The organism is Streptomyces sp. NPDC029138 (genome assembly GCF_055564375.1).
On record NZ_JBVHWM010000035.1, the window covers coordinates 1 to 57,171 of the forward strand.

48 protein-coding genes, 5 tRNA genes and 2 pseudogenes (1 of these 55 only partly in view) are annotated in these 57,171 nt (G+C 71.8%); 39 read left to right on the plus strand and 16 right to left on the minus strand.

What is annotated here, in order from left to right; genetic code table 11:
- Positions 1-264 precede the first annotated feature (264 nt).
- From ACZ4WH_RS25000 to ACZ4WH_RS25040, 9 genes are all read left to right on the plus strand, one after another.
- Positions 265-1,050 (plus strand): fumarylacetoacetate hydrolase family protein, encoded by a 786-nt coding sequence (locus ACZ4WH_RS25000; RefSeq protein WP_468184169.1) that lies wholly within the window; start codon positions 265-267, stop codon positions 1,048-1,050.
- Entirely contained in the window at positions 1,043-2,524 is a 1,482-nt protein-coding gene (gltX, locus tag ACZ4WH_RS25005) for a glutamate--tRNA ligase (protein WP_468184172.1), read from the plus strand. Before ACZ4WH_RS25000 ends, gltX begins: the two co-directional genes overlap by 8 nt.
- 115 nt (positions 2,525-2,639) lie before the next feature.
- Positions 2,640-3,323 carry a DUF4241 domain-containing protein gene (locus ACZ4WH_RS25010; protein ID WP_468184174.1) on the plus strand — a complete coding sequence of 228 codons (684 nt, stop codon included), beginning with the start codon at positions 2,640-2,642 and terminating at the stop codon, positions 3,321-3,323.
- Between the two features lie 59 nt (positions 3,324-3,382).
- Entirely contained in the window at positions 3,383-4,114 is a 732-nt protein-coding gene (locus ACZ4WH_RS25015; RefSeq protein ID WP_468184176.1) for an HAD family hydrolase, read from the plus strand.
- A gap of 90 nt (positions 4,115-4,204) precedes the next feature.
- Positions 4,205-4,276 (plus strand) — tRNA-Gln (locus ACZ4WH_RS25020).
- A gap of 21 nt (positions 4,277-4,297) precedes the next feature.
- Positions 4,298-4,370, plus strand: a tRNA-Glu gene (locus ACZ4WH_RS25025).
- A 29-nt stretch (positions 4,371-4,399) separates the two neighbouring features.
- A tRNA-Glu gene (locus ACZ4WH_RS25030) sits at positions 4,400-4,472 on the plus strand.
- Positions 4,473-4,493: 21 nt separating this feature from the next.
- Positions 4,494-4,565: transfer RNA gene (locus ACZ4WH_RS25035), tRNA-Gln, on the plus strand.
- A 28-nt stretch (positions 4,566-4,593) separates the two neighbouring features.
- A tRNA-Glu gene (locus ACZ4WH_RS25040) sits at positions 4,594-4,666 on the plus strand.
- Positions 4,667-4,735: 69 nt separating this feature from the next.
- Here ACZ4WH_RS25040 and ACZ4WH_RS25045 read toward each other — a convergent pair.
- Positions 4,736-5,380: a MerR family transcriptional regulator gene (locus ACZ4WH_RS25045; RefSeq protein ID WP_468184179.1), complete on the minus strand. Its 645-nt coding sequence runs from the start codon at positions 5,378-5,380 to the stop codon at positions 4,736-4,738.
- A gap of 81 nt (positions 5,381-5,461) precedes the next feature.
- On the opposite strand from ACZ4WH_RS25045, the gene ACZ4WH_RS25050 reads away from it, so the two are divergent.
- Positions 5,462-5,959, plus strand: coding sequence for a DUF4188 domain-containing protein (locus ACZ4WH_RS25050; protein WP_468184181.1), 498 nt, complete (start codon positions 5,462-5,464; stop codon positions 5,957-5,959).
- Positions 5,960-6,110: 151 nt separating this feature from the next.
- Here ACZ4WH_RS25050 and ndgR read toward each other — a convergent pair whose 3' ends face one another.
- Positions 6,111-6,827: an IclR family transcriptional regulator NdgR gene (gene ndgR, locus ACZ4WH_RS25055; RefSeq protein ID WP_023546516.1), complete on the minus strand. Its 717-nt coding sequence runs from the start codon at positions 6,825-6,827 to the stop codon at positions 6,111-6,113.
- A 206-nt stretch (positions 6,828-7,033) separates the two neighbouring features.
- On the opposite strand from ndgR, the gene leuC reads away from it, so the two are divergent.
- The 4 genes from leuC (at position 7,034) to ACZ4WH_RS25075 (ending at position 10,360) form a co-directional block, all read left to right on the plus strand.
- Positions 7,034-8,458 carry a 3-isopropylmalate dehydratase large subunit gene (leuC, locus tag ACZ4WH_RS25060; RefSeq protein ID WP_468184183.1) on the plus strand — a complete coding sequence of 475 codons (1,425 nt, stop codon included), beginning with the start codon at positions 7,034-7,036 and terminating at the stop codon, positions 8,456-8,458.
- A gap of 5 nt (positions 8,459-8,463) precedes the next feature.
- Complete coding sequence (gene leuD, locus ACZ4WH_RS25065) at positions 8,464-9,057, plus strand: 3-isopropylmalate dehydratase small subunit (RefSeq protein WP_468184186.1); 594 nt, start codon at positions 8,464-8,466, stop codon at positions 9,055-9,057.
- 273 nt (positions 9,058-9,330) lie between these two features.
- On the plus strand, positions 9,331-9,561 hold the full coding sequence (locus tag ACZ4WH_RS25070; protein WP_468184188.1) for an SCO5555 family protein: 231 nt from the start codon (positions 9,331-9,333) through the stop codon (positions 9,559-9,561).
- A 136-nt stretch (positions 9,562-9,697) separates the two neighbouring features.
- Positions 9,698-10,360 (plus strand): HU family DNA-binding protein, encoded by a 663-nt coding sequence (locus ACZ4WH_RS25075; protein WP_468184191.1) that lies wholly within the window; start codon positions 9,698-9,700, stop codon positions 10,358-10,360.
- Between the two features lie 71 nt (positions 10,361-10,431).
- Here ACZ4WH_RS25075 and ACZ4WH_RS25080 read toward each other — a convergent pair whose 3' ends face one another.
- Positions 10,432-10,635, minus strand: coding sequence for a hypothetical protein (locus ACZ4WH_RS25080; RefSeq protein WP_468184194.1), 204 nt, complete (start codon positions 10,633-10,635; stop codon positions 10,432-10,434).
- A 136-nt stretch (positions 10,636-10,771) separates the two neighbouring features.
- A complete protein-coding gene (cofC, locus tag ACZ4WH_RS25085; RefSeq protein ID WP_468184196.1) occupies positions 10,772-11,410 on the minus strand; it encodes a 2-phospho-L-lactate guanylyltransferase in 639 nt (212 codons plus the stop codon).
- Positions 11,411-11,563: 153 nt separating this feature from the next.
- Between cofC and ACZ4WH_RS25090 the strand changes: the two genes are divergently transcribed.
- The 3 genes from ACZ4WH_RS25090 (at position 11,564) to ACZ4WH_RS25100 (ending at position 14,643) form a co-directional block, all read left to right on the plus strand.
- Complete coding sequence (locus ACZ4WH_RS25090) at positions 11,564-12,334, plus strand: lysophospholipid acyltransferase family protein (RefSeq protein WP_468184199.1); 771 nt, start codon at positions 11,564-11,566, stop codon at positions 12,332-12,334.
- The gene (locus tag ACZ4WH_RS25095; RefSeq protein ID WP_468184202.1) at positions 12,331-13,341 is read left to right on the plus strand and encodes an NAD(P)H-dependent glycerol-3-phosphate dehydrogenase; all 1,011 of its coding nucleotides are present in this window, start codon (positions 12,331-12,333) and stop codon (positions 13,339-13,341) included. Before ACZ4WH_RS25090 ends, ACZ4WH_RS25095 begins: the two co-directional genes overlap by 4 nt.
- Positions 13,342-13,485: 144 nt before the next feature.
- Positions 13,486-14,643 carry a D-alanine--D-alanine ligase family protein gene (locus tag ACZ4WH_RS25100; protein ID WP_468184204.1) on the plus strand — a complete coding sequence of 386 codons (1,158 nt, stop codon included), beginning with the start codon at positions 13,486-13,488 and terminating at the stop codon, positions 14,641-14,643.
- Between the two features lie 12 nt (positions 14,644-14,655).
- Here ACZ4WH_RS25100 and ACZ4WH_RS25105 read toward each other — a convergent pair whose 3' ends face one another.
- Both ACZ4WH_RS25105 and ACZ4WH_RS25110 read right to left on the minus strand, forming a co-directional pair.
- Positions 14,656-15,177 carry a DUF3515 domain-containing protein gene (locus ACZ4WH_RS25105; RefSeq protein ID WP_468184207.1) on the minus strand — a complete coding sequence of 174 codons (522 nt, stop codon included), beginning with the start codon at positions 15,175-15,177 and terminating at the stop codon, positions 14,656-14,658.
- A 20-nt stretch (positions 15,178-15,197) separates the two neighbouring features.
- The gene (locus ACZ4WH_RS25110; RefSeq protein WP_468184210.1) at positions 15,198-15,431 is read right to left on the minus strand and encodes an Lrp/AsnC family transcriptional regulator; all 234 of its coding nucleotides are present in this window, start codon (positions 15,429-15,431) and stop codon (positions 15,198-15,200) included.
- A 204-nt stretch (positions 15,432-15,635) separates the two neighbouring features.
- Here ACZ4WH_RS25110 and ACZ4WH_RS25115 point away from each other — a divergent pair, with 204 nt between their 5' ends.
- Positions 15,636-16,601, plus strand: coding sequence for a thiamine-phosphate kinase (locus ACZ4WH_RS25115; RefSeq protein WP_468184211.1), 966 nt, complete (start codon positions 15,636-15,638; stop codon positions 16,599-16,601).
- On the plus strand, positions 16,598-17,392 hold the full coding sequence (gene thiD, locus ACZ4WH_RS25120; protein ID WP_468184214.1) for a bifunctional hydroxymethylpyrimidine kinase/phosphomethylpyrimidine kinase: 795 nt from the start codon (positions 16,598-16,600) through the stop codon (positions 17,390-17,392). The genes ACZ4WH_RS25115 and thiD overlap by 4 nt, the downstream gene beginning before the upstream one ends.
- Positions 17,393-17,417: 25 nt before the next feature.
- Here thiD and ACZ4WH_RS25125 read toward each other — a convergent pair whose 3' ends face one another.
- From ACZ4WH_RS25125 to rpmB, 3 genes are all read right to left on the minus strand, one after another.
- Complete coding sequence (locus ACZ4WH_RS25125; protein WP_468184216.1) at positions 17,418-18,620, minus strand: FAD-dependent monooxygenase; 1,203 nt, start codon at positions 18,618-18,620, stop codon at positions 17,418-17,420.
- Between the two features lie 35 nt (positions 18,621-18,655).
- Complete coding sequence (locus ACZ4WH_RS25130; protein WP_468184339.1) at positions 18,656-21,871, minus strand: AfsR/SARP family transcriptional regulator; 3,216 nt, start codon at positions 21,869-21,871, stop codon at positions 18,656-18,658.
- Between the two features lie 156 nt (positions 21,872-22,027).
- On the minus strand, positions 22,028-22,213 hold the full coding sequence (gene rpmB, locus ACZ4WH_RS25135) for a 50S ribosomal protein L28 (protein WP_003993230.1): 186 nt from the start codon (positions 22,211-22,213) through the stop codon (positions 22,028-22,030).
- 257 nt (positions 22,214-22,470) lie between these two features.
- Here rpmB and ACZ4WH_RS25140 point away from each other — a divergent pair, with 257 nt between their 5' ends.
- On the plus strand, positions 22,471-24,231 hold the full coding sequence (locus ACZ4WH_RS25140) for a DAK2 domain-containing protein (RefSeq protein ID WP_468184219.1): 1,761 nt from the start codon (positions 22,471-22,473) through the stop codon (positions 24,229-24,231).
- Between the two features lie 261 nt (positions 24,232-24,492).
- Here ACZ4WH_RS25140 and ACZ4WH_RS25145 read toward each other — a convergent pair whose 3' ends face one another.
- Positions 24,493-27,954, minus strand: coding sequence for a tetratricopeptide repeat protein (locus ACZ4WH_RS25145; RefSeq protein WP_468184221.1), 3,462 nt, complete (start codon positions 27,952-27,954; stop codon positions 24,493-24,495).
- Positions 27,951-29,789 (minus strand): HSP90 family protein, encoded by a 1,839-nt coding sequence (locus ACZ4WH_RS25150; RefSeq protein ID WP_468184224.1) that lies wholly within the window; start codon positions 29,787-29,789, stop codon positions 27,951-27,953. Before ACZ4WH_RS25150 ends, ACZ4WH_RS25145 begins: the two co-directional genes overlap by 4 nt.
- Positions 29,790-29,988: 199 nt before the next feature.
- Here ACZ4WH_RS25150 and recG point away from each other — a divergent pair, with 199 nt between their 5' ends.
- From recG to mutM, 8 genes and pseudogenes are all read left to right on the plus strand, one after another.
- A complete protein-coding gene (gene recG, locus ACZ4WH_RS25155; RefSeq protein WP_468184227.1) occupies positions 29,989-32,211 on the plus strand; it encodes an ATP-dependent DNA helicase RecG in 2,223 nt (740 codons plus the stop codon).
- A 78-nt stretch (positions 32,212-32,289) separates the two neighbouring features.
- Positions 32,290-32,883: pseudogene (rsmD, locus tag ACZ4WH_RS25160) on the plus strand (16S rRNA (guanine(966)-N(2))-methyltransferase RsmD); the annotation flags it as partial.
- A 26-nt stretch (positions 32,884-32,909) separates the two neighbouring features.
- Positions 32,910-33,389, plus strand: a complete 480-nt coding sequence (coaD, locus tag ACZ4WH_RS25165; RefSeq protein WP_468184341.1) for a pantetheine-phosphate adenylyltransferase — start codon at positions 32,910-32,912, stop codon at positions 33,387-33,389.
- 57 nt (positions 33,390-33,446) lie between these two features.
- The gene (locus tag ACZ4WH_RS25170) at positions 33,447-34,556 is read left to right on the plus strand and encodes an ATP synthase F0 subunit B (protein WP_468184230.1); all 1,110 of its coding nucleotides are present in this window, start codon (positions 33,447-33,449) and stop codon (positions 34,554-34,556) included.
- Positions 34,557-34,686: 130 nt separating this feature from the next.
- Positions 34,687-35,331, plus strand: coding sequence for a YceD family protein (locus tag ACZ4WH_RS25175; RefSeq protein ID WP_468184233.1), 645 nt, complete (start codon positions 34,687-34,689; stop codon positions 35,329-35,331).
- Positions 35,332-35,333: 2 nt separating this feature from the next.
- Positions 35,334-35,507: a 50S ribosomal protein L32 gene (gene rpmF, locus ACZ4WH_RS25180; RefSeq protein WP_003951102.1), complete on the plus strand. Its 174-nt coding sequence runs from the start codon at positions 35,334-35,336 to the stop codon at positions 35,505-35,507.
- 20 nt (positions 35,508-35,527) lie between these two features.
- Positions 35,528-36,370: a ribonuclease III gene (gene rnc / locus ACZ4WH_RS25185; RefSeq protein ID WP_468184236.1), complete on the plus strand. Its 843-nt coding sequence runs from the start codon at positions 35,528-35,530 to the stop codon at positions 36,368-36,370.
- 173 nt (positions 36,371-36,543) lie between these two features.
- Entirely contained in the window at positions 36,544-37,404 is an 861-nt protein-coding gene (gene mutM / locus ACZ4WH_RS25190) for a bifunctional DNA-formamidopyrimidine glycosylase/DNA-(apurinic or apyrimidinic site) lyase (protein WP_468184238.1), read from the plus strand.
- Here mutM and ACZ4WH_RS25195 read toward each other — a convergent pair.
- Entirely contained in the window at positions 37,377-37,772 is a 396-nt protein-coding gene (locus tag ACZ4WH_RS25195; protein WP_468184240.1) for a winged helix-turn-helix transcriptional regulator, read from the minus strand. The two genes, mutM and ACZ4WH_RS25195, sit on opposite strands and share 28 nt — an antisense overlap.
- 137 nt (positions 37,773-37,909) lie before the next feature.
- On the opposite strand from ACZ4WH_RS25195, the gene ACZ4WH_RS25200 reads away from it, so the two are divergent.
- Complete coding sequence (locus ACZ4WH_RS25200; RefSeq protein WP_468184243.1) at positions 37,910-38,494, plus strand: flavodoxin family protein; 585 nt, start codon at positions 37,910-37,912, stop codon at positions 38,492-38,494.
- Between the two features lie 70 nt (positions 38,495-38,564).
- Here ACZ4WH_RS25200 and ACZ4WH_RS25205 read toward each other — a convergent pair.
- A pseudogene (locus ACZ4WH_RS25205) lies at positions 38,565-38,948 on the minus strand (CAP domain-containing protein); the annotation flags it as partial.
- A gap of 67 nt (positions 38,949-39,015) precedes the next feature.
- Here ACZ4WH_RS25205 and ACZ4WH_RS25210 point away from each other — a divergent pair.
- From ACZ4WH_RS25210 to ACZ4WH_RS25230, 5 genes are all read left to right on the plus strand, one after another.
- On the plus strand, positions 39,016-39,867 hold the full coding sequence (locus tag ACZ4WH_RS25210; protein ID WP_468184245.1) for a hypothetical protein: 852 nt from the start codon (positions 39,016-39,018) through the stop codon (positions 39,865-39,867).
- Between the two features lie 653 nt (positions 39,868-40,520).
- The gene (locus ACZ4WH_RS25215; RefSeq protein WP_171152453.1) at positions 40,521-40,802 is read left to right on the plus strand and encodes an acylphosphatase; all 282 of its coding nucleotides are present in this window, start codon (positions 40,521-40,523) and stop codon (positions 40,800-40,802) included.
- A gap of 381 nt (positions 40,803-41,183) precedes the next feature.
- Positions 41,184-41,387, plus strand: a complete 204-nt coding sequence (locus ACZ4WH_RS25220) for a hypothetical protein (RefSeq protein ID WP_018544743.1) — start codon at positions 41,184-41,186, stop codon at positions 41,385-41,387.
- A gap of 285 nt (positions 41,388-41,672) precedes the next feature.
- The gene (locus ACZ4WH_RS25225) at positions 41,673-45,458 is read left to right on the plus strand and encodes a chromosome segregation SMC family protein (protein WP_468184248.1); all 3,786 of its coding nucleotides are present in this window, start codon (positions 41,673-41,675) and stop codon (positions 45,456-45,458) included.
- 200 nt (positions 45,459-45,658) lie between these two features.
- Positions 45,659-47,077 (plus strand): sugar porter family MFS transporter, encoded by a 1,419-nt coding sequence (locus ACZ4WH_RS25230; RefSeq protein ID WP_468184251.1) that lies wholly within the window; start codon positions 45,659-45,661, stop codon positions 47,075-47,077.
- 137 nt (positions 47,078-47,214) lie between these two features.
- Here ACZ4WH_RS25230 and ACZ4WH_RS25235 read toward each other — a convergent pair whose 3' ends face one another.
- Both ACZ4WH_RS25235 and ACZ4WH_RS25240 read right to left on the minus strand, forming a co-directional pair.
- Entirely contained in the window at positions 47,215-48,183 is a 969-nt protein-coding gene (locus ACZ4WH_RS25235) for an LLM class flavin-dependent oxidoreductase (RefSeq protein WP_468184254.1), read from the minus strand.
- Between the two features lie 54 nt (positions 48,184-48,237).
- On the minus strand, positions 48,238-49,686 hold the full coding sequence (locus ACZ4WH_RS25240; protein WP_468184257.1) for a cytosine permease: 1,449 nt from the start codon (positions 49,684-49,686) through the stop codon (positions 48,238-48,240).
- A 169-nt stretch (positions 49,687-49,855) separates the two neighbouring features.
- On the opposite strand from ACZ4WH_RS25240, the gene ftsY reads away from it, so the two are divergent.
- The gene (gene ftsY, locus ACZ4WH_RS25245; protein ID WP_468184259.1) at positions 49,856-51,058 is read left to right on the plus strand and encodes a signal recognition particle-docking protein FtsY; all 1,203 of its coding nucleotides are present in this window, start codon (positions 49,856-49,858) and stop codon (positions 51,056-51,058) included.
- A gap of 88 nt (positions 51,059-51,146) precedes the next feature.
- Here ftsY and ACZ4WH_RS25250 read toward each other — a convergent pair whose 3' ends face one another.
- Positions 51,147-51,809, minus strand: coding sequence for a bifunctional DNA primase/polymerase (locus ACZ4WH_RS25250; RefSeq protein WP_468184262.1), 663 nt, complete (start codon positions 51,807-51,809; stop codon positions 51,147-51,149).
- A 457-nt stretch (positions 51,810-52,266) separates the two neighbouring features.
- Here ACZ4WH_RS25250 and nsdA point away from each other — a divergent pair, with 457 nt between their 5' ends.
- The 4 genes from nsdA to ACZ4WH_RS25270 all read left to right on the plus strand — a co-directional run.
- Positions 52,267-53,745 (plus strand): transcriptional repressor NsdA, encoded by a 1,479-nt coding sequence (gene nsdA / locus ACZ4WH_RS25255; RefSeq protein WP_468184264.1) that lies wholly within the window; start codon positions 52,267-52,269, stop codon positions 53,743-53,745.
- A gap of 343 nt (positions 53,746-54,088) precedes the next feature.
- Complete coding sequence (locus tag ACZ4WH_RS25260) at positions 54,089-55,429, plus strand: ammonium transporter (protein ID WP_468184266.1); 1,341 nt, start codon at positions 54,089-54,091, stop codon at positions 55,427-55,429.
- Entirely contained in the window at positions 55,426-55,764 is a 339-nt protein-coding gene (locus tag ACZ4WH_RS25265) for a P-II family nitrogen regulator (protein ID WP_030990174.1), read from the plus strand. Before ACZ4WH_RS25260 ends, ACZ4WH_RS25265 begins: the two co-directional genes overlap by 4 nt.
- 55 nt (positions 55,765-55,819) lie before the next feature.
- Positions 55,820-57,171: the 5' portion of a [protein-PII] uridylyltransferase gene (locus ACZ4WH_RS25270; protein WP_468184269.1), read on the plus strand. Its footprint extends 1,102 nt past the window's final position; 1,352 of the gene's 2,454 nt are visible here — the first part of the coding sequence; it begins with the start codon at positions 55,820-55,822; the stop codon falls past the right edge of the window.

Genomic DNA, 57,171 nt, shown 5'->3' on the forward strand with positions numbered 1-57,171 from the left:
CCCCCCCCCCCCCCCCCCCCCCCCCCCCCCCCCCCCCCCCCCCCCCCCCCCCCCCCCCCCCCCCCCCCCCCCCCCCCCCCCCCCCCCCCCCCGCGCCCGCTTTTCCGCGCCCTCCGGCGGACGCGGTACCGGGGCCGTGACGGAGCGCACCCCGGTGACCCGCCTCTGACCTGCGGCGATGCCCCCGGAAGCGAACAACTTCGGCCAGCTCCGATAACCTGAGGCGTCAGTACGCCGGTTCTCAGTGAGGGGCGCAAGGATCCCGTGCGCATCGCCAGGTTCTCCATCGACGGGAACGTAGCCTTCGGCGCGGTCGAGGGCGACAAGCAGGACGAACTCGTCCTCGACATCATCAAGGGCATCCCGTTCGCGGACTACGAGCTGTCCGGGACCAAGGTGCCGGTGAGCAAGGTCAGGCTGCTCCCGCCGGTGCTCCCCAACAAGGTCGTGGCGTTCGGCCGCAACTACGCCAAGCACGCCCGCGAACTGGGCAACGAGGTGCCCGAGGCGCCGTTCGCCTTCTTCAAGCCGTCCACCTCCGTGATCGGCCCCGGCGACGACATCCAGTACCCGTCGTTCTCCCAGGAACTGCACCACGAGGCCGAGCTGGCCGTCGTCATCGGCCGGTTGTGCCGCGAGGTCCCGCGCGACCGCGTCAAGGACGTGATCTTCGGCTACACCTGCGCCAACGACATCACCGCCCGCGACGTGCAGAAGCGCGAGAAGCAGTGGGCCCGGGCCAAGGGCTTCGACACCTCCTGCCCGCTCGGCCCCTGGGTGGAGACGGACCTCTCCGTGGACGCCGCGAACGACCTCACCATCCAGCTCACGGTCAACGGCGAACAACGTCAGCTGGGCCGCACGAGCGAGATGATCCACCCCATCGAGGACCTGATCGTCAACATCTCCGAGGCCATGACGCTGCTCCCCGGCGACGTGATCCTCACCGGCACCCCCGCGGGGGTCGGCCCCCTCAGCGTCGGCGACGAGGTCGCCGTCACCATCGAAGGCATCGGCACTCTCACCAACAAGGTTGTCAAGCGTGGCTAGCGCACCCGGCTCCGTACGCGTCCGTTTCTGCCCCTCACCCACCGGTAACCCCCACGTGGGCCTGGTCCGCACCGCCCTGTTCAACTGGGCGTTCGCCCGGCACCACCAGGGCACCCTGGTCTTCCGCATCGAGGACACCGACGCGGCCCGCGACTCGGAGGAGTCGTACAACCAGCTGCTCGACGCGATGCGCTGGCTCGGCTTCGACTGGGACGAGGGCCCCGAGGTCGGCGGCCCGCACGCGCCGTACCGCCAGTCGCAGCGCATGGACATCTACGCCGACGTCGCCCAGAAGCTCCTCGACGGCGGTCACGCCTACCACTGCTACTGCTCCCAGGAGGAGCTGGACACCCGCCGCGAGGCCGCCCGCGCCGCCGGCAGGCCCTCCGGCTACGACGGCCACTGCCGCGACCTGAGTGCCGAGCAGGTCGAGGAGTACCAGGCGCAGGGTCGCACCCCGATCGTCCGCTTCCGGATGCCCGACGAGACCATCACCTTCACCGACCTGGTCCGCGGCGAGCTGACCTTCACGCCGGAGAACGTGCCCGACTACGGCATCGTCCGCGCGAACGGCGCTCCGCTGTACACGCTGGTGAACCCGGTCGACGACGCCCTGATGGAGATCACCCACGTCCTGCGCGGCGAGGACCTGCTCTCCTCCACCCCGCGCCAGATCGCGCTCTACAAGGCGCTGATCGAGCTGGGCATCGCCCGGCAGATCCCGGCCTTCGGTCACCTGCCGTACGTGATGGGCGAGGGCAACAAGAAGCTCTCCAAGCGCGACCCGCAGTCGTCCCTCAACCTCTACCGCGAGCAGGGCTTCCTGCCCGAGGGCCTGCTCAACTACCTGTCCCTGCTGGGCTGGTCGCTCTCCGCGGACCAGGACATCTTCACGATCGAGGAGATGGTCCAGGCCTTCGACATCGCCGACGTGAACCCCAACCCGGCGCGCTTCGACCTGAAGAAGTGCGAGGCGATCAACGCCGACCACATCCGCATGCTGGATGTGAAGGAGTTCACCGAGCGCTGCCGCCCGTGGCTGAAGGCCCCGTTCGCGCCCTGGGCGCCGGAGGACTTCGACGAGGCCAAGTGGCAGGCGATCGCCCCGCACGCCCAGACCCGTGTGAAGGTCCTGTCCGAGATCACCGACAACGTCGACTTCCTGTTCCTGCCGGAGCCGGTCTTCGACGAGGCCTCGTGGGCCAAGGCGATGAAGGAGGGCTCCGACGCCCTGCTGCGCACCGCCCGCGAGAAGCTGGAGGCGGCGGACTGGACCTCGGCCGAGTCGCTCAAGGAGGCCGTCCTGGCCGCCGGTGAGGCGCACGGCCTCAAGCTCGGCAAGGCCCAGGCCCCGGTCCGCGTGGCCGTCACCGGCCGCACCGTCGGGCTGCCGCTCTTCGAGTCCCTGGAGGTCCTGGGCAAGGAGAAGACGCTGGCCCGTGTCGACGCGGCGCTGGCCAGGCTGACGGCGTAAGCGCGCGTCCCCGAGGGGCGGTGGCCGTTCGGCCGCCGCCCCGCCGGCATACCTGTCAGTGGGTCGCACTAGTGTCTCGCCTCACACAGCGAGCGAGATCGAGAAGGGCGCCGTCATGCCGATGAGTCCGCGGGACTACACCTGGCTGTTCACCCCGGGCAGCACGTTCAGCTACGAGTCCGGGACCACGGGCGTGATCCATGTGGCCGACGGCGGCGAGCTGGACCTCCCCACCGGCCGGGTCGTCGCCAGTGACCCGTTCGTCTACCTCGGCAGCGGCGACATCGAGCCCTTCACGGCCACCGTCGCGCCCGGCCGTTACCGCGTCGAAGCGGCCGTCGCCACCCTCACCCGGCCCGGCGAGCCCCCGTCCGACCGTCCCCACCTGCGGGTGGCCGCCGCCCGCCTCGTCATCCGCGACGAGCCGGCCGTCACCTGGGAACTGGCCCTGCTCCCCGGCCAGGACCTCGCCGAACTCAAGGGCGACGAGTTCTTCGGGTACGGCGTCGACGCCGGCGCGGGCTGCTTCTACGACGCCTCGGCCGAGGAGGCGTTCCCGGAGACCCAGGAGGAGGAGGGGCCGCTGTGGGACGCGTTCGAGAACAGCGACTGGTCGCCGGGGCCGCACCTGGTCACCTCCACCACCGGCGGACACACCCTGGCCGCGTTCACCTCCGGCTGGGGCGACGGCTGCTATCCCACCTGGACGGGCCGCTCGGCGTCGGGCGAGGTCACCTGCTTCCTGACGGACTTCTTCGTGGCCCCTGACCCCTCCGACCCCGCCTCCGACCTGGGCTGACGAGCGTCTGACGACCAACGCTCCCACGCTCCGGCCGGTGGGGCGGTACGGTCGGTTCCATGACGATCAGAGCCGTGGTCTGGGACGTGGACGACACCCTCTTCGACTACACGACCGCCGACCGGGAGGGCATGCGCGCCCATCTCGTGGCGGAGGGGCTGCTCGCCGGCTACGGCAGCGCGGAGGCCGCGCTGGTCCGGTGGCGGGAGATCACCGAACGGCAGTGGGCGCGCTACGCGGCCGGCGAGACCACCTTCCAGGACCAGCGGCGCGACCGGGTCCGGGTCTTCCTGGACAAGGATCTGAGCGACGCGGAGGCCGACGACTGGTTCGGGCGGTACGTCGGGCACTACGAGGCCGCCTGGAGCGTCTTCCCGGACGTCCTGCCCGCCCTGGAGGCCCTCGCGGCCAGCCACCGGCACGCGGTGCTGTCCAACTCCAGCATCACGGTCCAGGAGCACAAGCTGCGCACCCTCGGCCTGCTCCACCGCTTCGAGTCCGTGCTGTGCGCCGCCGAGCTGGGCGTCTCCAAGCCGGAGGCGGGCGCCTTCCTGGCGTCCTGCGAGGCGCTGGGGCTGCCCCCGCACGAGGTGGCGTACGTCGGCGACCACCCCGAGATCGACGGGCGGGGCGCCGCCGAGGCCGGGCTGCTGTCGGTGTGGATCGACCGCGGGGCGGCCTACGCGCGGGCCGCCGGGCAGGTCGTGGCGCACCGGATCTCGACCCTCGCCGAACTCCCGGCGCTCGTCCGCGTGGATACCCGTTTTGGAGCCCCGTCCACCTTCAGGTAATGTTCTTCCTGCGCCGAGGGGAGCGGGCCGGAAGGCCGGAGCCCCGAGGAGCAAGCTAGAACGAGAACCCCGTAGGGGCTTGAGTTCCAGTGGCCTATGGTGTAATTGGCAGCACGACTGATTCTGGTTCAGTTAGTCTTGGTTCGAGTCCAGGTAGGCCAGCTCGCAGAGCTTATCTGCAAAGCCCCCGTTGTGTAGCGGCCTAGCACGCTGCCCTCTCAAGGCAGTAGCGCCGGTTCGAATCCGGTCGGGGGTACTGATCCCGATCTCGTCGGGATCGCTAGGGCCCCCGTTGTGTAGCGGCCTAGCACGCCGCCCTCTCAAGGCGGTAGCGCCGGTTCGAATCCGGTCGGGGGTACTGACTGGTCTAAACCATCATTGGTCTATGGTGTAATTGGCAGCACGACTGATTCTGGTTCAGTTAGTCTTGGTTCGAGTCCAGGTAGACCAGCTCGGACCTGCGGAAACGCAGAGTCCATGCCCCCGTTGTGTAGCGGCCTAGCACGCCGCCCTCTCAAGGCGGTAGCGCCGGTTCGAATCCGGTCGGGGGTACGCACAGGGAAGGCCCTCCACCTCGGTGGAGGGCCTTCGCCGTTCCCGCCCTCGCCCGCCCCCTCGCGCTCACTCGAAGCCGTAGCGCCGCGCCGACTCCTCCTCCTGGGCCAGCCGGTGCAGGGCCTGGAGCATCGGCTCCACCAGGACCGCGCCGAGCACCGCCGTCTCCACCTTCTCCGCCTCCGACGGATGCGTCTCCACGAAGTCCAAGTCGAGCTTGGCGGCCTCATGCATCAACTTCGCGTAGGACACGAGCAGTTCGGCGTCCCAGTCGTAGCCGAGCCGGCGGAACGCGGCCACCGCCACCACCAGCGAGCGGTACGCGGGGGAGATGGTCGTCAGCAGCCGCGCGTTCGACCAGCCGAGCCTGTCCAGCAGCTCGCCCGCCGCCCGGTGCGCGGCCCGCACGAACTCGTCGTCCTCGTCCGGCTCCGGGACCTGGGGCAGCGCCCACAGGGCCGCGCCGAGCCGGATCGTGCGGCCCAGCGAGTCGTCGTCGACGTGCCCGAGCACCTCGCGGACCGTCGCCACCGGGAGCCGGCCCACCTGGATCATCGCGCGGACCAGCCGCAGCCGGCGCAGGTGTGTCTCGTCGTAGTCGGCCGTCGTCGCGTTCACCTGGCGGCCCGGCGGCAACAGCCCTTCGCGCAGGTAGTACTTGATCGTCGCGGTGGCCACACCGCTGCGTCTGCTCAGCTCGGCAAGCCGCATGTCTTGCGCTCCTTCTTGGATAACGGCACTATCCAAACACCGGGCGATTGGATAGTGCCGCTCACCGACGAGGGGGAAGCCATGGTGTCCCGTACGACCGCCGACGCGAAGGGCGAGGTCGTCGTCCTGCTGATCGGCATGCGCATCAACCGCTTCCGGGCGGTGCACCTCTGGCTGCCGGTGATGCTCGCGATGTTCCGCATGCTGCGGGAACTGGAGAAGGACCCCGGACGGGGGCTGCTCGCCAAGGTGCTGCTGACCGCGTCACCGCGTACGTACTACGTCGTGCAGTACTGGGAGTCCAAGGACAAGCTGTACGCCTACGCGACCGCGCCGGACGCCTTCCATCACAAGGCGTGGGCCGCGATCAACCGCAGGGAGCGGGGCGGCAGGCTGCGGGGGCAGGTCGGGATCTGGCACGAGACGTATGTCGTGCCGGAGGGGTCGTACGAGGCGATCTACGGGGACATGCCGGCGTTCGGGCTGGCCGCCGCGCATGGGCAGGTGCCGTTGGAGAAGCGGGGCCGGTATGCGAAGGACCGGTTCGCTCACCGGTCGAGGGAGGGTACGGGCGCCTGACCGCCGTGGGGCGTCCGGCGCCACGCGGGTGCGGGCCCGTGGGCGGTACTCGCGCGGTTCCCCGCGCCCCTTCAGGTTGGCTGCCCCGCCCTTGGGAAGAGCCTGCCGCGGCGTTGAGGCGGCCCTTCCCGGGCGGGGTCTTCCTCTGTTCTCAGCCCGAGCGGCGCAGGGCCTCCGAGAGGCGGGCCGCCGCGTCGATGACCGCCTGGGCATGCATGCGGCCCGGGTGGCGGGTCAGGCGCTCGATGGGGCCCGAGACGGAGACGGCGGCCACCACGCGGTTGGAGGGGCCGCGCACGGGCGCGGAGACCGACGCGACGCCCGGCTCGCGCTCGCCGATGGACTGGGCCCAGCCGCGCCGCCGTACGCCCGACAGGGCCGTCGCCGTGAAGCGGGCGCCCTGCAAGCCCCGGTGCAGGCGCTCGGGCTCCTCCCAGGCGAGCAGGATCTGCGCCGAGGAGCCCGCCTTCATCGTCAGCGTGGAGCCGACCGGGACCGTGTCCCTGAGGCCGGACAGGCGTTCCGCCGCGGCCACACAGATCCGCATGTCACCCTGGCGCCGGTAGAGCTGCGCGCTCTCGCCGGTGACATCACGCAGGTGGGTGAGCACGGGGCCCGCCGTCGCGAGCAGGCGGTCCTCGCCCGCCGCGGCCGCAAGCTCCGCGAGGCGCGGGCCGAGAATGAAACGGCCCTGCATGTCGCGTGCCACCATGCGGTGGTGTTCCAGGGCCACGGCCAGGCGGTGGGCCGTGGGTCGTGCCAGTCCGGTCGCGCCGACCAGTCCCGCGAGGGTGGCCGGACCGGACTCCAGAGCGCTCAGGACGAGGGCCGCCTTGTCCAGAACGCCGACGCCGCTACTGTTGTCCATGCAACGATACTCACGTCTCACTCTGTGAAACGCAAGTTCAATTTTCGGTGGAACGCGCCACCCTGGAATCACACAGCGGCCCGCAGACCAACGGGCCTGGCGGTGGACGCCCGGAATCACGACGTTCAGGGGCCCGAGAAGGGCAGCCACCGCTCCTCAAGATCTCTAGTTGGGTCGGTGGACGCTTGCCGGCCGGAGGGAAAGCGATGGGTAGGACACTCGCGGAGAAGGTCTGGGACGACCACGTCGTCCGGCGCGCCGAGGGCGAGCCCGACCTCCTCTACATCGATCTGCACCTGCTGCACGAGGTGACCAGCCCCCAGGCCTTCGACGGGCTCCGCAAGAACGGCCGTACGGTCCGCCGCCTCGACCTCACCATCGCGACCGAGGACCACAACACCCCGACCCTCGACATCGACAAGCCCATCGCCGACCCCGTCTCCCGCGTCCAGCTGGAGACCCTGCGCAAGAACTGCGCCGAGTTCGGGGTGCGGCTGCACCCGCTGGGCGACGTCGAGCAGGGCGTCGTCCACGTCGTCGGCCCCCAGCTGGGTCTGACCCAGCCGGGCACCACCGTCGTCTGCGGCGACTCGCACACCTCCACGCACGGTGCCTTCGGCGCGCTGGCGTTCGGCATCGGCACCTCGCAGGTCGAGCACGTGCTGGCCACCCAGACGCTGCCGATGGCCCGCCCCAAGACCATGGCGATCACCGTCGAGGGCGAGCTGCCCGACGGCGTCACCGCCAAGGACCTGATCCTGGCGATCATCGCGAAGATCGGTACGGGCGGCGGCCAGGGCTACGTCCTGGAGTACCGCGGCTCCGCCATCGAGAAGCTCTCGATGGAGGCCCGGATGACCATCTGCAACATGTCGATCGAGGCCGGCGCCCGGGCGGGCATGATCGCCCCCGACGAGACCACCTTCGCGTACCTCAAGGGCCGTCCGCACGCCCCCGAGGGCGCCGACTGGGACGCGGCCGTCGCGTACTGGAAGACGCTGAGGACGGACGAGGACGCCGTCTTCGACGCCGAGGTCGTCATCAACGCCGACGAGCTGTCCCCGTTCGTCACCTGGGGCACCAACCCCGGCCAGGGCGCGCCGCTTTCGGCGAACGTCCCCGACCCGGCTTCGTACGAAGACGCTTCGGAGCGCTTCGCCGCCGAAAAGGCCCTGGAGTACATGGGGTTGGCGGCCGGACAGCCGCTGCGCTCCATCAACGTCGACACCGTCTTCGTAGGCTCCTGCACCAACGGCCGCATCGAGGACCTGCGCGCCGCCGCGGACATCCTGCGGGGCCGCAAAGTCGCCGACGGCGTACGGATGCTGGTCGTCCCGGGCTCCGCGCGCGTGGGTCTCCAGGCCGTCTCCGAGGGCCTGGACGTGGTCTTCAAGGAGGCCGGCGCCGAATGGCGGCACGCGGGCTGCTCGATGTGCCTGGGCATGAACCCCGACCAGCTGGCCCCGGGCGAGCGCTCCGCGTCCACCTCCAACCGCAACTTCGAGGGCCGGCAGGGCAAGGGCGGTCGTACCCACCTGGTGTCGCCGCAGGTCGCGGCGGCCACCGCCGTCCTGGGCCACCTGGCCTCCCCGGCCGATCTGACCGACGACCGCACGCCCGCTGGAGTCTGAGAATCATGGAAGCCTTCACCACCCACACCGGCCGGGCCGTCCCGCTGCGCCGCAGCAACGTCGACACCGACCAGATCATCCCTGCTCACTGGCTCAAGAAGGTCACCCGGGACGGCTTCGAGGACGGGCTCTTCGAGGCCTGGCGCAAGGACCCCGAGTTCATCCTCAACCGCCCCGAGCGGCAGGGCGCCACGGTCCTGGTCGCCGGCCCCGACTTCGGCACCGGCTCCTCCCGCGAGCACGCCGTCTGGGCGCTCCAGAACTACGGCTTCAAGGCCGTGATCTCCTCCCGCTTCGCCGACATCTTCCGGGGCAACTCGCTGAAGAACGGCCTGCTCACGGTGGTCCTGGACCAGAAGATCGTGGACGCGCTGTGGGAGCTGACCGAGCAGGACCCCACTACTGAGGTCACTGTGGACCTTGAGGCGCGTGAGGTGCGCGCCGAGGGCATCACCGCCTCCTTCGAGCTGGACGAGAACTCCCGCTGGCGGCTGCTGAACGGCCTGGACGACATCTCCATCACCCTCCGGAACGAGGACGAGATCGCCGCCTACGAGGCCGAGCGCCCCGCCTACAAGCCGCGGACGCTCCCGGTCTGATCCGGCGCCGACCGAGCCCCGGAACGGTCGGGTTTCGGCCACGCCAACACCCCGCCTGTACCCCCGATCGCCACGATTGGGGGTACAGCCATGTCTGCACCCGAACGGCCCTGCGACTCTGCCCTGGTCCGCTCAACTTCCCACGTTACGAAGGACGTTGTCCGGGTAGGTGAGTGCTGTGTTCGCGTCTTCCGCAAGTGCCTGGAAGGCCATTTGAGGCGGTAGTTGCACCCTGCGCAGGCGACAACTCGCCCCAGATGGCACAATCTGTGCATGGAACACGACGGCCAACTCCAGCTCTATACGGCGGTCGCGAACCAGCTCAAGGAAGCGCACGCCAGGGTGCGCGCACTGCAAGTCCCGGAGGGCGTACGGATGGCGCTGGCCCGGAAGCTGCTGGTCATTACGGCCGCGGCCAAGCACGATCTCGCCGACGCGGCAAGGCGGCTCGATCGGTTCACGGCGGATCTCGACGCGGGTCGGGTCCCCGAAGAGGACCGCTGAACCGTCCGAGACAGCCGAGTCCGTTGCGGCACGAGGGTGATAAGCCCGTTTCGTGTTTGATTTGCGGTATATATCTGCCTAACGTGCGAAAAAGCTTGAACACTTTCGTTCTGGCGATGTCTCCGAAGGGGAAGACGTGAACAAGGCGCAGCTCGTAGAAGCGATTGCCGACAAGTTGGGTGGCCGCCAGCAGGCCGCCGACGCTGTCGATCATGTTCTGGACGCCATCGTCCGCGCGGTCGTCGCGGGCGAGCGGGTCTCGGTCACCGGCTTCGGGTCCTTCGAGAAGGTGGACCGCCCCGCCCGCTACGCCCGTAACCCCCAGACGGGCGAGCGGGTTCGGGTCAAGAAGACCTCCGTGCCGCGCTTCCGCGCCGGTCAGGGCTTCAAGGACCTGGTGAGCGGCTCGAAGAAGCTCCCGCGCGGGGGCGAGGTCGCGGTCAAGAAGGCGCCGAAGGGCAGCCTGTCCGGCCCGCCGCCCACCATCGCGAAGGCCGCAGGCAAGAAGGCCGCCGCCAAGAAGACGGCGGGTGCGGCGAAGAAGACCGCGGGTACCGCGGCGAAGAAGGCGGCGGCGAAGAAGACCACGGCCGCCGCGAAGAAGACCACGGCGAAGAAGGCTCCCGCCAAGAAGACCACGGCGACCGCCAAGACCACCACGTCGAAGGCCGCCGCCAAGAAGACGACCGCGAAGAAGGCCCCGGCGAAGAAGGTCACCGCCAAGAAGGCCCCGGCGAAGAAGTCGACGGCCCGCAAGACCACCGCCAAGAAGACCACCGCCCGCAAGGCGACGTCGTAAGGCCGCCAGGGCATTCACGCGCCGGGCCGGACTCCCCTGGGGAGCCCGGCCCGCGGCGTGTGTAAGGGCGGTTAGAGGGTCTGAAGGGTTACGAGGGTGATCCGGAGGGCGCCGCCCTCGGACTCCGTCTCGATCCGCACCCGCTGTCCCGGACGCAGCAGCCGCAGTCCGCCGCGGTCGAACGCCGCCGCGTCGAAGGCGACCGGGGTGCCGTCGTCCAGAAGCACCTGACCGCTGCGGGTTTCGGGGTCGTAGGTGTATGCGGTTGCTTGCATGTCGGCCAGCGTAGTGCGTCCCGTGGTTCGCCGTTGGGGGTGCGGGCTGTACGCCGGCTGCGGGGCCATCGTGGTCGCTCGCGCCCGCGCGGCGGAGCCGCACATCGATACAGCCCCGCGCCCCTCCGGGCGCGCTTCAGGGGCCCGGGATCAGCAAGCCCGCCGAAGCCGCCGCCGTATGCCGGCCCACGCCCAGTGCCAGCGCCGCTCGCAGGTCCGCGGCCGTGTCGACGTCCTGGCGGACCGAATCCACCCCCATCAGCGCGAGTTCCACCGCTCCGGAGGCCCGGTGGCGGGAACGGGAATCGACGCCGAATGCCGGTCGCAATTCACGATCACCGGCCGCCGTCAGCAAAGTCGTGCCCAACGCCGCAGCGTCCGCGAGAAACGCGCGCGGGAATTGCGAGGCCGCCGCCAGTACCCGGGAGAGTTCCGCCGGACGCAGGGCCGGCAGATCGGCGTTCAGGGCCGCCACCGCAGCGCCGGGGCGGACGGCGCGTACGACGGCCGCGCCGTGTGCCAGCGCGGCGTTCAGGCCGCTGCCGGGCGCGTCCGGGACGATCCGCGCCCCCAGCGCGGTCAGCTCCCGGCCGGCCAACTCGTCGTCCGTGACGACCGCCACATCCGACACCGCCGGACACGCCATCGCCGCGGCCACCGTGTCCTGCGCGAACGCCAGCGCCAACCCCGGGCGCACCCCGTCGTCGGCGGTGTCCGCGAGCCTGCTCTTGGCCCGCGTCAGGGGCTTCAGGGGGATGACCAAGGTCCACTGCACCGGCGTACCGTCCCTCTCTTGTCGCGCTCATTGTCCCCCGGGGCATCCGGCGCCGCGGGAGGCGGGGCGTACGGTGTTCTCGACAGACCGGCGGCCCGGGGCCACACTTGTGCGGCCCCCGCCGGGGTGGCAGTCCTAGAGGAAGGTGTCCTTGTGTCCCGCCGCAGAATCGGCTTCTGGTACCGCTTCGCCGCGGTGATCTGCAAACCGCCGCTGGTGGTTCTGATCAAGCGGGACTGGCGTGGAATGGAGCACATTCCGGCCGAGGGCGGATTTATCACCGCGGTGAACCACAATTCCCACCTGGACCCCTTCGCGTACGCGCACTATCAGTACAACACCGGACGGGTCCCGCGATTCCTGGCGAAGAGCGGGCTTTTCAAGAAGGGATTCGTCGCGGCCGCCATGCGCGGCACCGGGCAGATCCCCGTCTACCGCGAGTCCACGGACGCCCTCAGCGCCTTCCGGGCCGCGATCGACGCCGTGGAGCGCGGCGAGTGCGTCGCGTTCTACCCCGAGGGCACCCTCACCCGCGACCCGAACGGCTGGCCCATGACCGGCAAGACCGGTGCCGCCCGGGTCGCCCTCCAGACCAAGTGCCCGGTCATCCCCGTCGCGCAGTGGGGCGCCAACGAACTGCTGCCGCCGTACGCCAAGAAGCCGAACCTCTTCCCGCGCAAGACGCACCACGTGCTCGCGGGACCCCCCGTGGACCTCTCCCGTTTCTACGACCGGGAGATGACCCCGGAGGTGCTGAAGGAGGCCACCGAGGTCATCATGGCGGCCATCACCCGCCAGCTGGAGGAGATCCGCGGCGAGAAGGCGCCCGAGACGCCCTACGACCCGCGCCGTGAGCGGATCGAGCAGCGCCGCCGCACCCGGGCGCAGGCGGAGGGCCGGCAAGTGGAAGGGCAGAGCAAGTGAGCGCACCGGTAAGGGCGGCGGTCTTCAGTGCCGGTTCGTGGGGCACCGCCTTCGGCATGGTGCTCGCCGACGCCGGCTGCGAGGTCACCCTGTGGGCCCGCCGGCCGGAGGTCGCGGAGGCGATCAACACCAGCCGGGTCAACCCCGACTACCTGCCGGGCGTCGAACTCCCCGAGAACGTCCGGGCCACCACCGACCCCGCCGAGGCCGCGGCCGGCGCCGACTTCACGGTCCTGTCCATCCCCTCCCAGACCCTGCGCGCCAACCTCGCCGAGTGGGCCCCGCTGCTCGCCCCGGACACCGTCCTCGTCTCCCTGATGAAGGGCGTCGAACTCGGCTCCACCATGCGGATGAGCGAGGTCGTCGAGGACGTCGCCAAGGTCCGCGCCGACCGGATCGCGGTCGTCACGGGACCCAACCTGGCCCGCGAGATCGCCGCCCGCATGCCCGCCCTGGCCGTCGTGGCCTGCACCGACGAGCGGGTCGCCCAGCGGCTCCAGGCCGCCTGCCACACGCCGTACTTCCGGCCGTACACCAACACCGACGTGGTCGGCTGCGAACTCGCCGGCGCGGTCAAGAACGTCATCGGGCTCGCGGTGGGCATCGCCGACGGCATGGGGCTCGGCGACAACGCCAAGGGCTCGCTCATCACGCGCGGCCTCGCCGAGACCACACGGCTCGGCCTCGCGATGGGCGCCGACCCGCTGACCTTCTCCGGACTCGCGGGCCTGGGCGACCTGGTGGCCACCTGCTCCTCGCCGCTGTCGCGCAACCACACCTTCGGCACCAACCTCGGCAAGGGCATGACCCTGGAGGAGACCATCGCGGTCACCAAGCAGACCGCCGAGGGCGTCAAGTCCTGCGAGTCCGTGCTGGATCTGGCCCGCCGGCACGGCGTCGACATGCCCATCACCGAGACGGTCGTCAGCATCGTGCACGAGGGCAAGTCGCCGGTCGTCGCGCTCAAGGAGCTGATGGCGCGCAGCGCCAAGCCCGAGAGGCGCTGAGGCCGGCAGGCGCCGGGCCCAGGGTCGCCGAGCCCGCCCGGGAGGCGCCGGGCACGACACTGAGCGACCGTCCGTGCGACGCTGAGCGACGGCCCGGGAGCGCGCGCTGACTTGGGCGCTGCCTACAGGTACTCTCAACGCGATATGAGCACCGAGAACCTTCCCCAGAGCCCTGAGCAGCCGTCGCGCAAGCCGCGCGTGGCCGTCGTGTTCGGCGGGCGCAGCTCCGAACACGGGATCTCCGTGGTCACCGCCGGCGCCGTCCTCAAGGCCATCGACCGGACGAAGTACGACGTCCTGCCGATCGGCATCACCACGGACGGCCGCTGGGCGCTGACGGCCGACGAGCCGGAGCGGATGGCCATCACCGACCGCCGCACTCCCAGCGTGGCGGAGCTGGCGGAGTCGCACGAGGGCGGCGTGGTGCTCCCCGTCGACCCGGCGAACCGCGAGGTCGTCTACAGCGAGCCCGGCTCCGTGCCCAAGGCGCTCGGCGAGGTCGACGTGGTCTTCCCGGTGCTCCACGGCCCCTACGGCGAGGACGGCACCCTCCAGGGTCTGCTGGAGCTGTCCGGAGTGCCGTACGTCGGCTCCGGCGTGCTCGCCTCGGCCGTCGGCCAGGACAAGGAGTACATGAAGCGGATCTTCACCTCCTACGGGCTCAGGGTCGGCCCGTACCTGGTGATCCGCCCCCGCGAGTGGGCCCAGGACGAGTCCGCCGCCCGCAAGAGGATCGTCGACTTCGCCGGCGAGCACGGCTGGCCGCTGTTCGTGAAGCCCGCGCGCGCGGGCTCGTCCATCGGCATCACCAAGGTCGACGACCTGTCCGGCCTGGACGAGGCGATCGCCGAGGCGCAGGCTCACGACCCGAAGATCCTCGTCGAGGCGGCCGTACGGGGCCGTGAGATCGAGTGCGGCGTCCTGGAGTTCGAGGACGGCCCGCGCGCCTCCGTCCCGGCCGAGATCCCGCCGCCGGACGCGCACGCGTACTACGACTTCGAGGCCAAGTACATCGACTCCACGCCCGGCATCGTCCCGGCCCCGCTCACCGAGGAGCAGACCGCCGAGGTGCGCCGGCTCGCCGTCGAGGCGTTCGAGGCGGCCTCCTGCGAGGGCCTGGTCCGCGCGGACTTCTTCCTCGCCGAGGACGGCGAGTTCGTGATCAACGAGATCAACACCATGCCCGGCTTCACGCCGATCTCGATGTACCCGCAGATGTGGCAGGCGAGCGGGATCAGCTACCCCGAGCTGGTGGACCGCCTGGTGCAGGCGGCGCTGCGCCGCTCGACGGGGCTTCGCTGACCCCGTCAGGTCTCATCCCCGCATGGAGGCGATCCCCTTCGGGATCGCCTTCTTCACGGCCGGCGCCAGGTCCGTCAGCACCTGGGCGCTGTCGTCCGACCCGGACAGCTTCTTCGGCAGGATCACCTGCACATACGCCCGGCGATTGGACGTGGTGAACCGCCAGGTGCCGTCGCCCTGCTTCTCCATCAGCCACTCCACGCCGTTCACCCCGCCGCCGATCGCGTTCGGGTCGTCGCCCTGCGCCACCTTGGCATCGATCATCTTCGGCGGCCGGACGATGCCGCAGCGCAGTATGATCGCCGGGTTTCCCCAGCCCGCCGTGTAGGCGGACCGGGGCTCGGGGTCGGCGCGGGTCTGCCCGTCCACCTTCCGCGGCAGGACCTTGTCCAGGTCCCGGCAGAGCGGAGCGGTCCGCGCGTCGGGGGTCGGAACCGCCGCGGTGCCGCTGTCGTCTGCCGTGGAGCAGCCCGCGACCGCGATGAGCAGGGCCGGGGCGAGCAGGGCGAGGGGCCGGTGGCGGAAGATGTTCACCGGCCAAGCGTAGACGGGGGCTACAGATGCACCACCGGACAGGTCAGGGTGCGCGTGATGCCGTCCACTTGCTGGACCTTCGCGACCACCATGCGGCCGAGCTCGTCGACCGTCTCGGCCTGGGCGCGCACGATGACGTCGTACGGCCCTGTCACGTCCTCGGCCTGGAGCACTCCAGGAATCTTGTTGATCGTCTCGGCGACGGTCGACGCCTTGCCGACCTCCGTCTGGATCAGGATGTACGCCTGTACCACGGAACCTCCAGGGCGGCCACGAGGATCATGTGGGGAAAAGGAACGCCACGGTATCGCGTCGCCGCTCCCCGAGGGGAGACCTGCGGGAACCGGGCTTGCGCGCCAGGGTGCGGGCACGACGGAAGTTGACGGTCCTCTCGACCGTATCGGGGACACTGGTGACGCGCGACCGGGCGTGGCAAGGCACAGAAGGGGCTTGAGGCAATGAAGGGCACAGTGGGTGAGCTAGGTGAGTTCGGGCTCATCCGGGAGCTGACCTCCCGTCTCACCACCACCCCGGCGGTCCGGGTCGGCCCCGGCGACGACGCCGCGGTGGTCGCCGCGCCCGACCGACGGGTGGTGGCGAGCACCGACATCCTGCTGGAGGGCCGGCACTTCCGCCGCGACTGGTCCACGGCCTACGACGTCGGCCGCAAGGCCGCCGCGCAGAACCTCGCGGACATCGCCGCCATGGGCGCCGTACCGACCGCGCTGCTGCTCGGCCTGGTCGTCCCGGCCGAACTGCCGGTCACCTGGCCCACCGAGATGATGGACGGCCTGCGCGACGAGTGCCAGGTCGCCGGCGCCTCCGTGGTCGGCGGGGACGTCGTACGCGGCGACACGATCATGGTGTCGATCACCGCGCTCGGCGATCTGCGCAACCAGGAGCCCGTCACGCGCGCGGGTGCCCAGCCCGGCGACCTCGTGGCCGTCACCGGCTGGCTGGGCTGGTCCGCGGCCGGCTACGCGGTGCTCTCCCGCGGTTTCCGCTCGCCCCGCGCCTTCGTGGAGGCCCACCGGCGCCCCGAGCCGCCGTACCACGCGGGCCCGGCCGCCGCCGCGCTCGGCGCCACCGCGATGTGCGACGTGAGCGACGGCCTGATCGCCGACCTCGGGCACATCGCCGAGGCCAGCAAGGTCCGCATCGACATCCGCTCCGGCGCGATCGACATCCCGACGCAGATGAACGACATCGGGCAGGCCGTCGGCGTGGACCCGCTCCAGTGGGTGCTGACCGGGGGAGAGGACCACGCGATCGTGGCCACCTTCCCGCCGGACGCCAAGCTCCCCGCCCGCTGGAAGGTCATCGGTGAGGTCCTCAACCCCTCCGCGCTGCCCCAGGTGACGGTCGACGGGGCGCCCTGGACCAGCAAGGGCGGCTGGGACCACTTCGGGGACATCGAGTCATGATCCCCCGGGTTCTCACAGTGGCCGGCTCGGACTCCGGCGGCGGCGCCGGCATCCAGGCCGACCTGAAGACGATGCTCGCGCTCGGCGTGCACGGCATGAGCGTGCTCACCGCGGTGACCGCGCAGAACTCGGTGGGCGTGCAGGGCGCCTGGGAGCTGCCCGTGGAGGCGGTCCGGGCCCAGTACCGCAGCGTCGTGGACGACATCGGCGTCCAGGCAGTGAAGACCGGCATGCTGTCCTCCGCCGAACTGGTCGAGACGGTCGCCGAGTTGATCTCCGGCACGGACGCACCGGTCGTGGTGGACCCGGTCGGCGTCTCCAAGCACGGCGACCCGCTGCTGGCCGCCTCCGCCCTGGACTCCGTACGGACGAAGCTGCTGCGGGTGGCGACCGTGGCCACCCCGAACCTCGACGAGGTGGCCCAACTCACCGGCGTCCGCGTCCAGTCGGAGGACGATCTACGACGGGCCGCCGCGGCCGTGCTGGAGTTCGGGCCGCGCTGGGTGCTGATCAAGGGCGGACACCTGACGGGCGACGCCGTGGACCTGCTCACCGACGGCTCCGAGGAGCACCTGCTGCGGGCGCCCCGCCACGACAACCGGCACACCCACGGCACCGGCTGCACCCTCGCCTCCGCCATCGCCTGCGGCCTGGCCGGGGGGCGGTCCGTGCCGGAGGCGGTCGCGGCGGCCAAGGAGTACGTCACCGGCGCCATCGCCGCCGGGTTCGCCCTCGGCGCCGGGATCGGGCCCGTGGACCACGGGTGGGCGCTCAGGCGGGATACTCCCTGAGCGGCGGGCGGGGTACTCCCTGAGGTCAGGCGGGATATTCCGCGAGTTCGATTGCGGTCGCCGCCCTCTCCGTCAGCCGCTTGAAGAAACCGGCCAGCGGCCGGGAGCTGAGCAGCCGGTACATCCGGTCCCGGCTGCGGATGCGCCGCTCGGTGGCCGGGGCGAAGAACGGCCCCGCGTTGCCGGAGATCTTCTGGCAGCCCTTGGCGAAGTCCCGGACGCGGCTCTCGTAGGCGGCCAGCGCGGCCCGGTGATCGCCGCCCGCCAGGGCCAGCTCACCGGCGAGGACGTAGGCGCCGACGATCGCCACACCCGTCCCCATGCCGCCCATCGTCGCGCCGTACCCGGCGTCGCCCAGCAGCGCCACCCGGCCCTTGACGAGACGGTCGATGTGGATCTGGGCGATGGCGTCGAAGTACAGGTCGTCGGCCTCCGCGAGCCCCTTCAGCACGGCCGGCGTCTCCCAGCCCATCCCGGCGAACCGTTCGGTGAGGACGCGCTTGTGCGCCGCGACGTCCCGGCGGTCGTACGCCAGCGGCTCGGACCGGAAGACCAGCAGGGCGCCGGCCCGCTCCGGGTCGCCGTCGTAGTTGTTGAGGCCGACACAGCGGCCCGGCTCGCTGTAGAGACGGCCGGTGCGGTTCAGGCCCAGGTGGTTGGGGAGGGTGAAGCCGGCCACGTAGTGGTCGAGGAAGCGCAGGTAACGGGACTCGTCGCCGAAGACCAGGCGGCGGGTGTTGGAGTGCAGGCCGTCGGCGCCGACGACGAGGTCGAAACGGCGGGGCGCGCCCCGCTCGAACGCGACCTCCACGCCCCGCGGGGTGTCCGTCAGCGCCGTGACGGAGTCGCCGAAGACGTACTCCACCGAGTCCTTCGTCCGCTCGTACATGATCCGGGCCAGATCGCCGCGGAAGATCTCCACATCGCCGCTCATCATCTCCGCGGGCAGGTCCACGCGCGGGGTGCCGTCGGCGGCGACGACGCTCTGGCGGCCCATGTGGGTCTGGTGGGCGTGGACGTCGTCCCAGATGCCCATCGCGGTGAGCACCGTACGGTGCACGTGCCCCCGGAAGTCGACGGCGAAGCCGCCGGCGCGCAGGGCGGGCGCCTTCTCCACGACCGTGACACGGGCGCCGTAGCGGGCCAGGTTCAGGGCGAGGGCGGGGCCGGCGACGCTGGCGCCGGAGATCAGGACGGACAGGTGGCCGAGGTGGTGTGTCTGCGTCATGCCGGCCACTGTCCCGGGCCCCGCTTACCGTGCCCCTACCGTTCGCTGACCGCCGCTGACCGCAGGCGCCGGCCCCGCTCGTAGGCCTGGGCGTAGGCCTCGGGGGACAGGCACGCGCGCGTGCGCTCCGTCGTCCGCGCGACGTCCGGGTCCCCGGGCAGGGGCGCGCCGCGCAGGCCCGCGGCGGCGCCGAGGAGTTCGGCCGCCCGCTCCGGGCGCGCGGCCACGGCGGCGAGCGCGTCGGCGACATCGGCGAGCAGGAGCCCGTCGGACGGCTCCAGGGCCTGCGCGCGGGCCTGGGCCAGCCAGTCCCGGGCCGAGTCCCCGTCCCCTTCGGCGGCGGCGGTACGGCCCAGCCCGATGAGAATCCGCACCGTCTCACCCACGCTGAACCATGTGGCCGCACAGGCCGCCAGGGCGTTCTCGTAGTGCACGCGCGCGCGTGCCGTGTCCCCGCCCAGCCGTTCCACGTCTCCCAGCCCGCGCAGCGCACCGGCCACCTTGTCGGTCGCCCCGGCGGTACGGGCGAGATCACCGGAGCGCGTGAAGTGCGCGGCGGCCTCCGCCGAGTCCCCCTGGGCCAGCAGCACCACCGCGCGCGTGCGCAGCAGATCGGCGGTCTCCTCCGGCGCGTCCAGTTCCCGGACGTGCGCCAGCCCCTCGTCCAGCAGGGCCAGCGCCCGCGCGTACGCGCCCCGGCCGTACGCGAACCCGGCCAGCGGGTCGAGGCAGTTGGCCATGCCCCAGCGGTCGCCCGTCCCCTGGAAACCCTTCCACGCGCGCGTGAAGCCCTCTTCCGCGGCGGCGGCCCGCCCCGCGAACAGCGCCTGGTAGGCGAGGCCGAGATCCAGCAGGGCCAGGCCCCACGGCTCCCGGTCCAGCTGCACCCGCACGCGTTCGTCCACGCTCAGCCGGGGGCCGCCCGTGAGGGACCACAGGATCACCGTGAACGGCAGCCGCAGCGGGCGGTCCAGGGCGGCCATGAGGGTGGCCGCGCGGGCGATCAGGGCGGGGTCCGCCGGGTCGTCGCCGCGCCCGGAGACGGCGTTCATCACACACAGCGCGTACTCCTCGGCCAGGCCGGGCGGCGGCTCCTCCCCGACCGCCGCGAGCAGGGCCCGGGCGCCCGGCACGCGGTCCCCGTGCAGGCCGCGCAGCCGCCGGAACCAGGTCAGCGCGGCCGTCAGCCGCAGCGCGTCGTGCGGAGCCGTCTCGGTCAGATACCGCAGGGCCGCGTCCAGATTGCCCTGCTCGACGGCCAGCCGCCGCAGCCAGGGCAGTTGCTCACCACCGCGCAACAGCGGCTCGGCGTGCTCGGCCAGCCGGAGGAAGTAGGCGGCGTGCGCGGCCCGGAGCGCTTGGGGGCTGGTGGGCGTGGTGCCCGGCTCCCCGGGGCCGGTGAGCGAGTTGGTGTGCGGCGCGCCTGGTTCCACGGGGCCGGTGAGGGACTCGGCGGCGAAGGCACGGATCGTCTCCAGCATCCGGTAGCGCCCGTCGGACACCTCCAGGAACGACTTCTCGACCAGGGACGCCAGCGGGTCCTCCGGATACGGCACTCCGCAGACGGCGGCCACGGCGTCCAGCGTGGCCCCGCCCCGGAAGACGGTCAGCCTGCTCGCCAGGTCCCGTTCCGCCGCGTCCAGCAGCTCCCAGCTCCACTCCACCACCGCGCGCAGCGTGCGATGCCGGGGCGCCTTGGCCCGGTCCCCGCGCGCGAGCACCCGGAACCGGTCGTGCAGCCGGTCCGCCAGCTCGTCCACGGAGAGCGTGCGCAGCCGGGCAGCCGCCAGCTCGATCGCCAGCGGCAGCCCGTCCAGGGCCCGGCAGATCTCCGGCACGCGCGCGTGGCCGTCGAAATCCGGCCGCACCGCCCGCGCGCGGTCCAGCAGCAGCCGTACGGCCGGCTCCTCGGGCAGCGGCGGCACCGGCACCAGCACCTCGCCCGTGATGCCCAGCGACTCCCGGCTGGTCGCCAGGATGCGGACGCCGGGGCAGGCGCCCAGGAGCAGCGCGGCCGTGCGCGCGGCGGCCTCCACCAGGTGCTCGCAGTTGTCGAGCACGAGCAGCACCTCACGCTCCGCCAGCGCGGCCAGCAGCCGGTCCAGGGCGTCCGTGGCGGGGCTGCGGAAACCGTCCCGCACCCCGAGCGCGGCCAGCACCGCGTACGGGATCCGGGCGCCGTCGGACAGGGGCGCGAGTTCGACCAGACAGACCTGCGGGGCGTCGGCGGCACGGGCCGACGGCGTGGGCGCGCCGGGGCGGGCCGCTGTCGGCGCTGTGGCGGTGTGGGTGTGGGTGGCGGTGTGGATGTGGCTGGTGTCTGCGCCGGTGTGGGACCTCGTCGCGTTCCCGCCGGTCCGGGCGCGGGCCGCCTCCAGGGCGAGCCTGGTCTTGCCGACGCCGCCGGGGCCGGTCAGCGTCACCAGGCGGGAGGCGGCGAGGGCGCGGTCGATCCGGATCAGTTCCGGTTCGCGGCCCACGAAGCGGGTGAGCTGGGCCGGGAGACGGGGGCGGGGCGGGGACTCGGTCCCGTCCCGGAGCAGGTCGAGGTGGAGCGCGGACAGGGCGGGCGACGGGTCGGCGCCCAGCTCGTCGGCGAGCCTGCGCCGCGCCTCCTCGTACACCGCGAGTGCCTCGGCGGGCCGCCCGGCCGCGTGCAGGGCCCGCATCAGCTGCCCGTACAGCCGTTCGTCCAGCGGACGCGCCCGGAGCAGCGCCCGCAGCTCCGGCACCAGCTCCGGCCCGCCCCCGGACCCCAGCTCCGCCTCGATCCGGTCCGCCACGACCGCCGGCCGCAGCTCCTCCAGCCGGGCCCGGTCGGCGTGCGCGTCCGGCAGGTCGGGCAGCGCCGGCCCGCGCCACAGCGCGAGGGCGTCCCGCAGGAGGGCCGCCGCTCGCGGATGATCACCGGCGGTGAGCGCCGTACGGCCCTCCGTGGCCAGGCGCGCGAAACGGTGGACGTCGACGGCGTCCGGGTCGATCGCGAGGGCGTAGCCGGCGGGGCCGGCGTCGATGCGGGCGTGCGGCGCGAGACGCCGGCGCAGGCGGGAGATCTGCGACTGGAGCGCGCCCATGGCCCCGGCGGGCGGCTCGGCGCCGTACAGACCGTCCAGCAGGCGTTCGACGGACACCGCGCGGCCGGCGTCGAGCAGCAGCAGCGTGAGCAGGGCGCGGGGCCGGGGGCCGCCGGGGTCGAGCAGGGTGCCGTCGTCGGTGTGGATCTCGACCGGGCCCAGGATGCCGAAGCGCATTCCGTGGATTCTGGCAGGCGGCAGCCGGTCATGAGTACGGCTCATGGGTACAGCTTGTGCGTACGGCTCACGGGTACGGCAAAAAGCCGGCCCACCCGGAGGTGGACCGGCTCAGTGCAGCGAAACCAGGCAGTGGCCGCGCGCTCAGCGGTAGCGTCAGCGCGAGACCTTGCCGGCCTTGATGCACGAGGTGCAGGCGTTCACGCGCTTCGGCGTCCCGCCGACCACGGTACGCACACGCTGGATGTTCGGGTTCCAGCGGCGGGACGTACGGCGGTGCGAGTGCGAGATGTTGTTGCCGAAGCCCGGCCCCTTGCCGCAGACGTCGCAGTTGGCAGCCACGGGTCACTCCAAAGACTTCAGATGCACTTACGGTTGATCCCGGCATGCCGGGATCGAGATCCTAAGACCTGAATCTTGAGTGGCGCTGCCAGGGGAATGGCCCGATCGGATCGGGCAACCGGAGCAGCATACAACGGCTGCGCCCGTAGAACGAAACTACCATGGCAGCTCAGGCCCCCACCCCCGGCCCTCTTCCGGAGGGCACCGGTCCGGGGTCTACGCTGCGTCCCACGTCCAGCCAGCTCAGGGAGGCGCAGGTGACGCAGGTGCCGCAGACATTCTTCGATGCTCTGGCGGTGCGCACCTGGTGCGGTCTGGCGCTCCGGGCACTGGGGAGGGCCCGCGAGGAGATCGACGCGATCAACGTCTATCCGGTGGCGGACGGCGACACCGGGACCAATCTGTATCTGACCCTGGAGTCGGCGGCCACGGCCGTGGAGGCGGTGTTCGCCGGGTACGAGACCGGCTCCGGGGAGCCCTCGCTCGCGGACGCCGTCCGGGCCATGGCCCACGGGGCGCTGATCGGGGCCCGGGGCAACTCGGGGACCATCCTGGCGCAGCTGCTGCGCGGGATGGCACAGGTGCTCGCGGACGCCGGTGACGCCTCTCACATCGACGGATCGGGACTGCGGCTGGCCCTGCGCCGGGCCGCCGACTCCGCCCGGCAGGCCGTCGCCCATCCCGTCGAGGGCACGGTGCTCACGGTCGCCTCGGCCGCCGCCGACGCCGCCGAGGGAGCCGAGGGCGACTGCCGGACGGTCGCGCGGGCCGCCTACGAGGGCGCGCGGGCGGCCCTGGCGGCGACCCCGGCCCAGCTGGCCGTCCTGGAGCGGGCCGGCGTGGTCGACGCGGGCGGGCGGGGGCTGGTGGCGGTGCTGGGGGCGTTGGTGGAGGCGTTCACGGGGGAGGCGGTACGTGAGCTTCCGGTACATGAGCTTGCGGTACGTGAGCTTGGGGTACGTGAGCCCCTGCTGCGGGAGATCCCGCCGCCTCAAAGAGCCGTATCCGTACCCGTCTCCGATTCCCATGGCGACGCACGCGCGCGCGTGACGGCCCCTGAGCGGTGCGCCGACGCGGCTGGACCCGGCGGACACGGCGGACCCGCGTTCGAGGTGATCTACCTCCTGGAGGCCGACGACGCGGCCGTGGCCCGGCTGCGCGCGCGGCTCGACGCCCTCGGGGACTCCCTGGTCGTGGTCGGCGGCGACGGGCTGTGGAACGTCCATGTGCACGTGGACGACGCCGGTGCCGCCGTGGAGGCCGGCGTGGAGGCCGGGCGGCCGTACCGGATCCGGATCACCCACTTCGGGCTCGCCGATGTGCACACCGGCCGCGAGCGTCCGCCCCGCGAGCGTGCCCAGCGGGCGGTCGTCGCCGTCGTACCGGGCGAGGGGCTGGCCGGGCTGTACGCCGAGGCCGGTGCGACCACCGTCCTCGCGCGCCCCGGAGAGCCGCCCGCCAGCGGGGAGCTGGTGCAGGCGGTACGGCGTGCCCACGCGCGCGAGGTCGTGCTGCTGCCCAACGACGCCGAGCTGCGCCACACGGCCGCCGCCGCGGCCGAACAGGCCCGCACCGAGGGCATCCGCGTGGCGCTGATCCCGACCCGGTCGGCGGTCCAGGGCATCGCCGCGCTCGCGGTGCACGAGCCGGGGCGCCGGTTCGACGAGGACGTCGTCCAGATGACCTCGGCGGCGGGCGCCACCCGGTACGCCGAGGTCGTCGTCGCCGAGCGCCAGTCCTGGACGACGGCCGGCATCTGCCAGGCCGGGGACGTGCTCGGCCTGATCGACGGCGATGTGGCGGTGATCGGCGCGGACGTCACCGCCACCGCCCGGACCGTCCTGGACCGCATGCTCCAGGCCGGCGGCGAACTGGTCACCCTCGTCGTCGGCGACGAGGCACCCGAGACCGTCGCCACGCACCTGGAGGCACGCGTACGGGAGTCCTACCTGGCCGTGGACACGGTGGTGTACCGGGGCGGCCGACAGGGAGCGCTGCTGCTCATCGGCGTGGAGTGACGGCGTGGGGTGACGGGTTGGGCTGAGGGCGAGGGGTGACGATGTGGTGTGACGGCTTGGGGTGACGGCGTGCGGTGAGGGCTTGGGCTGACGGCGTGCGGTGACGGCGTGCCGGGGACGGCTTGGCCTGACGGTGTGGGCCGACGGTGTGCGGTTACGGCTTGGTGTGACGGCGTGCCGGTGACGGCTTGGGCTGACGGCGTGGGGTGACGGCCTGTGGTGGCAGCGTGGGCTGATGGCGGGGGCTGACGCGGCCGTGGCTCAGCCCTGTCCCGCGTCCTCCCCCTCCGCCTCCGCTTCCCCTTCCCCTTGCCCTTCCGTGTCCCGTCCTTCCTGTGCCGCCTCCAGCAGCTGGGCCGCCTCTTCCCGCCGTGCCCGGACCGTCTCGTCCCCGTCGCCCGCGCCCTCGTAGGCCGCGAGCACCCCACGCGCGCGTGCCGCCGCCCGCGCCGGCCGGCCGAGGTCCGCCTCCAGCCAGCCCGCGGCCAGTTCGGCGCCGGTACGGCTGTGCAGCCCGGCCGCGCCGAGCGCCGCGAACACCGCCACGGCTCGGGTCATCTGCTCCAGCGCCGCCTCGAACGCCGCCCGGATCGCCGGGTCCTCGGCCTCCTCGGACGCCGAGCGGGCCAGCAGCTCCGCGAACTGCCGATGCGTGCCGCCCAGTTCGGTGGCCGACTCCTCCCGGTCTGCGGTCTCCTCGGCCGCCGCCAGTGCGGCCTCGCACTCCCGTACGGCCTCCGTCATCAGCGCACGGGCGTCCGCCGCCCCCGAGTCACCGTCGAGGGCGAGCCAGGCGCGGGCGCGCAGCGAGCGGACGAGGAACTGCGTGTTGCCGAGCGCGCGCCACAGCTCGCCCGCGCGCGCGTAGGCGCGGTCCGCCTCCGTCGCCAGCCCGGCGTGGGCCAGCGACTCGCCGGCGAGGTGCGCGAGCGTGGCGTGGTCCTGCTGCTCGGGCCAGTGCCGGGCGAGGTCGGCGGCCTTGAGCCGCTGTTCGGCGGCGGCCCGGTGCTCGCCCAGCTCGCCCAGGCAGTCCCCGAGCCACCAGCGCGCCTGGACGACCGTCCCGTCGCCGTGGGTGTCGGCGCTCAGGTCGGCCAGCGCGGACTCCAGCACCTCGGCGGCCTCCGCGTACCGGCCCCGGCGCAGCAGGAAGCCGCCGAGCTGCTGCCGCGCCCAGGCGCCGAGCGTGCCGCTCTCGCCGGCCTCGTCGGCCCAGTGCGCGGCCTCCAGCGCGTGTTCGGCCGCCTCGCCGGGGGCGTCCCGGCCACCGAGCACCTCGGCGAGCTGAAGGTGCAGCTGCGCACGCCCGACCGGCTCCACGTAGGGACCGCCGTGCTCCAGGGCCGCCCGCAGCGCCCGCTCGGCTCCGGCCAGGTCACCGGCCTGATGGGCCAGGGCGGCGACCTGTACCTGGTACTCCAACGCGAACCAGGGGAGCCCGGCGGCCACATACGCGTCGGCGGCCCGCCGGAACAACTCCGCCGCCCGCCCGGCGTCCCCGCTCACCCCGGCCAACTCGGCGAGCATGGCCCACGCCTCGGCCCCCCGCGCCCCCAGCCGCACGTCACCCTCACCACGCCCGTCAACGAGCGCCAACACCTCCCGCACAGCGACTTCAGCCTCTACGACGGCCACCCTGACGCCAACGCCGACTCCCGCGCGCCCGGCGCCGGTCTGCCCGGCGTCGGTGGCGCCTTGCCCGTCGTCGGCCATGGCCTGCCCGGCGTCCGCGATGATTTCCTCGGCCTCCGCGACGGCCTGCCCGGTGTCGGCTGTGGCCTGTCCGGCGTCCGCGTTGACTTCCCCGGCCGTGGTCTCCGCGACGGCCTGTTCGGCGCCCGTGCCGGCTCGCTCGACGTCGGCCGGGGCCGGCCCGGCTCCCGCGCTGAGTTCCCCGGTCTCGGTCTCCCCGACGGCCTGCTCGACGTTTTTGGCCTCTGCGGCGGTCTGCGCGGCGTCCGTGGCGGCTCGCTCGCCGTCGGCCATGGCCTGCCCGGTGCCCGCGCTGACTTCCCCGGCCGTCGCGACGGCCTCCGCGACGGCCTCCTCGGTGTCCGCTGCGGCCTCCCCGTCCTCCGCCGCACCCGCCTCGGTGAACCCCTCGACGCCGCTTCCCCCGGCGCCCCCGCCCACCGCCTCATGGACCCGTCGCATCAGCACCCGGGCCCGGCTCATCGCCACCGACGCCGTCTGGCGGACGCCGGTGCCCTCGTCGGCGTACAGGGCGAGTGCCTCGTCGTACAGGGACGTGACCGTGGTGAGGGCCGCGGCCACCTCGCCCGTCAGTGCGCGGACGTACGCCCCACGCGCGCGTGCCGCCAGGGCCTCGCCCGGGTCGCCCGCCTCCGCGTAGAGGGCCGCCGCTCGTTCGAACAGCGCCGGGCCCTCCGGGCCGCCGGCCATCGCCTCGTGGTCGGTCATCTCCGCGCGGTCGCGCGGTGTCAGGGCGGCGCCGTCGCGCGCGGCCCGTGCGACCGCCGCCCAGGCCTCCAGGGCGTTGGGTCGCAGCGTGTCCGACAGGCGCCGCGCCTCGGCGAGCAGGGCGGGCAGGTCGGGTTCGGTGGGGGCGTTCGGCGCCGGGGGCGCGGCCGTCGGCGCCGGTGCGGGGCGTACCGTACGCACGCCCAGCGGGAGGCGGTCCGCCAGCGGGCGCTGGGCCATTCGCGCGCGGACGCGGTCCCCGACGGCGGACGTGCCGTTGCGGCGGTCGAACCGCTCGGCGAGTTCCGTCGCCTCCACGCGCGCGTGCGCGGCGAGTTCCCGCGCGGTCCAGGTCCGCCCGGCCGGCCCCGGCACCCGCTGCTCGCCGTGCCCCAGCTCGGTCAGCCGGTCCATCAGCAGCGCCACCACGGCCATGAAGTCCAGCCGGCTGCGCGGATGCCCGGTGTCCGTGAAGTACGCCGGCCGCTCGGCCAGCAGCTCCAGACCGCGCGCCTCGTTCCCGGTCAGCGCGCAGAACTCCACGTGGTCCGCGTACGCGCCCCGCATGCTCTCCATGGAACGTACGAGACGGAAGCCTCGCAGGTGGTGCGCGCGAGCCTCCTCGACGCGACCCAGTCGCAGCAGCGGGGCCAGCGAGGAGGCGAGCACGTTGTGCGGCTCGTGGGCGCACGCGAACTCGCCCTCCAGCACCGGCCGCCACAGCTGGAGCGCCTCGGCGTCCCGCCCGCACCGCGCCTGCCAGATGCCCTGCCCGTGCAGCTCGCAGGCGTGGCAGTCGGCCATCCGGTCCCGGTCGGCGGCCAGCCACGCCGCGTACGCCCGCTCCGCGCGCGCGAGGTCCCCGATGTGCGCGGCCACGCTGAACTCGGCGCTGCGCACCGCCCGTTCGGAGTGCCCGGCGAGCCGGTAGCGGTGCTCCATCTCGCCGAGCCACTTCTCGATCGAGGCGAGCGGGATGTGCGGCTGGTCCAGCATGCCCGCCGACATCCACTTGAAGACCCAGTGCAGCGAGTGCGTCTCGTACGCGTCGAAGTCCTCGGGCCGTTCGTCCCACATGCGCAGCAGCCGCGCGAACGGGACGAACATCTTGTCCTTCTCGGAGCTGTAGTTGTAGACCTTCAGCTGGTGCCCGAGCGCTTCGATCACGGCGAGCGGGATGTCCAGCTTCTCGGCCTCGGCGAGCAGCTGTTCCGCGCGCGCGTTGCGGGCCGGTCCCTCCGGCTGCTCGGAGTTCTCCGCCAGCGCCCGCCGCAGCGCGTCGAAGTCCGTGATCTCACTCATCGTCCGTCCCCCTCCCCATGGGTCGCCCATTCGAGCAGCCCGATGAACGCCCGGTTGAGCAGCGCCGAGTCGGCCGGCCTGAGCGGGCGCTGCGCCATCAGCAGGGCCTGCCCGTACAGCGACTCGGTCGCGGTGCCGATCAGCTCCGGGTCGCCGAGCGAACCGATCCGCCGGACCAGCGGGTTGAGATGGTTGAGTACCAGACGCGCGCGCGGGGCGCTGCCGCGCAGGGAGCCCAGGATGCCCGCCCACAGGTCGTCGGCCTGCTCCTCGGCCGCCGCGCGGGCCTGCTCGTGCCGGGCGGCCCGGTCGTCCAGGTGCAGCGCGGGCACGGACAGCGGGTGGAAGGCCCGCAGGACGACGTCACAGCCCAGCGGGTCGAGCCGGTCCCGCGCGGCGGCCAGGAACCCGGACAGCGCCAGCTCCTCGGCCGGGTCCACGGAGTCCAGGTGCGCGGTCACGGTGTCCGCGTCCAGTTCGGCGACCACCGTCCCCGGCCGTACCCGCGGCAGCGCCTCGACCAGCTCGCCGTCGTACGTGTAGCCGCCGTTGACCACCCCGACGCCCTGCGCCGCGGCGATCGGCGCGACCTGCCGGTACTCCTCGACCGACCGCGTGAAGTGCACCACCGGGTGCCGTTGAGCGAACTCCTCCAGGGAGATCTGCCCGTCGGTCGTCTCGAAGGGCAGCCACGGCAGCATCGTGCGCAGCATGTCGGCGTCGTGCCGGGCGAGGGACTTCACGCCCAGGTGGTGCACGGCGAGGAAGGCCGCGAGGCGCTCCGGATCACCGGCCGCGAGCCCGGTCAGCCAGGACCGGATCCGCATCCCGAGCGCGTCCCGCACGGCGGCGAGCGTCTCGTCCTCGTACAGCGCCTCGCGCGAGGCGGTCGGCCGCAGGCTGTCGGTGTCCAGGACGCAGCGCACGAAGAACGCCCAGTCCGGCAGCAGCTGTTCGGCCCGCTCGGTGAGCAGCATGCCCTTCAGGTGCACGCGATGGGTCGCCCGCTGCGCCGGGCTGACCGCCGACGGCAGCACGTACGCCACCCCGCGCACCCCGGCCACGGGCACATCCAGGTCGATCGTGTCCAGCGGGGTGAAGCCGAACAGCTCATGGCAGTGCCGGGCCAGCGCGACCCGCCGGCCGGCCGGACTCGGGTGGGGGCGGTCCCAGGGCGCGGGCAGCTCGGTGACCGGCTCGTCGCCGACCCGGACGTCGTACGGCAGCAGCGAGCCGAAGTCCCGGGCCAGGGCGCGGACGCGCTCCGGGGCCAGCCACTCGGCCGCACCGGCGCGCGCCGTCAGGTACACGGTCGTACCCGGCTCGGGCCGCTCGGCGTCGGGCAGCGTGCGCACGGTGTAGGAGCCGTCGTCGCGGGCGGTCCATTCCACCGGCGGGGCCCCGGGCGTGCGGGCGCTGCGGCTGACGACCCGGATTCGCTCGGCGACGACGAAACAGGCCAGCAGACCGATGCCGAACTGGCCGAGGAAGTCCGACCGGGCCTCCTGGAGGCCCTCGGCCCGCTTGGAGCTGCGCCCGATGGTCGCCAGCAGGCTGTGCACGTCCGGCTCGGTGAGCCCGACACCGGTGTCCTCCACCCGCAGCCCGCCGTCCGCCGCGTACAGCCGGACCCGCGCCGGGGCGTCCGGATCGGCGGCCCGGCGGGCGGTGATGGCGTCCACGGCGTTCTGCAACAGCTCGCGCAGATAGACCTTGGGGCTGGAGTAGAGGTGATGGGAGAGCAGGTCCACCAGACCACGCAGGTCGACCTGGAAGCTGTGAGGTGGATGAGGCGACTGGGATTGCTGGGATGCCTGAGAGGTCTGGGAGTCCATCGTCACTGCGCCGGAGGGGGGCGTGCGCGCGGCGCGGGGTCGGGCGGTCCCGGCGGGGCGGTGACCGCGAAGGATGGCCGGAGCGCGCCATCCTAGGGCCGGAACAGCCCGCCTGACCAGGAATTTCCCTGATTTTTACGGCACCCCGCCGGGAATCCGCGGGGCAGGGTGTACGGCATTGTCAGTGGTGTGGTGTGCAATGGATCGCGTGCCCGCACTGCAAGAACCGCTCAAGAAGGTGCTCGGCCCCGCCACCGCGAAGGTGATGGCCGAGCACCTCGGCCTGCACACCGTCGGCGACCTCCTCCACCACTACCCGCGCAGATACGAGGAGCGCGGGCAGCTCACGCACCTGGCCGACCTCCCCATGGACGAGCACGTCACGGTGGTCGCCCAGGTCGCCGACGCCCGCCTGCACACCTTCGCCTCGGCCAGGGCCCCCCGGGGCAAGGGCCAGCGCCTCGAAGTCACCATCACCGACGGCAGCGGCCGGCTCCAGCTCGTCTTCTTCGGCAACGGCGTGCACAAACCCCACAAGGAGCTGCTGCCGGGCACCCGCGCGATGTTCGCCGGCAAGGTCTCCGTCTTCAACCGCCGCCTCCAACTGGCCCACCCGGCCTACGAGTTGCTTCGGGGCGACAGCGAGGAGTCCGTCGAGACCTGGGCGGGCGCCCTGATCCCGATCTACCCGGCCACCGCCAAACTGGAGTCCTGGAAGATCGGCAAGGCGGTGCAGACGGTCCTCCCGAGCGCCCAGGAGGCCCTCGACCCCCTGCCCGACACCCTCCGCGAGGGCCGTGGCCTGCTCCCGCTCCCCGAGGCCCTGCTCAAGATCCACCGCCCGCACACCAAGGCCGACATCGCCGACGCCCGCGCCCGCCTGAAGTGGGACGAGGCCTTCGTCCTCCAGGTCGCCCTGGCCCGCCGCCGGCACGCGGAGACCCAGCTCCCCGCCGTCCCCCGCGTCCCCAGGCCGGACGGCATCCTCACGGCCTTCGACGAGCGCCTCCCCTTCACCCTCACCGAGGGGCAGCAGAAGGTCTCCGAGGAGATCTTCACCGACCTCGCCACCGCCCACCCGATGCACCGGCTGCTGCAAGGAGAGGTCGGCTCGGGCAAGACCATGGTCGCCCTGCGCGCCATGCTCGCCGTGGTCGACGCCGGCGGCCAGGCGGCCATGCTCGCGCCCACCGAGGTCCTCGCCCAGCAGCACCACCGCTCGATCACCGAGATGATGGGCGAACTGGCAGAGGGAGGCATGCTGGGCGGCGCCGAGCACGCCACCAAGGTCGTCCTGCTCACCGGCTCCATGGGCACGGCCGCCCGCCGCCGGGCCCTCCTGGACCTGGCCACCGGCGAGGCCGGCATCGTCATCGGCACCCACGCCCTGATCGAGGACAAGGTCCAGTTCCACGACCTCGGCCTGGTCGTGGTGGACGAACAGCACCGCTTCGGCGTGGAACAGCGCGACGCCCTGCGCGGCAAGGCGCACTCCCAGGGGGAAAGGCGGTCCCCGCACCTCCTCGTCATGACCGCCACCCCCATCCCGCGCACGGTCGCCATGACGGTCTTCGGCGACCTGGAGACCTCGGTCCTCGACCAGCTCCCGGCCGGCCGCTCCCCGATCGCCAGCCATGTCGTCCCGGCCGCCGACAAGCCCCACTTCCTGGCCCGCGCCTGGGAACGGGTCCGCGAGGAGGTCGCGAGCGGCCACCAGGCGTACGTCGTCTGCCCGCGGATCGGGGACGAGGAGGACGACCCCAAGAAGTCCGGCAAGAAGAAGCCCCCCGAGGACGAAGCGGAGAAGCGTCCCCCGCTGGCCGTGCTCGACGTGGCCGACCAGCTTGCCCGCGGCCCCCTGAAGGGCCTGAAGGTGGAGGTGCTGCACGGCCGTATGCACCCCGACGACAAGGACGCCGTGATGCGCCGCTTCGCCGCGGGGGAGACGGACGTCCTGGTCGCCACCACCGTCATCGAGGTCGGCGTCAACGTCCCCAACGCCACGGCCATGGTCATCATGGACGCCGACCGCTTCGGCGTCTCCCAGCTCCACCAACTGCGCGGCCGGGTCGGCCGTGGCTCCGCCCCCGGCCTGTGCCTCCTGGTCACCGAGATGCCCGAGGCCGCCGCGGCCCGCCAGCGCCTGGCCGCCGTCGCCTCCACCCTCGACGGCTTCGAGCTCTCCCGCATCGACCTCGAACAGCGCCGCGAGGGCGACGTCCTCGGCCAGGCCCAGTCCGGCGCCCGCTCCAGCCTCCGGGTCCTGGCGGTCATCGAGGACGAGGAGGTCATCGCGGAGGCGAGGCAGGAGGCGGCGGCGGTGGTCGCGGCCGACCCCGAGCTGACCGGCCTCCCGGCCCTGCGGACGGCCCTGGACGCCCTCCTGGACGAGGAGAGGGAGCAGTACTTGGAAAAGGGCTGAGGCGGAAGCGCCCCCGAAGGGGCGCGGGGAACGCGCGACCAGCCACAATGAACCGTAAAGCCGCCCACGGAGAAGGACCTCCCCATGACCCGCGTGATCGCCGGTGCCGCCGGCGGACGGCGCCTCTCAGTACCGCCCGGCACCGGAACCCGGCCGACCTCGGACCGCGCACGCGAGGGCCTCTTCTCCACCTGGCAGTCCCTCCTCGGCGGCCCCCTGCACGGCGAACGCGTCCTGGACCTCTACGCCGGCTCGGGCGCCGTGGGCCTGGAGGCCCTGTCCCGAGGCGCGAGCCACACGCTCCTCGTCGAAGCCGACGCCCGCGCAGCCAGGGTCGTCCGCGAGAACGTGAAAAACCTGGGCCTCCCCGGCGCAGAGGTAAGAGCGGGCAAAGCGGAACAAGTGATCAGGGCCGCACCCCCCAGCGAGCCCTACGACCTGGTCTTCCTCGACCCCCCGTACGCCGTCACGGACGACGATCTTCGGGAGATTCTGCTCACACTCCGCTCGGAACGCTGGCTCGCCGAAGAAGCCCTCGTCACCGTGGAGCGCAGCACCAGAGGCGGCACATTCCACTGGCCGGACGGCTTCGAGGCGATCAGGTCCCGTCGCTACGGCGAGGGAACGTTTTGGTACGGTCGCGCCGCCTCTACGTGCGAAGACGCACGATGACCGGACCGGAGAGCGAGGGATCACAAGTGCGCCGCGCCGTCTGTCCCGGGTCTTTCGACCCGATCACCAACGGACACCTCGACATCATTGCCCGAGCGTCCCGTCTCTACGACGAGGTCTACGTCGCGGTGATGATCAACAAGTCCAAGAGGGGCCTGTTCGAGATCGAGGAGCGGATCGAGCTGATCCGCCAGGTCACCGCCGAGTACGACAACGTCCGGGTGGAGGCGTTCCACGGCCTCCTCGTCGACTTCTGCAAGCAGCGCGACATCCCCGCCATCGTCAAGGGCCTGCGTGCCGTCAGCGACTTCGACTACGAACTCCAGATGGCCCAGATGAACAACGGCCTCACCGGCGTGGAGACGCTGTTCGTGCCGACCAACCCCACCTACAGCTTCCTCTCCTCCTCCCTCGTCAAGGAGGTCGCGGCCTGGGGCGGCGACGTCTCCCACCTGGTGCCGGCCGAGGTCCTGGAGGCGCTGAACAAGCGCCTCGCCAAGGGCTGATGGGGCTACAGTCGTCCCGTCCGTCTCCAACCCGGCTGTAGAGAGTGGCGAGCACAGGTGGACGTGCAGAAGAAACTCGACGAGATCGTCTCCGCGGTCTCCAGTGCCCGGTCCATGCCCATGTCGGCGTCGTGCGTGATCAACCGCGCCGAACTGCTCGCGATGCTCGAAGAGGTGCGCCAGGCGCTGCCCGGCTCCCTGGCCCAGGCGCAGGAGCTGATCGGCGACCGTGAGCAGATGGTCGAGCAGGCCCGGCTGGAGGCCGAGCGGATCATCGAGAACGCGCACGCCCAGCGCGGCTCGCTGATCTCCGACACCGAGATCGCCCGCCGTTCCCAGGCCGAGGCCGACCGGATCCTCGCCGAGGCCCGCAAGGAGGCCGAGGAGATCCGCGCCGAGGCGGACGACTACGTCGACTCCAAGCTCGCCAACTTCGAGGTCGTCCTCACCAAGACCCTCGGCTCGGTCGGCCGGGGCCGCGAGAAGCTCCTCGGCACCGGTCCGGGCCTGGACGAGAACGGCTACGAGGACGAGGACGCCCCCGAGCGCAGCCAGGACCCGGAGACCCTGCGCCACAACGCCGACGCCTACGTGGACACCAAGCTCGGCGCCTTCGAGGCGGTCCTCGCCAAGACCCTGGAGGCCGTCGGCCGGGGCCGGCAGAAGCTGCACGGCCGGATCGCCACCGACGACCTCGGCGCCCTCGCCGACGACACCACGACCTTCCAGCACTCCAGCGACGCCGACTACCTCGCCGACCTCGCGGCCCTCGCGGACAGCGACCGCGCGGCACAGCGGCAGCCCGAGCCTCCGCAGCCGTCGTACGAGCCGCAGCCCGCCTACGGCTACGAGCAGCAGCCCGACCCGTACGCGGGCTTCCCGCAGCAGCCGGAGTACGCCCCCCAGCAGGACCCGTACGGCTACCAGCAGGCTGATCCGTACTCCCCCAGCTCCGGCTACGCTCCGGCGGGAGGTGCCCCCTTCCAGGGTTACGACACCCAGCAGACCGGCTACGACCCCCAGCAGGCACAGCAGCCGCAGCAGCCCCAGCAGCAGTCGCAGCACCAGGACCAGCAGGGCTACGCTCTCGACGAGACCAGCCTCTTCGACACGAGCATGATCAGCGCGGAGCAGCTCAGGGCGTACGAGCAGGGCCGGGGCCTGTAGCCACGGGCGGATTGGGCGCTGAGCGAAAGGTCCAGTATCCTGGCTGTTCGGTCGCGCGTATGTCCGCGATCACCGCTGCCCGGAACACCGACGGGTGGCGTCCCTTCGAGTTCGCAGATCGAAAGCAGGAATGGCTTCCAACGCCCGCCTCGACCACCGAAACCCCCTCGTGATCGACACGCACGAGCTGGGTCGGCGTCCTGGTGCGCTGAAGCGCCTGACCCGCCAGATCGACGCTCCCAAGGATCTCGGCATCCAGGGAGTCATCGGAGTGCCGGAAGGCGCCCCGATGGAGCTCGAACTCCGACTTGAGTCGGTCATGGAAGGGGTGCTTGTCACAGGCACCGCCCGTGCCACGGCCGAGGGGGAGTGCGTAAGGTGTCTGGAGCCGGTCGAGCTGGAGCTCGAAGCGGACTTCCAGGAGATGTTCTCGTACCCTGACGCCGACGACCGGGGCCGTGTGATCGCGGAACCGGGCGACGACGCCGAGGACGACGAGGACAGGCTCTTTGTCGAGGACGGTCTGATCGACCTCGAACCCGTGCTGCGCGATGCGGTGGTGCTCGCACTGCCGATGCAGCCGGTGTGCCAGGAAGGCTGCCCGGGTCTGTGCTCCGAGTGCGGGGCGCGACTGGCGGACGACCCGGACCACCACCACGACGCCGTCGACATCCGTTGGGCGGCTTTGCAGGGATTCGCCGATTCACTCGAACCCGGCGATAAGGACGAGATGAGCGGCGCCGAAGCGGGCGTCGACGAGAAGCAGGAGAAGTAGCCGTGGCTGTTCCGAAGCGGAAGATGTCGCGCAGCAACACGCGCCACCGCCGGTCGCAGTGGAAGGCTGCGGTCCCCACCCTGGTTGCGTGCGAGCGCTGCCACGAGCCCAAGCAGCAGCACATCGCGTGCCCGTCTTGCGGCACCTACAACAAGCGCCAGGTCCTCGAAGTCTGAGCGGGCTGGTGAGAGGCACTGTGTCCACACCGAAGAAAAACTCTGCGGACAACCAGGCCTCGTCCCACACGCTTCTGGAAGGGCGGCTCGGCTACCAGGTCGAGTCCGCCCTTCTGGTGCGAGCGCTGACCCACCGTTCCTACGCGTACGAGAACGGCGGTCTGCCGACGAACGAGCGCCTGGAGTTCCTCGGGGACTCCGTGCTGGGCCTCGTCGTCACGGACACGCTGTACCGCACCCACCCCGACCTGCCCGAAGGCCAGCTGGCCAAGCTGCGGGCCGCGGTGGTCAACTCGCGTGCGTTGGCGGAGGTCGGGCGCGGCCTCGACCTGGGCGCCTTCATCCGGCTCGGCCGGGGTGAAGAGGGCACGGGCGGCCGGGACAAGGCATCCATTCTCGCCGACACCCTGGAAGCGGTGATCGGCGCGGTCTATCTCGACCAGGGCCTCGACGCGGCCTCCGAACTGGTGCACCGCCTGTTCGACCCGCTGATCGAGAAGTCCTCCAACCTCGGTGCCGGCCTGGACTGGAAGACGTCCCTCCAGGAGCTGACCGCGATCGAGGGGCTCGGCGTGCCCGAGTACCTGGTCACGGAGACGGGCCCCGACCACGAGAAGACCTTCACTGCTGCCGCCCGCGTCGGGGGCGTCTCGTACGGCACCGGCACCGGCCGCAGCAAGAAGGAGGCGGAGCAGCAGGCCGCCGAGTCCGCCTGGCGGGCCATCCGGGCCGCCGCGGACGAGCGCGCCAAGGTAGCCAAGGAGCCCGTCAAGGAGACGGCCGACGAGGCTGTCAGGGGCAGCGAGGCCGTCGAGGTCGGCGAGGCCGTCAAGGGCGGCGACACCTCGTCCGCCACCGCCTGACCGGAACAGAACAGCACCACCCGAGCGCCCGCCCCGCCTCCCGCGGGACGGGCGCTCGGCCGTCCACGGGCGCTGCCTGCCGGAGGCGGATGGTGCCACCCCGGCCCGGTGGGCAGGCCTGGGCCCCGGGATACCCTGCCCTCAGCTCTTCCGCAGTCGCCCGAAGGAGTGCCGTGCCCGAGTTGCCCGAGGTCGAAGTCGTCCGCCGGGGCCTGGAGCGCTGGGTCGCCCACCGGACCGTCGCCGAGACCGAGGTGCTGCATCCGCGAGCCGTACGCCGGCATGTCGCCGGACCCGACGACTTCGCGCACCGGCTCAAGGGCCACCACATCGGCACGCCCCGGCGGCGCGGCAAGTATCTGTGGCTGCCGCTGGAGGAGACGAACCAGTCCGTCCTCGCCCACCTCGGCATGAGCGGCCAGCTGCTGGTCCAGCCGCATGAGACGCCGGACGAGAAGCACTTGCGCATCCGCGTCCGCTTCGCCGACTCCCTCGGCACCGAACTCCGCTTCGTCGACCAGCGCACCTTCGGCGGGCTGTCGCTGCACGACAACACCCCCGACGGCCTGCCCGACGTCATCGCGCACATCGCCCGCGACCCGCTGGACCCGCTCTTCGACGACGACGCCTTCCACCAGGCGCTGCGCCGCAAGCGGACCACCATCAAGCGGGCCCTGCTGGACCAGTCGCTGATCAGCGGCGTCGGCAACATCTACGCGGACGAGGCCCTGTGGCGCTCCCGCCTCCACTACGAGCGTCCTACGGCGAACTTCACCCGCCCGGTCACGGCGGAACTCCTCGGCCACGTCCGGGACGTGATGAACGCGGCCCTCGCGGTCGGCGGCACCAGCTTCGACAGCCTGTACGTCAACGTCAACGGCGAGTCCGGCTACTTCGACCGCTCCCTGGACGCCTACGGCCGCGAGAACGAGCCCTGCCGTCGCTGCGGCACCCCCATGCGCCGCCGCCCCTGGATGAACCGGTCCAGCTACTTCTGCCCCAGGTGTCAGAGGGCGCCGCGCGTCTCGTCGTAACGCGCGCGGGCCGCCAGGACGTCGTCCATCGCGCCCTCCACGCAGTGGATGAGCGCCAGCAGCCGCTCGGCGACCTGCCGGCCCAGCGGCGTCAGCTCGTAGTCCACGCGCGGCGGGTTCGTCGGCTGGGCCTCGCGGTGCACCAGGCCGTCGCGTTCCAGCGCGTGCAGCGTCTGGGACAGCATCTTCTCGCTCACCCCGTCCACGCGCCGGCGCAGCTCGTTGAAGCGCAGCGAACCCTCGTACAGCGCGCCGAGCGTCAGCCCGCCCCAGCGGCCCGTGACGTGCTCCAGCGTGCCCCGCGACGGGCAGGCCTTGGCGAAGACGTTGTACGCGAGGTCGTCCTGGTCCTGGGTGGTGACGGTCATACCGGCAAGGGTACGCCCGCACAGCGCTCACCACCAGGTTGCACTAACTGTTGGTTAGTGCTTTCCTGTGGTTACTGTTTGCGAGCTGCTCTCTTCAGTCGAGCTGCCGATTTCCGCTGCCCTTTCGAGGAGTCCGCATGACCACGCCCGTCGTTTCCATCGCCTACCACTCCGGCTACGGCCACACCGCCGTCCTCGCCGAGGCCGTCCGCGCCGGTGCCCTCGACGCGGGTGCCGAAGTGCATCTGATCAAGGTGGACGAGATCACCGACGAACAGTGGGAGACGCTGGACCGCTCCGACGTGATCGTCTTCGGCTCGCCCACCTACATGGGCACCGCCTCCGGCGCCTTCCACGTCTTCGCCGAGGCCAGCTCCAAGCGCTGGTTCGGCCAGGACTGGAAGGACAAGCTGGCCGCCGGCTTCACCAACTCCGCGTCCAAGAGCGGCGACAAGCTGCACACCCTCCAGTTCTTCCAGACGCTCGCCGCCCAGCACGGCATGCACTGGGTCAACCTCGGCCTGCTCCCCGGCTGGAACAGCAGCACCGCCTCCGAGCACGACCTCAACCGCCTCGGCTTCTTCGCCGGTGCCGCCGCCCAGAGCAACAACGACCAGGGCCCCGAGGGCGTCCACAAGGCCGACCTGGCCACGGCCGAGCACCTGGGGCGCCGGGTGACGGAGACGGCGAAGGTCTTCACCCGCGGCCGCGTCGCCGCGTAGCGGCTGCTGCTGGGCGGAGCCTGCTGCTCGGTGGAGCCTGCTCCCCAGTACCGGAAGTCAGTACCCGACGTCAGTACCCGAAGTCCTGGGTCCACCAAGGCCCGCCCGGGCCGAAGTGGACGCCGACGCCCAGGGTCTTGAAGTCGCAGTTCAGTATGTTGGCGCGGTGGCCGGGGCTGTCCATCAAGGCCGCCATCACGGCCGCCGCGTCGCTCTGGCCGCGGGCTATGTTCTCGCCGCCGAGGCCGGTGATGCCGGCCACCGCCGCCCGGTCCCACGGCGTCCTGCCGTCCGGGTCGGTGTGGTCGAAGAAGCCCCGCGCGGCCATGTCGTCGCTGAACGACTCGGCCAGCTTCGTGAGCGAGGAGTTCGCCGCCAGTGGGCTACAGCCGACCTTCGCCCGTTCGTCGTTGACGAGCTTCAGCACCTGGGCCTCGGCGGCGGCCTCCCGCGACACCGTCACCGGCGAGGAGGCCGGCGCCGGCGCCTTGGTGGCCGTACGGGACGGGGTGACCTTCGGCGTGGACGGCTTGGACGGCGCGGAGGGCTTGGAAATCGCCGAGGGCTTGGACGTCGCGGGCGGCTTGGAGGGTGCGGAGGGCGTGGTCCTCGGCGTCGTCCTTATAGGCGCGGGCTTCTCGGTCGCCGTCTTGGAGGGCGTTGCCGTCTTGGAGGGGGTTGCCGACTTCGAGGGGGTCGCCGTCTTCGAGGGCGTTGCCGTCTTTGAGGGGGTTGCCGACTTCGAGGGGGTTGCCGTCTTCGAGGGCGTTGCCGTCTTCGAAGGAGTCGCCGTCTTCGAGGGGGTTGCCGTCTTTGAGGGGGTCGCCGTCTTGGACGGGGTTGCCGTCTTCGAGGGCGTTGCCGTCTTCGAGGGGGTTGCCGTCTTCGAGGGCGTTGCCGTCTTCGAAGGAGTCGCCGTCTTCGAGGGGGTTGCCGTCTTTGAGGGGGTTGCCGTCTTGGACGGGGTTGCCGTCTTCGAGGGCGTTGCCGTCTTGGACGGGGTTGCCGTCTTCGAGGGCGTTGCCGTCTTCGAGGGGGTCGCCGTCTTTGAGGGGGTCGCCGTCTTCGAGGGGATCGTCGCCCTCGGGGGAGTCGCCGACTTTGAGGGAGGCGTCGTCTTCGAGGCGGAAGCGGCGGGGGATCGCAAGGCGGAGGGTGACCGCGTCGCGGTGGGGGAGGAGGAAGCGGACGCGGACGCGGATGCCGGCGGGCTCGCGGAGCCGCCGCGCGCGCCGCTCCCGCTGCTGGGCGTGCCGGCGGGTATCTGGGCGCTGCCCGAGGTGCCGCCCTGCCCGGTGGCCGTGTTGCTGGGTGCGCCCGCGGTCTGCACCCGGTCCCCGCCGGTGGTGTGCGTACCGCCGCCGAGCTGGTAGTGCTCCAGGCCCGGTACGACACCCGTGGCCACCGCGACCGTGCCGAGGGCGACGGCCACGGACACGCCGAGCAGACCCGCGCGCACCGGCCGTCCGACCCTGTTGCCCCGTCGGCGCCCACCGGACGGCCCGCCGGCCGGGGTGAAACCCCCGCCCGGGAAGCCGTCGCTGCCGGAACCGGAGCCGGAAGCGTGCGTGCCAGGTGTCGGCTCGTCGCCCGTCGCGAACAGGTACGCCTGAGCCTTCGCCGTGGTCTCGGCGTAGGCCTCCGGGTTCAGGTACGGCGCGATGCCCATCGGCATCCGCCGTTCCACCGTGGACGAGTGCTGGGGGTCGTCGCTCCCCGGTCCCGACCGCTGGGTGTGGTCGGCCCCCGTGGCGCGGCCCGTGGCGGCGCGGCCGGCGGCGGAGCGTCGGTGGCGTCCCATGTCCTTGCCCTCTTCCTCGTGCCTGCGGTCGACCGGTGCCTGCACGGCGAGTGAGTCTCCGGGGAGTGAGTCTCCGGCGAGCGACTCGTGGCGAGTGACTCCCTCTGGCCAACCCGACTCACTCGATCGAGTGAGTTTCATATGAAATGCATCGGGTCCGGACGGTACCGCATGCCGCTCGGGGGCGATGTGTCCCGACCGACACCGGCTGGTTAGGTTGCACGCATGAGCGAGGAAGTGCGACTGATCGCCTGGGTGCGTGGACACGTGCAGGGCGTGGGTTTTCGCTGGTTCACGCGCGCCAAGGCGCTGGAGATCGGCGGCCTGAGTGGTTTTGCTCTCAATTTGGCCGACGGCCGGGTCCAGGTGGTCGCGGAGGGGCCACGGGAGGGCTGCGAGGGGCTGCTGGACTGGCTCCAGGGCAGCGACACGCCCGGGCGCGTGGACGGCGTCACCGAGATCTGGGACACACCGCGCGGTGGCTACGACGGCTTCGCCATCCGCTGAGCCGGAGCGCCACGCTTGCGTGCGCCGGAGTGCGGCAAACTGCCGGGGGCACATGCGGAAGGCGGAAACGCCCTGGTGGTTGCCAAGACAGGCGTGGCATGGCAGGCTCCGCTTTTACTGCTGGTCGCCACGCCCTGAGGGTCCGGAGGAGTCGCAGCGCCGCCGCTTTACCGGCCGCGTGCCCCGGTTTGCCCGCCAATACAGGGCGTGATCGTGTTGACCGTCAAACTTTTTGGTGAGACGCTGAAAGCCCCGCGCACCCTAGCTGTTTGGCATGGAGCAACACCAGAGCAACACCCGGATGTGCCAAGCACCGCGGGTGCGAATCCCTCACGACCCACACCGCATCGGTCGGTCACTCAGTGTGGAGGACCATCCATCATGGCAAAGGCGCTTCTCGGTTACGTCGGCGGCTCCGACCCTCGACTCCTCGCCGAGATGCGACGGCTTCAGCAGCGAGTCCAGGACCTGGAGTCCGAGCTGGTACGGATCCAGGCGGAGAACGACGCGCTGGCGGCTGCCGCTTCTCAGGACAGGATCATGGAGAGCATCGACGCACACCAGGCGGAGCCTGCGCTCACCTGATCGTTGCATCGCTCCACGACAGCAGTCGCAGCGATCGGGCTGCCCGTATCAACCGCTCAGTTGATCGGACGGCTGAGATCCAGCCGTCAGACATGCAAGGGACGCTTCGGCGTCCCTTCGTTCTTTCTTTCCCCCCGGCTTCCCCGGCCTTTCCCCGCCGTTCGTTAGCCCGCGCATCCTTTCACTCTCTTTAACATCTGGTGTGCCCTCCATGTTCACCAGTGAAACCGCGCGGTTGCGAGGGTTCATGGAGTGAGATAGCGGCGGCGGGTAGAGTCCAGCGGCGTGCACCTCAAGGCCCTGACCCTCCGAGGGTTCAAGTCGTTCGCCTCGGCGACCACGCTCCGGTTCGAACCGGGGATCACGTGTGTCGTCGGACCGAACGGCTCGGGCAAGTCCAATGTCGTGGACGCGCTCAGCTGGGTCATGGGCGAGCAGGGCGCCAAGTCGCTGCGCGGCGGCAAGATGGAGGACGTCATCTTCGCCGGCACCACCGGCCGCCCGCCGCTCGGCCGCGCCGAGGTGTCCCTGACCATCGACAACTCCGACGGGGCCCTGCCCATCGAGTACGCCGAGGTCACCATCACGCGGATCATGTTCCGCAACGGCGGCAGCGAGTACCAGATCAACGGCGACACCTGCCGCCTCCTCGACATCCAGGAACTCCTCTCCGACTCCGGCATCGGCCGCGAGATGCACGTCATCGTCGGCCAGGGGCAGCTCGACTCCGTCCTGCACGCCGACCCCATGGGCCGCCGCGCCTTCATCGAGGAGGCGGCCGGGGTCCTCAAGCACCGCAAACGCAAGGAGAAGGCGCTCCGCAAGCTGGACGCGATGCAGGCCAACCTCGCGCGCGTGCAGGACCTCACCGACGAGCTGCGGCGCCAGCTCAAGCCCCTCGGCCGGCAGGCCGCGGTCGCCCGCCGGGCCGCCGTCATCCAGGCCGACCTCCGCGACGCCCGCCTGCGGCTCCTCGCCGACGACCTCGTCCGCCTGCGCGAGGCCCTCCAGGCCGAGATCGCCGACGAGGCGGCCCTGAAGGAACGCAAGGAGACCGCCGAGCAGGAGCTGAAGAAGGCCCTCCACCGCGAGGCCCTGCTGGAGGACGAGGTACGCCGGCTCACCCCGCGCCTCCAGCGCGCCCAGCAGACCTGGTACGAGCTGTCCCAGCTGGCCGAACGCGTGCGCGGCACCGTCTCGCTGGCCGACGCCCGGGTCAAGAGCGCCACCTCCGCGCCCCCCGAGGAGCGGCGCGGCCGGGACCCGGAGGACCTGGAGCGTGAGGCCGCCCGCATCCGCGAGCAGGAGGCCGAGCTGGAGGCCGCCCTGGAAGCGGCCCAGCGGGCACTGGACGACACCGTCGCCCACCGCGCCGAACTGGAGCGCGAGCTGGCGGTCGAGGAGCGCCGGCTGAAGGACGTCGCCCGCGCGATCGCGGACCGCCGCGAAGGGCTGGCCCGCCTCTCCGGGCAGGTCAACGCGGCCCGCTCGCGCGCCGCCTCCGCCCAGGCCGAGATCGACCGCCTGGCCACGGCCCGCGACGAGGCACAGGAACGCGCGGTCCGCGCCCAGGAGGAGTACGAGGCCCTCCAGGCGGAGGTCGACGGCCTGGACGCCGGCGACGCCGACCTCGCCGAGCAGCACGAGACGGCCAAACGACAGCTGGCGGAGGCCGAGGCCGCGCTGACCACGGCCCGCGAGGCACTCACCGCCGCCGAGCGCACCCGAGCCGCGACCCAGGCCCGCCACGAGGCGCTGGCGCTGGGCCTCCGCCGAAAGGACGGCACCGGCATACTGCTCGGCGCCCGGGACCGGCTCACCGGAGTCCTGGGCCCCGCGGCAGAACTGCTGACGATCAAACCGGGCTACGAGATCCCGCTGGCAGCGGCCCTCGGCACAGCGGCGGACGCCGTCGCCGTGACGACCCCCGCAGCGGCGACCGAGGCGATCAACCTCCTACGCAAACAGGACGCCGGCCGAGCGACCCTCCTCCTGACAGGAGCCCCAGAGGAACCCCCCCAAAGGGCCGCGAGAAACTACGACGGTCTCGCAGCAGTCGACGGCGATGGCTCGGCGCCCCAAAGGGGCGCGGGGAACGGCGCGAGCGACCCCAACGATCCCGCAGTCGACAACGGCGGTTCGGCGCCCGATAGGGGCGCGGGGAACGGCGCGAGCGACCCCAACGATCCCGCAGCCGACAGCGATGGCTCGGCCCCCCACAGGGGCGCGAGCAACCGCAACGACCCCGCAGCCGACCCCCGCCGCTCCACACCCCTCTTCGCCGCCGACCTGGTCCACGGCCCCGCCGAACTCCTCACCGCGGTCCGCCGCCTCCTGACCAACGTCGTCGTCGTGGACACCCTGGAGGACGCCGAGACCCTGGTCTACGCCCACCCCGAGCTGACCGCCGTCACCGCAGAGGGCGACCTCCTCGGCTCCCACGTCGCACACGGCGGCTCGGCCGGCGCGCCCAGCCTGCTGGAGGTGCAGGCCTCCGTGGACGAGGCCGCGGCCGAGCTGGCCGAGTTGGAGGTCCGCTGCCAAGAGCTGGCCGAGGCGCAGCAGGCCGCGGCCGAGCGCCGCAGGCAGTCCGCCGCCCTCGTGGAAGAACTCGGAGAGCGGCGACGGGCCGCCGACCGCGAGAAGTCGGCCGTGGCCCAGCAGCTGGGCCGGCTCGCCGGACAGGCGCGCGGCGCCGCCGGGGAGGCCGAGCGGTCGGCCGCGGCGGCGGCCCGCGCGCAGGAGGCGCTGGAGAAGGCCGTACAGGAGGCCGAGGAACTGGCCGAGCGGCTGGCCGTGGCCGAGGAGATGCCGGTGGAGGAGGAGCCGGACACCTCGGTGCGGGACCGGCTCGCGGCCGACGGGGCCAACGCCCGGCAGACCGAGATGGAGGCCCGCCTCCAGGTCCGTACGCACGAGGAGCGGGTCAAGGGGCTCGCCGGCCGCGCCGACGCACTCGACCGGGCGGCCCGCGCGGAGCGCGAGGCACGCGCGCGTGCCGAGCAGCGCCGGGCCCGGCTGCGCCACGAGGCGGCGGTCGCGGAAGCCGTCGCCTCCGGCGCCCGGCAGCTGCTCGCGCACGTCGAGGTGTCCCTGGCCCGGGCCGAGCGGGAGCGTTCCGCCGCCGAGGCCGCCAAGGCCCGGGGCGAGCAGGAGCTGGCCGCCGCCCGTACGGCGGGCCGCGAACTGAAGGCCGAACTCGACAAGTTGACTGATTCGGTCCACCGTGGCGAGGTACTCGGCGCCGAGAAGCGGCTGCGCATCGAGCAGCTGGAGACCAAGGCGCTGGAGGAGCTGGGTGTCGAGCCGGAGGGTCTGGTGGCGGAGTACGGGCCGCACCAGCCTGTGCCGCCCTCGCCCCCCGCCGACGGCGAGCGGCTGCCCGAGGACCCGGACCACCCGCGTAACCAGCCGCGCCCCTTCGCGCGTGCCGAGCAGGAGAAGCGGCTCAAGGCGGCCGAGCGGGCGTATCAGCAGCTGGGCAAGGTCAACCCGCTGGCGCTGGAGGAGTTCGCGGCGCTGGAGGAGCGGCACAAGTTCCTCAGCGAGCAGCTTGAGGACCTGAAGAAGACCCGCGCCGACCTGCTCCAGGTGGTGAAGGAGGTCGACGAGCGCGTCGAGCAGGTCTTCACCGAGGCCTACCGGGACACCGCCCGGGAGTTCGAGGGAGTCTTCAGCCGCCTCTTCCCGGGTGGCGAGGGCCGTCTGATCCTGACGGACCCCGACAACATGCTCACCACGGGCGTGGACGTCGAGGCGCGCCCGCCGGGCAAGAAGGTCAAGCGGCTCTCCCTGCTGTCGGGCGGCGAGCGCTCGCTGACGGCTGTCGCGCTGCTGGTGTCGATCTTCAAGGCCCGGCCGAGCCCCTTCTATGTCATGGACGAGGTCGAGGCCGCGCTGGACGACACCAACCTCCAGCGGCTGATCCGGATCATGCAGGAGTTGCAGGAGACCTCGCAGCTGATCGTGATCACCCACCAGAAGCGCACGATGGAGGTCGCCGACGCGCTCTATGGCGTGTCCATGCAGGGCGATGGCGTGTCGAAGGTCATCTCCCAGCGCCTTCGCTAGCGCTCCCTCAAGATCAACTGACTCTGTGTTCAAGAAATGAACACGGACCGCATTGGTGTATCGAAAAACTCACAGGCGCTGGAGTATTGACTTCGAAACTTGAAGGCATAGTCTCTGCAACGTTGCTTTTACCTTCAGGTTCTACCTGTAAGGGCTCGCCCCCACCCGCGGCAGCGCTGCCGTGGCCCGAGGAGTTACACGTGACCAGCACAGCGCAGGCACCTCAGTCAGGAGCCAGGACGGCTCACCCCGAACATCTCGGGCACGTCATCTTCATCGCGGCGGCTGCCGCGATGGGCGGCTTCCTCTTCGGCTACGACAGCTCCGTCATCAACGGCGCCGTCGAGGCCATCCGGGGCCGTTACGACATCGGGTCCGCCGCCCTCGCCCAGGTCATCGCGATCGCCCTGATCGGCTGTGCCATCGGCGCCGCCACCGCCGGCCGCATCGCCGACCGGATCGGCCGCATCCGCTGCATGCAGATCGCCGCCGTCCTCTTCACCATCAGCGCCGTCGGCTCCGCGCTGCCCTTCGCGCTGTGGGACCTCGCCTTCTGGCGCATCGTCGGCGGCTTCGCCATCGGCATGGCCTCCGTCATCGGCCCCGCCTACATCGCCGAGGTCGCCCCGCCCGCCTACCGCGGCCGGCTCGGCTCCTTCCAGCAGGCCGCGATCGTCGTCGGCATCGCCATCTCGCAGCTGGTCAACTGGGGCCTGCTCAACGCCGCCGGCGGTGACCAGCGCGGCAAGCTGATGGGCCTGGAGGCCTGGCAGGTCATGCTCGGCGTGATGGTCGTCCCGGCCGTCCTCTACGGACTGCTGTCCTTCGCGATCCCCGAGTCCCCGCGCTTCCTGCTCTCCGTCGGCAAGCACGACCGCGCCCGTGAGATCCTCGCCGAGGTCGAGGGCAAGGAGATCGACCTGGACGCCCGCGTCGCCGAGATCGAGCTGGCGATGAAGAGCGAGCACAAGTCCACGTTCAAGGACCTGCTCGGCGGCTCCTTCTTCTTCAAGCCGATCGTCTGGGTCGGTATCGGCCTGTCGGTCTTCCAGCAGTTCGTCGGCATCAACGTCGCGTTCTACTACTCCTCGACGCTGTGGCAGTCGGTCGGCGTCGACCCGACGGACTCGTTCTTCTACTCCTTCACGACCTCGATCATCAACATCATCGGCACCGTGATCGCGATGATCTTCGTGGACCGCGTCGGCCGCAAGCCGCTCGCCCTCATCGGCTCGATCGGCATGGTCGTCGGCCTGGCCCTGGAGGCCTGGGCGTTCAGCTACCACCTGGTCGACGGCAAGCTGCCGAGCACCCAGGGCTGGGTCGCGCTGATCGCCGCCCACGTGTTCGTCCTGTTCTTCGCCCTCTCCTGGGGTGTGGTCGTCTGGGTCTTCCTCGGCGAGATGTTCCCGAACAGGATCCGTGCCGCCGCCCTGGGCGTGGCCGCCGCCGCGCAGTGGATCGCCAACTGGGCCATCACCGCGAGCTTCCCGTCACTGGCCGACTGGAACCTCTCCGGCACCTACGTGATCTACACCGTCTTCGCCGCGCTCTCCATCCCGTTCGTCCTGAAGTTCGTCAAGGAGACGAAGGGCAAGTCCCTGGAGGAGATGGGCTGAGCCTCGTCACGAGGCATCCCCGAACTCGGGGAGAAGGGCCAAGTCCCCGCTGCCCCTCTCCTCGAACCGTCCGCCGCCCCCGGCCCGGCCACTGCCCGGACCGGGGGCGGCGGTGTCGTACGCGCGCTCTCCCGGGATCAGCCGAGCGCGGGCACCACCCGCCGCGCGAACAGCCGGAGGCTGCGCCAGCCCTCCTCCACCGGCATACCGCCCGCCAGCGGATGCAGCACCAGGCTGTCCAGGCCCTGCGCCACGCACTGCTCCGGCGTGAGAATCCGGTAGACGCCCTCGGCGCGCAGCTCCGCCACGGTCGTGGCCGCCGATCTCACCGCCGAGCGGACCCCGCCCGACTGCCAGGAGGCGTACGTCCGGGCCTCGTGCAGGAAGTGCTCGCCGTACTCGGCCCACGCCCGGTCCGGGTCCTCGGCGAGGTGCAGGAGCGGGGTCTCGGCGGCCGGCATCATCGTCCAGCCCTTGGTGCCGTACTCGGTCAGCTTCTCCTTGTAGTACGTCTCCAGCTCCGGCAGATGCGCGCTCGGGAAGAACGGCAGGCCGAGCCGGGCGGCCCGGCGGGCGGCGGCCCTGGAGGAGCCGCCGACCAGCAGCAGCGGGTGCGGATCGGTGTACGGGCGCGGGGTGAGCCGTACCCGTCGGCCCCGGTGGGTGAACTCCTCGCCGGTCCACGCCGTCAGCAGCGTCTCCAGCAGCTCGTCCTGGAGCCGGCCCCGCCGGTGCCAGTCCACGCCGAACAGGGCGTACTCCTGGGGCCGGTACCCGATCCCGGCGACCGTCACCAGCCGCCCGCCGCTGAGCAGATCGAGTACGGCGATCTCCTCGGCCAGCCGCAACGGGTCGTGCAGCGGGCCGATCACCGCCGACACCGTCACCGCGATCCGGCGGGTCGCCCCGAACACCGCGCCCGCGAAGGCGAACGGCGACGGCAGCCAGTTGTCGTCGGCGCCGTGGTGCTCCTCGGTCTGCACGGTGCTGATCCCGTGCTCGTCCGCGTACGCGGCCATCTCCAGGGCGGCCCGGTACCGGGCGGAGAGGGCGGCGGGACCGGCGCCGGGCGCGACGAGGTTGAAACGTACGACGGTGACGGGCATACGACGTCCCCCTCCGGTACGACTCGGTGGAGGGGGACGGTAGCTGACGGAGCGTCAGACAGCCAGAGTCTCGGGCTCCGGCGCGCGGGTGACGGCCGCCGGGCGCTCGACCGCCGGCTTCGGGAGCACCAGGTACAGACCGCCCGAGATCACGATCGTGGCGACCCAGCCGAGGCCGTACTCGCCGATCACGTTGTTCGTCGCGAGCGGGCCGGTGAACCAGTCCGAGGTGGTGAACATCAGGCCCGACACCAGGCCGATCGCCCACGCGGCCACGGCCGCGGGGGAGAAGCCGCCCTTGTACCAGTAGGCGCTGGCGCGGGTGGTGTCGGTCATCGCCGCGCCGTCGTACTCGGTGCGGCGGAACATGTCCGCGCCGAACACGCCGACCCAGGCCGAGAAGGCGACCGCCAGCAGCGACAGGAAGGCGATGAACGAGCCCATGAAGCTCGTCGCCACCAGCATCAGCACCCCGCCGAAGATCAGCGAGATCACGGCGTTGACCGAGACCGCCCAGTGCCGCGGCACCTTGAAACCCAGGGTCTGCGCGGTGAAGCCCGCCGAGTACATCGACATGGAGTTGATCAGCAGCATGCCGATCAGCGCGATGAACAGGTACGGCACGGCGATCCAGGTCGGCAGGATCTCGCCGAGGAAGGACACCGGGTCGCTCGCCGAGGCCAGGTCCGGCGTGGCGACGGCCATCACCGCGCCCATCAGGACCATGGGCAGGACGACGACACCGGCGCCGCCCACCGCCGTACCCACGATCGCCTTCGAGGACGCCGTGCGCGGCAGATAGCGGGTGAAGTCCGGCGCCGACGGAATCCAGCTGACACCGCCGGCCGCGATCATGCCGATGCCGGTGATCACCGCGGCCGTGGAGCCGGCGCCGTGGTCCAGCACCTTCGACCAGTCGGTGTTCGCCACCAGATAGGCCAGGACCAGCACCGAGAAGACGCCGAAGAGGTAGGTCGCGTACTTGTTGCACTTCTGCACGGCGTTTATGCCGAGCCCGGAGATCGCGAAGGTCGCGACCACGAACGCCAGCAGCGTCACCATGTCCAGCACGCTGTTCGCCTCGATGCCGAACAGGATGTCCAGGATGGTGAGCATCGCGTAGGCGCCGGTCACCGCGTTGATCGTCTCCCAGCCCCAGCGCGCGATCCAGATCAGCGAACCGGGCAGCAGATTGCCGCGCTGTCCGAAGACCGCCCGCGACAGCGCCATCCCCGGCGCGCCGCCCCGCTTGCCCGCGATGCCGATCAGACCCACGAGGCCGTACGACACGATCGGCGCCGCCACCGCGACGACGAGCGCCTGCCAGATGTTCAGGTGGTACGCCACGACCAGGCTCGCGCCCATCGTCAGCAGCAGCACGCTGATGTTCGCGCCGACCCAGGTGGGGAACAGTTCCCGGGTCTTCGCCGTGCGCTCGTGGTCGGGGACCTGTTCGATACCGCGCGTTTCGAGAGCGCCTTCGGTCTCGACGGTTTTCGTCATGAAAAGAGGTGCCAGACGTGGGGGGACAGGGACGAGGGGACTCTACGCGCGTCAACAGCGCGGCCACCATCGTACTTTGCTCCCACTCCTGGCGATACATGGCGTTTGTCTCTCAGAGGAAGCCACAAACGGGGTCCGCGCGGACCCCATGGCCGATACTGGACGCGTTATGGAAACCGTCATCCTTGCTGTAGTCATCGCCGTGGTCGTGCTCGGCGCGCTCGGCGGGCTGATCGTGGGCAGTCGGCGCCGGAAGTCGCTGCCCCCGCCGCCCCCCAAAGCGCCCGACATCACCGCCCCCCCGGCCGAGCCGCACGTCGGCGACGAAGCCGAGACGCCGCGCGACGAACCGCGCCGGACGATCGAGGAGGTGGATCTTCCCGGCGGCCCCGCACCGGTCGTCGTCGAGGAACCCCCCGTGGTCGAGGCTCCCGGGATCGAGATCCCGGAGCCCACCGCAGGCCGGCTGGTCCGCCTGCGCGCCCGCCTGTCCCGCTCGCAGAACGCCCTCGGCAAGGGCCTGCTCACGCTGCTCTCGCGCGAGCACCTGGACGAGGACACCTGGGAGGAGATCGAGGACACGCTGCTCACCGCCGACGTCGGCGTGCAGCCCACCCAGGAACTTGTCGAGCGCCTGCGCGAACGCGTCAAGGTCCTCGGCACCCGCACCCCCGTGGAGCTGCGTGGCCTGCTCCGCGACGAGCTGCTCAAGCTGATCGGCACCGACATCGACCGCACGGTCAGGACCGAGCCCGAGGACCGCAAGCCGGGCATCGTGATGGTCGTCGGCGTCAACGGCACCGGCAAGACCACCACCACCGGCAAGCTCGCCCGGGTGCTCGTCGCCGACGGCCGCAGTGTCGTGCTCGGCGCCGCCGACACCTTCCGGGCCGCCGCCGCCGACCAGCTCCAGACCTGGGGCGAGCGCGTCGGCGCCTACACCGTGCGCGGCCCCGAGGCCGGCGACCCCGCCTCCGTCGCCTTCGACGCGGTCAAGGAAGGCAAGGAGATGGGGGTCGACGTCGTCCTCATCGACACCGCCGGGCGCCTGCACACCAAGACCGGCCTCATGGACGAGCTGGGCAAGGTCAAGCGGGTCGTGGAGAAACACGCGCCGCTGGACGAGGTGCTGCTCGTCCTGGACGCCACCACCGGCCAGAACGGCCTGGTCCAGGCGCGTGTCTTCGCCGAGGTCGTGGACATCACCGGCATCGTGCTGACCAAGCTGGACGGTACGGCCAAGGGCGGCATCGTCATCGCGGTCCAGCGCGAGCTGGGCGTGCCGGTCAAGCTGGTAGGGCTCGGCGAGGGCGCGGACGATCTCGCGCCGTTCGAGCCGGAGGCGTTCGTGGATGCGCTTATCGGAGAGTGAACCACCTGCCGACGTCGGTAGGTGGCCGGCAAGAAGCTCCCGCCCCTAGGCGCAGTCGGGGACGGGAGCTTCGCTTTTCCCGGCGGACCTACGCCCTGGCCCGCGACCGGTGGGCCACGTACGCCAGCGTGCCGAGCAGCAGCCGGGCCGCCGGGGGCCGGGTCGCCGAGTCCAGCGCGGGCGGGCGCAGCCAGCGCACCGGGCCCAGGCCGCCCCGGTCGGAGGGCGGCGCGGTGATGTGCGTGCCCGGGCCGAGGCCGCGCAGGTCCAGCGCGGCCGGGTCGTCCCAGCCCATGCGGTAGAGCAGCCGGGGGAGGTCGGCGGCGGCACCGGGAGCGACGAAGAAGTGGGCGCGGCCGTCCGGGGTCGCGGTCACCGGGCCGAGCGGGAGGCCCATGCGCTCCAGGCGGACCAGGGCGCGGCGGCCGGCCGGCTCCGCGAGCTCGATGGCGTCGAAGGCCTGGCCCACCGGCAGCATCACCGAGGCGCCCGGGAACTCCGACCAGGCCTTGCTCACCTCGTCCAGCGTGGCCCCGGCCGGCACCGGCGGCGCGAAGTCCAGGGGATGCGCGCCCGGCGCCGGGCAGTCGGACCGCCCGCACGAACAGGCGCCCCCGGCGGCCCGCGCCCCCGGCACCACCTCCCAGCCCCACAGCCCGGTGAACTCGGCGACGGCGGTGCACTCGGCGGACCGGCCGCGCCGACGCGTGCCGGAACGGATCTCGCGGATGCCGCCGATCGTGAAGCCCATGCCCCCTCCAACGGGTCCAGCGCGCCGGTGGTTACGCCACGGAGCGAGACGGAAGCGGAACGTAACGCTACGGCTCCGCCTCCCCACGGCGACGCGGTGATAAGGCGGCGCCTTGGGGTGCGGAGGGTGGCGCACCGGGGGATACGCGCCCCTGAGTGCGTCACTCCGCCCACTTCCGGCCGTCCTATGTCAAGTGAATCGCGTGGAGCACACCGTGAGTTCATTCGAAGGGGTGGCGAATGGTGGCGTTTCAGGGATCCCCGTGGCTGGACGGGTGATCGTAGGATTACTGTGAGTGTGCGAGTCCCCGGGGCACATGCACTCGTGGGTATGCCGGAGGCAAGTCGGCATCTCGTTCGAAGGGTGAGTACCGGCGGACGGGAGGCCCTATTTACCGGCATTCTGATAGGGCTTGGCGCATCAGGCGACACGTGGTCTCAGGGATGGGGGCGTTCCAGTGGGCGGCAATGGCGGAAGCGGGACACACGCTGACAAGCGCCCCAACGAGCTGCTCGGTTCGTGGTTCGTGCGCAGCGGCTGGTCCAAGGGCGAGCTGGCCCGCCAGGTGAACCGCAGAGCACGCCAGCTGGGTGCCAACCACATCTCCACCGACACCTCGCGGGTGCGCCGCTGGCTGGACGGGGAGAACCCGCGCGAACCGATCCCGCGCATCCTCTCGGAGCTGTTCTCCGAGCGCTTCGGCTGTGTCGTCTCCATCGAGGACCTCGGCCTGCGGGCCGCCCGCCAGTCGCCCGCCGCCTCCGGTGTCGACCTGCCCTGGACGGGCCCGCAGACGGTCGCCCTGCTCGGCGAGTTCTCCCGCAGCGACCTGATGCTCGCCCGGCGCGGCTTCCTCGGCACCTCGCTCGCCCTGTCCGCCGGTCCCTCCCTCATCGAGCCCATGCAGCGCTGGCTCGTGCCCACCCCGGCCTCCCCGGTCCCGCCCGAGCCCCAGCCCGCCTTCGACGCGCGCAGGCCGGGCCGGCTGTCCCGGCCCGAGCTGGAGCTGCTGGAGTCGACCACGCGCATGTTCCGCCAGTGGGACGCCCAGTGCGGCGGCGGCCTGCGCCGCAAAGCGGTCGTCGGCCAGCTGCACGAGGTCACCGACCTGCTCCAGGAACCCCAGCCCGAGGCCACCACCCGCAAGCTCTTCCAGGTCGCCGCCGAGCTGGCCGAACTGGCCGGCTGGATGTCGTACGACGTCGGCCTCCAGCCCACCGCGCAGAAGTACTTCGTGCTCGCCCTGCACGCGGCCAAGGAAGCCGGTGACAAGCCGCTCGGCTCGTACGTCCTGTCCAGCATGAGCCGCCAGATGATCCATCTCGGCCGGCCCGAGGACGCCCTGGAGCTGATCCACCTCGCCCAGTACGGCAGCCGCGACTGCGCGAGCCCGCGCACCCAGTCCATGCTGTATGCGATGGAGGCCCGCGCCTACGCCAACATGGGCCAGCCCGGCAAGACCAAGCGCGCCGTCCGCATGGCCGAGGACACCTTCGCCGAGGCCGACGAGTGGGACGAGCCCGACCCCGACTGGATCCGCTTCTTCTCCGAGGCCGAGCTGTACGCCGAGAACTCCCACTCCTACCGCGACCTCGCCTACGTGGCCGGGCGCAGCCCCACCTACGCCTCCCTGGCCGAGCCGCTCATGCGCCGGGCTGTGGAGCTGTTCGCCGACGACTCCGAGCACCAGCGGTCGTACGCGCTCAACCTCATCGGCATGGCCACCGTGCACCTGCTCCAGCGCGAGCCCGAGGAGAGCACGACCTATGCCACGCGGGCCATGGAGATCGCCAAGAAGGTCCGCTCCGAGCGTGTGAACACTCGTATCCGAAAGACGGTCGACACGGCCGTCCGCGACTACGGCGACCTCGCCGCCGTGGTCGACCTCAGTGACCAGCTCGCCGTCGACCTGCCGGAGACCGCCGAAGCCGTCTGACCACCACAGCACCGCCAGACCCCGGCCGCGGCCGGTCCTCCCGAACTGCCCGACTCGGCTCCCCCATGCCAGGTCGTCGGAAGGCCCGCCGCGGCCGGTTTGTGTCTCCGCGCGAGCCCCGTGGAGAAGGTTGCGCCACGATAACGATCGCGCAGCCCGGTATCTGGCACTTCATCGACGCGTAACACACAGGGCGCCTTCGTCACCCCGGCGAAACAACGAGGGGCTTCCACCGAAACCGCGCTGCGCCAGTCTCGTGGCGCATAACCGGCCCACCCCTCACCCGACCGGACCCCTCAGGCACCGCCCGCACGGCGCCGTACCAACCGACGAGGAGACGCCGATGGCACCAGCCATCATGCTTGCGGCGGACGCACCCAAACTGTCGTCCGCCAACACAGGCTTCATGCTCATCTGTTCCGCCCTGGTGCTGCTGATGACCCCGGGACTGGCCTTCTTCTACGGAGGCATGGTCCGCGTCAAGAGCACCCTGAACATGCTGATGATGAGCTTCATCAGCCTCGGGATCGTCACCATCCTGTGGGTGCTCTACGGCTTCTCCCTCGCCTTCGGCACGGGCAACAGCCTGCTCGGCTGGAACGCCGACTGGATCGGCCTCAGCAACATCGGCCTGACGGAACTCTGGGACGGCTACACCATCCCGGTCTTCGTCTTCATGGTCTTCCAGCTGATGTTCGCGATCATCACCCCCGCCCTGATCAGCGGCGCCCTCGCCGACCGGGTCAAGTTCTCCGCCTGGGCACTGTTCGTCGTCCTGTGGGTCACGATCGTCTACGTCCCGGTCGCCCACTGGGTCTGGGGCGCCGACGGCTGGGCCTACAAGCTCGGCGTGATCGACTTCGCGGGCGGTACGGCGGTCCACATCAACGCCGGTGCGGCGGCGCTCGGGGTCATCCTCGTCATCGGCAAGCGCGTCGGCTTCAAGCGCGACCCCATGCGCCCGCACAGCCTCCCGCTGGTCATGCTCGGCGCCGGTCTGCTCTGGTTCGGCTGGTTCGGGTTCAACGCCGGCTCCTGGCTCGGCAACGACGACGGCGTCGGCGCGCTGATGTTCGTCAACACGCAGGTCGCGACGGCCGCCGCCATGCTGGCCTGGCTCGCCTACGAGAAGATCCGGCACGGCGCGTTCACCACGCTCGGCGCCGCCTCCGGCGCGGTCGCCGGTCTGGTCGCCATCACCCCGTCCGGCGGTGCCGTCTCCCCGCTCGGCGCGATCGCCGTCGGCGCCATCGCCGGTGTCGCCTGCGCCGCGGCCGTCGGCCTGAAGTTCAGGTTCGGCTACGACGACTCCCTCGACGTCGTCGGCGTCCACATGGTCGGCGGCATCATCGGCTCCCTGCTGATCGGCTTCTTCGCCACCGGCAAGGGCCAGTCCACCGCCACGGGCGTCTTCTACGGCGACCACACCTTCACCCAGCTGTGGAAGCAGTGCGCCGGTGTCTTCGCGGTCCTCGCCTACTCCCTGATCGTCTCCGCCGTCCTCGCCTTCCTCCTCGACAAGACCCTGGGCATGCGGGTCACCGAGGACGAGGAGATCTCCGGCATCGACCAGGCGGAGCACGCCGAGACCGCATACGACTTCAGCGGCGCCGGCGGCGGCGTCACGGGCACCCTCGCCGCCTCGGCCCTGGCCGCCGCGCAGAACAAGAAGGTGGACGCATGAAGCTCATCACCGCCGTCGTGAAGCCCCACCGGCTCGACGAGATCAAGGAAGCCCTCCAGGCCTTCGGGGTTCACGGACTGACGGTCACCGAGGCCAGCGGCTACGGCCGGCAGCGCGGCCACACCGAGGTCTACCGCGGCGCCGAGTACACCGTCGACCTCGTGCCCAAGATCCGCATCGAGGTGCTGGCCGAGGACGACGACGCCGAACAGCTGATCGAGGTCATCGTCAAGGCGGCCCGCACCGGCAAGATCGGAGACGGCAAGGTCTGGTCCCTGCCCGTCGAGACCGCCGTACGGGTCCGCACGGGCGAGCGCGGGCCGGACGCGCTCTGACACAGCACAATCTGGGTCAGGGGAACGTCGGGGGAAACGGAACAGGAGTCGCTGGGTGACCGGTACGGATGTGCGGAAAGAGACGGAAGACTCGGGACCCGGCGGCTACGCGGCGGCCCGGCTGCGCCTCCTCACGGAGGGGGCGCGGTCCGGGCCGCCGCGCCGTACCGCCCTCGCCGAACTGACCGACGACTGGCTCGCCGGACTGTTCGACGCGGCGGCGGGCGCGGCGCAGGGCGTCTCACTGGTCGCCGTCGGCGGCTACGGCCGCGCGGAACTGTCCCCGCGCAGCGACCTCGACCTGGTCCTGCTGCACGACGGCTCCGACCCCGGCGCGGTGGCCGCCCTCGCCGACCGGATCTGGTACCCCGTCTGGGACCTGGGCCTCGCCCTCGACCACTCCGTCCGCACCCCCGCCGAGGCCCGCAAGACGGCCGGCGAGGACCTCAAGGTCCACCTCGGCCTGCTGGACGCCCGCCACCTGGCCGGCGACCCCGCGCTCACCGCCGGCCTGCGCACCGCCGCCCTCGCCGACTGGCGCAACCAGGCCCCCAAGCGCCTCCCCGAACTCCAGGAACTGTGCGCCGAACGCGCCGCGCGCCAGGGCGAACTCCAGTACCTGCTGGAACCCGACCTCAAGGAGGCCCGGGGCGGCCTCCGGGACGCCACCGCCCTGCGGGCCGTCGCCGCCTCCTGGCTCGCCGACGCCCCGCGCGAGGGCCTGGCCGACGCCCGCCGCAGCCTGCTCGACGTACGCGACGCCCTGCACCTGGCCACCGGCCGCGCCACCGACCGGCTCGCCCTCCAGGAACAGGACCAGGTCGCCGCCGAGCTGGGGCTGCTCGACGCCGACACCCTGCTGCGGCAGGTCTACGAAGCGGCGCGGGTGATCGCGTACGCCAGCGACGTCACCTGGCGGGAAGTGGGGCGCGTGCTGCGTTCGCGCGCCGTCCGGCCGCGGCTGCGCGCCATGCTGGGCGGCGGCAAGCCGGTCACGGAGCGGTCGCCTCTGGCCGAAGGCGTGGTGGAACAGGACGGCGAGGTGGTGCTCGCCCGTGCCGCACGCCCCGAACGCGACCCCGTGCTCCCGCTGCGCGCCGCGGCCGCCGCCGCCCAGGCCGGTCTCCCGCTCTCCCTGCACGCCGTACGGCGCATGGCCGCCACCGCACGCTCCCTGCCCACGCCCTGGCCCGCCGAGGCCCGCGAGCAACTGGTCACCCTGCTCGGCTCCGGCCGCCCCACCATCGACGTCTGGGAGGCCCTGGAGGCCGAGGGCCTGATCACCCGCCTCCTGCCCGACTGGGAACGGGTGCGCTGCCGGCCGCAGCGCAACGCCGTGCATGTGTGGACGGTGGACCGCCATCTGATCGAGACGGCGGTCCGCGCCTCCGAGTTCACCCGCCGCGT

Coding starts and splice junctions, on each gene's coding strand:
- ACZ4WH_RS25115 (WP_468184211.1), top strand. CDS start 15,636: ATGAAGGGCACAGTGGGTGAGCTAGGTGAGTTCGGGCTCATCCGGGAG.
- ACZ4WH_RS25145 (WP_468184221.1), bottom strand. CDS start 27,954: ATGAGTGAGATCACGGACTTCGACGCGCTGCGGCGGGCGCTGGCGGAG.
- ACZ4WH_RS25235 (WP_468184254.1), bottom strand. CDS start 48,183: ATGCCCGTCACCGTCGTACGTTTCAACCTCGTCGCGCCCGGCGCCGGT.
- ACZ4WH_RS25195 (WP_468184240.1), bottom strand. CDS start 37,772: ATGACCGTCACCACCCAGGACCAGGACGACCTCGCGTACAACGTCTTC.
- ACZ4WH_RS25045 (WP_468184179.1), bottom strand. CDS start 5,380: ATGCGGCTTGCCGAGCTGAGCAGACGCAGCGGTGTGGCCACCGCGACG.
- leuD (WP_468184186.1), top strand. CDS start 8,464: ATGGAAGCCTTCACCACCCACACCGGCCGGGCCGTCCCGCTGCGCCGC.
- ACZ4WH_RS25010 (WP_468184174.1), top strand. CDS start 2,640: ATGCCGATGAGTCCGCGGGACTACACCTGGCTGTTCACCCCGGGCAGC.
- ACZ4WH_RS25260 (WP_468184266.1), top strand. CDS start 54,089: ATGGCACCAGCCATCATGCTTGCGGCGGACGCACCCAAACTGTCGTCC.
- ACZ4WH_RS25015 (WP_468184176.1), top strand. CDS start 3,383: ATGACGATCAGAGCCGTGGTCTGGGACGTGGACGACACCCTCTTCGAC.
- ACZ4WH_RS25175 (WP_468184233.1), top strand. CDS start 34,687: ATGGCTTCCAACGCCCGCCTCGACCACCGAAACCCCCTCGTGATCGAC.
- ACZ4WH_RS25220 (WP_018544743.1), top strand. CDS start 41,184: ATGGCAAAGGCGCTTCTCGGTTACGTCGGCGGCTCCGACCCTCGACTC.
- ftsY (WP_468184259.1), top strand. CDS start 49,856: ATGGAAACCGTCATCCTTGCTGTAGTCATCGCCGTGGTCGTGCTCGGC.
- ACZ4WH_RS25265 (WP_030990174.1), top strand. CDS start 55,426: ATGAAGCTCATCACCGCCGTCGTGAAGCCCCACCGGCTCGACGAGATC.
- ndgR (WP_023546516.1), bottom strand. CDS start 6,827: ATGGACAACAGTAGCGGCGTCGGCGTTCTGGACAAGGCGGCCCTCGTC.
- ACZ4WH_RS25215 (WP_171152453.1), top strand. CDS start 40,521: ATGAGCGAGGAAGTGCGACTGATCGCCTGGGTGCGTGGACACGTGCAG.
- ACZ4WH_RS25100 (WP_468184204.1), top strand. CDS start 13,486: ATGAGCACCGAGAACCTTCCCCAGAGCCCTGAGCAGCCGTCGCGCAAG.
- ACZ4WH_RS25250 (WP_468184262.1), bottom strand. CDS start 51,809: ATGGGCTTCACGATCGGCGGCATCCGCGAGATCCGTTCCGGCACGCGT.
- ACZ4WH_RS25200 (WP_468184243.1), top strand. CDS start 37,910: ATGACCACGCCCGTCGTTTCCATCGCCTACCACTCCGGCTACGGCCAC.
- ACZ4WH_RS25070 (WP_468184188.1), top strand. CDS start 9,331: ATGGAACACGACGGCCAACTCCAGCTCTATACGGCGGTCGCGAACCAG.
- ACZ4WH_RS25125 (WP_468184216.1), bottom strand. CDS start 18,620: ATGACGCAGACACACCACCTCGGCCACCTGTCCGTCCTGATCTCCGGC.
- ACZ4WH_RS25240 (WP_468184257.1), bottom strand. CDS start 49,686: ATGACGAAAACCGTCGAGACCGAAGGCGCTCTCGAAACGCGCGGTATC.
- ACZ4WH_RS25050 (WP_468184181.1), top strand. CDS start 5,462: ATGGTGTCCCGTACGACCGCCGACGCGAAGGGCGAGGTCGTCGTCCTG.
- recG (WP_468184227.1), top strand. CDS start 29,989: ATGGATCGCGTGCCCGCACTGCAAGAACCGCTCAAGAAGGTGCTCGGC.
- ACZ4WH_RS25150 (WP_468184224.1), bottom strand. CDS start 29,789: ATGGACTCCCAGACCTCTCAGGCATCCCAGCAATCCCAGTCGCCTCAT.
- ACZ4WH_RS25080 (WP_468184194.1), bottom strand. CDS start 10,635: ATGCAAGCAACCGCATACACCTACGACCCCGAAACCCGCAGCGGTCAG.
- leuC (WP_468184183.1), top strand. CDS start 7,034: ATGGGTAGGACACTCGCGGAGAAGGTCTGGGACGACCACGTCGTCCGG.
- ACZ4WH_RS25130 (WP_468184339.1), bottom strand. CDS start 21,871: ATGCGCTTCGGCATCCTGGGCCCGGTCGAGATCCACACCGACGACGGC.
- thiD (WP_468184214.1), top strand. CDS start 16,598: ATGATCCCCCGGGTTCTCACAGTGGCCGGCTCGGACTCCGGCGGCGGC.